Genomic DNA, 53,864 nt, shown 5'->3' on the forward strand with positions numbered 1-53,864 from the left:
TGGTTGATCAGTCCGTGCAGACCTATAACACAAGACGGCCACATCTGGCCCTCAAATACAAAACGCCCGATGCGGTGCACCGGGCGTTTCGATAGAAGTAGGTGTAAACCTATTTCAGGACTAGACACTGTAGAGTGTTTAAGCGACCTGGATTGTTTCTGCAACTGCAGCATTTTCTGCTTCCGCTGCTGTTGCGTTCAGCTTCTTCCATTCCCTGGGCGTCATGCCGGTGTTCTTTTTGAATGCCCGAGAAAAGCCCGATGCGTCCTCATATCCCACCTCGAAGCAGATAATCGACATCGGCTTGTCTCTCAGGATAAGTTTCTTGGCTGCAGATATCCGGGCATTCTGAACGTATTCCCCGGGTGCCAGTCCAAGCACGTTTTTAAAGTGTTGAATGAATGTTGATCTAGACATCATGGCAATCTCAGCCAACCTTTCTACGGAAAGATCCCCATTCAGGTTTCGGTCAATCCAGCTAAGTACCTTGCTCAGTTGTTTGTCTGCCAGGGCCGACAAGACACCTTTCGATGTATCTCCTTCCGAAACAATGTGCCGAAGTACATTCACAAAGATGACTTCCACCAGCCGATTCATAACAGCGTCTCGCCCCTCTTGCGCCTCTTCCGCTTCAGTGAACAGAACGTCCACAAAGGAGCCTAGACCCTGAACCGACGAGAGTGGAAGCACTACAGAGGATGGAAGTGCCTCTACGACGGGGTTTCGGGACCCGGTCTGAAACTTGATTGAAGCGCAGATCATTTCTGCACCTTCGCGGTTGCCACCGAAAAGCTGGTGCGGCTCAGAGCGCACCGAAAAGATCATGGTTGGTTCCTTTAACGTTATCTTCTCCCTGTTAGCTGTAGTGATGTCGAGCTCTCCAGAACGGAGGACGTGGATGTAGCCGGTTCCTTCCTCTTCAAAGGAGGCAAGCCCGCAAAGCTGGCCCCGAAAGAACACGCCGGCGTTCACATTAAGCTGGTCGAGAATGTAAGAAAGCCTGTCCATAAGCACTCCAGATAATTGGCATAGAAGTTTGAACGATCGTACGCATTCAGTACCCCTCCAGGCCTTAATGTTTCAAACGTAGTCATCATTCATTCAAAGGAGATACCCAATGACTCGTTTCAAGAAACTTCGTACCTTCGTTGCTATTGCTTCCATGAGCGCAGCTTTTGGTGCTTTCGCTGCTGATATCGATATGAACGCCGATGCCAATGATGTTGCTATCAGCGGCTACGACCCGGTGGCTTACTTCTCCGACTCAGAAGCCACCAAGGGTTCTGCGGAATACACTGCCACCTATAAGAACGCAATCTACCACTTCTCCAATGCAGAGAATCGTGATCTGTTCCGTGCTGATCCCAGTGCCTATGCACCCCAGTACGGTGGTTACTGCGCTTTCGGCGTTACTGTAGAGAAGAAGCTGCCGACAGATCCTGAAGCCTGGAAAATTGTAGACAACAAGCTCTACCTGAATCTCAACAAGGATACTCAGAAGCGTTGGCTGACCGACGTTCCTGGTTACATTCAGAGCGCTAACGAGATCTGGCCGGAAATCCGTACGGTTGAAGCAGCCGACCTGTAATTCAATACCAGTGATCTGACCAAGTCCCGGGGTCCTTGCTCTTTCAGAACAAGGACCCTTAACCAAACTTTGAAGGTGATCGATATGAACCAGAAGCTTCTTTTGAGCGCGGCATTGGCCGCCGCATTGGCCGGCGCCATGTCTGCACCCCTGGCACATGCTGGGGGCAAGGAAAAGTGTTACGGCATCTCACCGGTTGGCGGTAACGATTGTGCGAACCTTGCGGGAACGCACTCCTGTGCAGGGCAGTCGAAAGTCGCCAACGACCCGGGTGAGTACAAGATTGTCGAGAAGGGCACCTGTGAAGACCTGGGTGGCTTTGACAAGGAAACGGCCCTGAAAATCATTGCTGAGAAAAGCAAAGGTTAAGCGGCATGAGTAACCGTCAGGACATAGTCCCAGCCAGGCCGGAACTCGGGAGCAGCACTGTTGGGGTAGGGTTACGACCGGACCACTATCAGGACGTTCTCGAGCACGCCCCTTCGGTAGATTTTCTTGAGGTGCACTCGGAGAATTTCTTCGCGGAGGCAGGAATCGCTGTCGATCTGTTGAAGGAGGTTTCGGCAAGCACGCCAATCAGCCTTCATGGCACCTCGGCAGGCCTCGGGTCCGTTGAGGCTATTCCTGACGATTACCTCAAGCAACTCAAACGTCTTGTGGACCGGGTGAATCCGATATTGGTGTCAGACCACCTGTGTTTTACCTGGGCAAGGATTGGTGGACGACTCTTTCACGGTGGTGATCTTCTGCCCATTCCCTACACCGAAGACAGTCTCCGGCATGCGGTTAACAACATTGACCGAATGCAACAGGCATTGGGCCGCCAGATCGCTGTTGAGAACGTCTGTGCGTACATCGAGTTTGACCACAATGATTTCGACGAGGCCGCTTTTCTGAATGAAATCGTTGCCCTCACGGGCTGCGGCTTAATCCTTGATATCAATAACGTGATGGTGAACGCCCGCAATGCGCAAGTCGCCGAACCGGCTGATTTTGTTGACCGTTACGTTGAGTCCCTCGACCACGCCGCCATTGCGGAAATTCATCTTGCAGGTTCTACGCCCGTGGATAGGGAAGAGCTACTGATCGATGACCATGCCTGCCCGGTATCCGAGGCCGGGTGGCACGCCTATGAGCGAGTGGTTCGAGAGATTGGCCCAAGGCCCACGTTGATTGAATGGGACAACAACCTCCCGTCGTGGCGCAAACTTCTTGGGGAAGCCACCAAAGCCAGAAAAGCACAACGCCGGGTATTGAGCAGGGAGTGCAGCCATGAATCTGTCTGATTACCAGAGTCAGTTTCTGGCGTTCCTGTTTGGCGGTACCAACCAACCGGCGCTGCCCAATTCGGAGGTGTATCGATTTGGGGTGGAGGCCAAGGCGGTTCGAGCCCTTGAGCTCAGTTATCCGACGGTGAAGGCACTGGTAGGACCGGCGGCCTTTGAGGAACTGGCCCTGGATTATTTCAGAATGATCCGGAAGCAGAGCGGCGACTGGAGTGATTTCGGCTGGGGATTTCCTAGCTGGATGATCTCGCACCGGATTTCAGATCGGGTTCCCTACCTCTCCGATGTGGCGCGACTCGACAATTACGTGGGGCGGGTCGAGCGTTGCCAGTATCAAGAAGTGGACTTCGAGAGCTTTTCTGCGATTGGCGAGGATCTCTCTTCTTGTCAGCTCATTCTCAATAGCGGGCTTCAGTTTTTCAGGTCCGTTTATCCAATCGTCAGCATATGGGAAGCACACAAAAGCCATACCCCTCAAGACACGCTCAGTTTTGCTCAGGCAAAAAGAATGATCGCCAAAGGCCGAGGCCAGAACGCCCTGATTTATCGAGCGGGTTGGCGAGGGATGGCAGAAGCCATTTCTGAAAAGGAAATTGCGCTGCTCGATCGTCTCAGAAAACAGCCAAGTATTGCCGAAGCGTTCGGTGACGATGTTCTGAATGAAACGAATTTTACCGGTTGGTTGCAAGACATGATCTCAAAAAGGGTCATCGTTGGCGCCAGAACCATTCATTGAGAGGAGATTGATATGAAAGCCTTAGCTTACAGTTTTTACAGATTAAATGATTCGGTTCAGCGAATCGTCCGAGGCCTGCTACCTGTTGCACTGCTTCTTGGGCGTCTCTACGTGGCATGGGTGTTCTTCAAAGCCGGCCTCACCAAGGTTGATGACTGGGGGACGACGCTGTTTTTGTTTGAAGAAGAATACAGCGTGCCGCTGTTAAGCCCGGAGTTGGCTGCCTTCCTGGCCACGTTCGGGGAACTGGTATTTCCCATCCTGCTCGCCCTTGGCCTGCTTTCTCTGGTGTCTTCCCTGGGGCTGTTTGTCATCAACATTGTTGCGGTAATCAGCCTGGCAATGATCGCGCCGGCAGCCGAGCTTTATCATGTGGTCTGGGGTCTGATCCTGATGGCGTTGGCCATGTGTGGGCCTGGCCTGTTCTCATTGGACAAGCTGATTGGCGACCGGTTGAGAAGAGCCTGATCCAGAATTTTTCACCCCTTGGCGTATTCGGCATTCTCCCTCGCATCGATAGTGTTCGCCGGGTACGCCCTTTTTCTTAATTGAAGTTATTGTCCGGAGGATATCCGCTGTGCCGATCGTAAACCTGAATACATTTGACGAACTGGGAGATCTTGCCAACAGGCACGAGTGGCTCTTGCTGGATTTTTGGGCTCCCTGGTGTGCACCGTGCAAGGTTATGAACCCGGTTCTGGAGCAGTTCAGTCAATTGAACCCTGAAACTGCAGTGGTAAAAGTGGACGTGGACCAGAAGCATGATCTTGCTGCCAAGTTCGGCGTTAGAGCCATTCCGACCCTGGTTCTGCTGAGACGAGACCAGTTCATGGGCCAGGAGGCAGGCTCCAAGTCCCTGAAGGACCTGACTAACTGGATAGATGGTTTGAAAGAGAAGGTATCGCAGTTAGCGTGAGTTGTTGGCGGTGTTCAGAGTAAACTCAGTTTGCCGGGTTCAAGCCCGGCTTTTTTTATGCGGGAATAGCGAGTGTTTTGTACTCTGTTCGCAACTGAGATGAATCGTTTGAACGTGCCTTGGAGAAGAATTACACAATGACGGTCGAATTGCCGAGATACCAGAAACTTGAGAATACTCTGCGACAGAGTATTGAAAGTGGCCGCTGGCAAGCTGGCGAACGACTCCCTTCAATAAGGACACTTTGTCACCAGCAAGGCGTTTCCAAGATTACGGCTCAGCATGCACTGCAGCGACTTGAAGCTCAGGGATTGATCAAGGCTCGGGAGCGCAGCGGCTTTTTCGTTGCACCTGGTCATCGAGAGTTCGAGCCCCCCAGACAAGCCTCGACACTCGCCGCACCCAAACCTGTTTCGGTGAGCCAGGTGTTTCAGGACATCATGACCCGAAGCGCTGCTTTTGATTTGCTCCCTGATCAACGCAGCGAAGTAACGCCGCCAGGCATTGTTCAACTTAACCGGTCGATCGGGCGGGCACTGAGGCGTCAATCGGTGAGCTTTCAATATTATGACGAGCCGGCTGGTGACCCGGAGCTGAGATCCCAGCTTGCCCTGCGATCAGCCCGAAGAGGATGGCCCGCTGAAGCAGACCAGTTCTGCATTACATCTGGCTGCCAACAGTCCCTTTTCCTTGCCTTGATGGCCGTTTGCCAGAGCGGTGATGTGGTTGCAGTGGAAGCACCCGGGTTCTATGGCGTGCTTCAGTTACTTGAACAACTTCAGCTCAAAGTAGTTGAGATACCGGCATCGCCGAACAGTGGTATGGATATACAGGCGCTTGAGGAGACTCTCCAGACCTGGGACGTAAAAGCCTGCGTGGTTTCACCGGCCTTTGCTACACCCACCGGCGCTGTGATGCCTCATGAAGCCCGCGTGCGGCTCCTCGCGCTAGCCGACCAACATCAACTTGCCATTATCGAGGATGACATTTACGGCGATTCGGGTTGGCTAAACGTACCCGACACTCTGAAAGCGATTGATGAATCTGACCGGGTCATCCATTGCAGCTCTTTTTCCAAGGTGCTTTCGAGAGATCTCCGTTTGGGGTGGGTTTCTGGAGGAAGATGGCACCAGCAAATTATTCAACTCAAACTGACTTCCCAGTTGGCGAGTAGTCGGTTTTTACAACAAGGAGTGGCGAATTTTATTGCTGAGGGTGGCTACTCATCCTTCCTCCGGCGCTATCGTCAAAGTTTGCGCCAGCAGCGAGATCATTTGCTGACTCTTCTGGGAGACTGGCCGGTGCCTTTGCGTGCGACGGCGCCGCTTGGGGGCTTGGCTCTGTGGGTAGAGTTGCCTCCAGAGGTCGACACCTTGAGTCTTTACGCCGAAACTCTGAAAGAGGGCATTGTCATCACCCCTGGCAGCCTCTTCTCGGTGTCAGGGAAGTTTTCAAACTGCCTTAGAATCAGTTTTGCCCATCCCTGGAATGGCCCCCGGGTTGCCGCTTTGCACCGGTTATCTGAACTGGTGTCCTGAAGATTCCTTATCTGTCCCTATTGTTTATTAAAAAAGTGGTCCTGCCCCTATTTAAAGCGAGCGATTATCCTCCTGCCATCCGTTTCTGATCAAATGTGGCAAGGTGTGCAGCGAATGAGTCGCCTGATCTCTGTTAAGCAAATTGAATCGTCATCAACAACTCATGGGCCTGAACAGAAAATTCAGCCGCGAAGTTTTTCCGGACTTTACCGCCGTTCGAGGGTATCCGGCGGGTTTGTACTCTTCACCCTGTATTTTGGCGTAGCTTGGCTGAACTGGGATGGCCGGCAGGCCGTACTCTGGGATCTTTCCGAAAAGAAATTCCACATATTTTCAGCCACGTTCTGGCCAGAAGACCTTGTGTTGCTTTCTGGAATCCTCCTGATTTGTGCCTTCGGTCTGTTCTTTCTTACCGTGCTGGCCGGACGGGTATGGTGTGGCTACGCCTGCCCCCAGAGCGTTTGGACCTGGGTCTTCTTGTGGGCAGAGCGACTGACAGAGGGGGACCGCTCAAGAAGAATCAAGCTTGATGCCGCGCCTCTGAGTTTGAACAAGATCGCTCGCCGGGGTTCCAAACATGGGCTCTGGTTACTGATCAGTCTGCTAACGGCAATAACGTTTGTAGGCTACTTCACGCCCATACGGGATCTTGTCGGTGATCTTTTTGCCATGGAAGCATCCGGGTGGGCTGTTTTCTGGCTTCTGTTTTTTACGGCAGCTACCTATCTGAATGCCGGCTGGCTCCGGGAGAAGGTCTGTTTTCACATGTGCCCATACGGTCGGTTCCAATCGTCCATGGTGGATGCAGATTCCTTGGTTATCTCCTATGACGCAGCCCGAGGTGAACCGAGAGGGTCGCGGAAAAAGGACGCTGCGTCGTCATCAAGTGGACTCGGCGATTGTATTGACTGCCAGCTGTGTGTGCAGGTGTGTCCGACCGGGATCGATATTCGCGATGGTCTGCAAATGGAATGCATCGGGTGTGCGGCCTGCATCGACGCCTGCGACTCGATCATGGACAAGATGGGGTATGACCGTGGCCTGGTGCGTTACGCCAGCGAGCGTGAACTGAAAGGTGAAAAATCCAACCTGTTGAGACCACGCCTTCTGGGATATTTCGCATTCCTGGTTCTGATGATCGGTCTCTTTGCCTGGGGCGTGGCATCCCGGCCACTGGTGACACTCGACGTAGAGAGGGACCGGGGAATGTATCGTTTTACAAGCGAGGGCAACATTGAAAACAGTTATTTGCTCAAGCTCACCAACAAAGACAGCAGTCCGAGGTACCTGGTGATTAGCGTTAGAGGCTTCAAAGGATCTGTAATTACTGGGCCCGGAGGTGTTGTAGTGGAAGCAGGAGAGAAGGTTGAGGTGCCATTCTCCGTAGCTTTTCCACCGAGTCTCCTGGATGCCGGCGCCAATGACATCGTCTTTGAGGTCAGCATGCTGAATCGGAAGGGCGAACTGATTGCTGAAACCAGTACGTTTCTTGGCCCGCCAGAATACTGATGAACCCACTGCTGACCTTTACGAGGGACGACTGCCCATCATGCTAGCCGTCCCAAGTTGAATCTCACAGATTCATGATGAGATTAAGCTCACTCTCCGGCGGCAGACCAAGCCGCATCCTCACATTCCCGCTACCATCTTTGTAATAGATTCCGGGAGTGGCAGTCACACCAAGTTCGGACATCAGCTGATTATTGGCGTTTACCAGGGCTTTTCCGCGCTCAGAAGCATCATGGACAGGCACAATGCCCCCACTTCTGAAGGTCTCAAAGTTCTTGATGTACGCGCCGTGGGGCTTTTTCGAACCCAGAATTGTTGAAGCTTTCGCAACACTGTCGCTGGCAAGCACTCCGACTACGATATGCCTGATTTGAACTTTACCGGCTTTAAGCCAGGGCAATGCGGCTGTGCGAAACCTGTGACAATACGGGCAGTTCGGGTCTACAAAGGCGTAAACCACGGTTTCTGCGTTCGGGTCACCGTCCTGAATCCAATGACTGTTTTCGAGCTCTGCCCAGGCCTGTTGATTTTTTGCATCATGGAAAAGCTCTTGAACTCTGGGAGCAGAGAGATTTGAACCTTTCTTATCGATCAGCGTTCCAACAAATCCATGCTCTCCATCTCGGGTAACGTACAGAGTGACCGGAGAACCGTTCGAATCGAGTATGTAGCCGGTCATACCGTCAACGGCCTTGAAGGAAGAGACAACCTTCAGCCCGCGATCCGTTACCTGTTTGATAATTGGAGCATGACCTTCGGAGCCATGAGCTGTTGCCGAGAAAAGAAAGGCCGCACTGATCACTGCAGCCAGCCCCGAGATCGTTTTGTCCATGACGTTACCCGTTCGCAGAAGAGAATCGATTAGTTGAGGGCTCTAATCTATTACTACAAGTGAGAGAGCGGGTGGCGAATCGTGCTGAAAAGTCTGCAGAATGTCTGAAACAAACGAGGTAGCGCTTGTGCTAACTGGCGACGATAGACGTCAACAATGTCTTTCATTCTGGTGACCGTTTCATCTAATATTAGTTGCATATTACAACAAACGGGGCCGGTAATGTTTCAGACGAAAGACGCAAGTGGTCCCCTCTATGACGAAAGTTCCATTCCGTACGATGAGTGGACTGAAAAACTGAACTCCGTTTATGGGCTTTGGAAGCCGAGGCAGGCTGCACTTGCTGACTTCTCGGCAAGTGTCGCTTATCGCTCTGTCGGTAACTTCGAAGTGGTGAACTGCATTTGTGATCCCTGTGGCGGTAGTCGCCTCGCTAGAGAAATTTCCAGCGATGATCTGGAAACAGTCATCATTCAATTGGTTCTTTCAGGGCGCGAAAGGTTTACGATCGATTCGAGATGCTTTGAGTTGGTGGCTGGCGATGTGCTTTTATGGAATACAACGCGCCCAATTAAGTTTGAGGTCACGGAAAAACTCCAGAAAATCTCGGTGCTCATGCCCTTGGCACGTTTACGCAACTGGCTGCCAGGCTCTTGGCATTTGATTAACAACAAATACGCCAAAGGTTCCACGACGGCATCCATGTTGTGTTCGTTGATTCAATCCATGGCGCCAGAATTTTTATCTGGAAAACTGGAGAACAGCGAGGCTTTGACGGACGCTCTGATTGGCACAATGGTCAGCACCCTTGGACCGCCGACCAGTCGCGGCGAGTTTTGCGAACGACATCAGCTGATTCAGATCAAGCAGTTTATTGACAGGCATTTGGGTAATCCTGACTTATCGCTGCCATACATTGCAATTGCGCACCGTATTTCCTTGAGGCACCTACACTCTCTGTTCGAATCACAAGGTCAAACGGCACTGCAATATGTGATACATCAGCGTCTGCTTCGCTGCCAGCGAGATCTTTCGAATCCAGCCATGTCGGGCCGAACGATCACTGAAATTGCACTGGGTTGGGGGTTCCAGCACTCCACTCACTTCAGCAGGCGTTTCAAGTCCCAATTTGGCTTGACCCCCCACGAATTTCGACATGCCTCGAATGCCGCTTGCCCTCGCTGAGACAGAATGATCGAAGGGTTTGTCCTTTGTCTCTGACCGTCATTTCGATCGGTTTTCGCCACCAATCTTTTTGAAAAGCCTGCACGGGTAGTTCAAAGACGATTCACCCAGAAGCATGCTGCTATCTCTGATTACCTCTAAATTGGTTGCGTATTGCATCTATTGATGCGAGCTACCAATCACGAAGAGGCGGAGAATGACAGGATGGATATTCAATCTGAAAACACTCACAAAGCCCCGCTTTTTGAGCTAGAGGCCGACTTGATCGAGGGCTTGCAGGCTGGACACCCACAAGCCTTTGCGGAAGCTTACCGGAGCTATCATCCAGTGATGCTGAGAGTTGCGGCCAAGTACACCTCTGCAGCCGATGCCGAAGATATCGCCCAGGAGGCGTGGATGGCGGCCATAAGAGCCATTGCTTCTTTCGAGGGCCGTTCGTCACTCAAGACCTGGCTGTGCCGGATCGTCACCAACAAAGCCTTCAACACGTATCGGGAGAACCGTAAGGAATTTCCGGCCACGCCAAGCCTTGCAATGTTGTCCGATAACTCACTGGACAACCAATTTAATGGCACCGCCGGGTATTTTAGCGAACCGGAATTGGCGGTACAGACGTCAAAGGTTAAGGAGCGCATTCGTATCGAAATGAAGAACATTAACCGGGATCACGCCAACGCGATTCTGTTGAAAGGCATGACTTTGCTGACGGGCTCGCAGCTATCCGACATGCTGGAGATCTCCCATGGAAACCTGCGAGTCATTTTGCACCGAGCGAGAAACGAGCTGGCCGCCAAAATCTCAGTCTAGCGGCCAGGCACCATGCCTTTTATCGATATTGTACAACCGTTTAGTGGTGCCTCCAGGGGTGTAAGCTTTAAGAGCCCTTGCAGAAAAATTCGATGCGAATTCCGCTGGGCTCGTAGCACATCATATGCCTGGAAGGCCCATCGCCGACGTCTTCCGGAGGAAATTCGATTCGAAGTCCTGAATCAGAAACTCTCTGGTGGATCTGCTGAAGCGTTTCCTCATTTGCCACCTCCAGAGCCAGATGATGAAGACCGACATTAGATCTACGGTCGAACTCCACGCGATGATTGGATTTAACCTGCCATAAGGTCAGCATGATGGAGCCATCGCTGACGAAAATGGCAGGGTATGAGGGCTTACGGAACACTTCTTTCCAACCCAGAAGCTGAGTAAAAAAGACAGCACTTTCTTCGAGTTTGGATACGGTCAGGCCGATGTGGTGCGTGCCTTGGGTGAGAGCAGACATGTGTTATCTCCTGAATCAGTTAGCGATCAGAGACCCAGGTCACTGAGGCCGGGGTGATCATCCGGTCGGCGCCCGAGGGGCCAACGGAAAAGACGGTCTGTTTCTTTGATAGGGCTGTCATTAATGCACGCGAAGCGTCGCTGCATAAGGCCGTCGGCATCGAATTCCCAGTTTTCATTGCCGTAGGATCGGAACCAGTTTCCGCTGTCGTCGTGCCATTCGTAGGCATAGCGCACGGCGATGCGGTTGTCGGTGTAGGCCCAGAGTTCCTTGATTAGGCGGTAATCCAGTTCGCGATTCCATTTGCGGGTGAGGAATTCTTCGACCTGTTTGCGGCCATTGGCGAACTCCGCCCGGTTGCGCCAGCGGGTCTCCGCTGTGTAGGCGAGGGCAACCTTCGCCGGGTCCCGGCTGTTCCAGCCATCTTCGGCAAGGCGGACCTTTTCAATGGCACTTTCCCGGGTAAACGGAGGTAGTGGTGGACGTTGGGTACTCATAAGGGTTCTCCAGTTTCAGCAAAACACAGTGAACAGGCCGCCTGGATTAGAGCAGGGCGGCCAGTTCATTTCGTGCACGGTGCAGGATGACTCTCAGGTTTCCGTGGGAAATCTCGAGCACATCAGAAACCTGCGAGCCGGTTAGTGGGCTCATGCCCTTGAGCAGAATCGCGTTGGCGTGATCCCGGTTCATATTCTTCATTTCAACGCGAATGCGTTCCTGAACCTTTGCAGTCTGGGTAGCCAACTCCGGTTCGCTTAGATGCCCGGCGGCGCCATTAAATTGGTTGTCCAGTGAGTTATCGGACAACATTGCAAGGCTAGGCGTGGCCGGAAATTCCTTACGGTTTTCCCGATACGTGTTGAAGGCTTTATTGGTGACGATCCGGCACAGCCAGGTCTTGAGTGACGAACGGCCCTGGAAAGAACCAATGGCTCCAATCGCCGCCATCCAGGCCTCCTGGGCGATATCTTCGGCAACGGCTGCAGAGGTGTACTTGGCCGCAACCCTCAGCATCACTGGATGATATTCCCGGTAAGCTTCCGCAAAGGCTTGTGGGTGCCCGGTCTGCAAGCCATCTATCAAGTCAGCTTCTAGCCCAAACACGGGCGCCTTTCGGGTGGTTTTGATTTGAATGTCCATCGTGCTCTTCTCCGTGTCTCGTTCACTGGTGGTTCGCAAGTCAAACCGACAAAAACACCAGTCAAAAAACACCCTGTTTCACTGTGCTGAGTGGCATTTCTTGAAGTAGACAAGTCGGTCTATTTTTAATTCTAGACAGATCTGTCTAATTTGGTCAAGATATATTCAACGAATAAATTGGAGTTTTGACGATGGGACGAAGGCAGGATTTGGTCGACACGGCACTGCGGCTGTTCTATGAGCATGGTATTCATGCCATCGGCATCAACCAGGTGCTTCAGGAAGCAGGCGTCGCAAAGCAGACGCTCTACAACCATTTTGAGAGCAAGGACAGCCTGGTAGAGGCAGCAGTCGAGCACCGGGACAATCTGTTTTTCGACTGGCTTGAGACGCGAATGAACAGTCGGCCAGCGGGAAGAGAGGCACTCATGGAGATGTTCGATGCGGTTCACGATTGGTTTAATAACCGCGTACCAACACTGCATCGTTTCTATGGTTGCTTCTTTATCAATACCTGCGGTGAGTACAGTGATCCCGAGCACCCGGTACATAAACGATGCGCGGCCCACAAAGCACGGGTTTTCGAGCTCCTGAAGGTTCACGCCCGGGATGTCTGTAGTTCAGAAACTGAGGCAGAAGAACTGGCTAATGCACTGTTTTTATTGAAAGAAGGGGCCATTGTGAAGGCCCACGTTGAAGGCGATCTGGATGCGGCTCTTAAGGCAAAGGCAATTGCCTCAAGAATGATTTCGCCGCACTGAGGTACAGCGCGGCGAAATCCAGATGGTTAACGGTACCTTGAAACGGGCACATTGAGTCCAGAAGATTTCTGGCAATCCCGCTCGCTGGACAGCTTACCGAGCATGAAAACGCAGAACGGAACGCAGTAGGTCAAGACTGCCGGCAGCCATTGAACTTCCTGATATCCGAACAACGCATCATGCTGGTTGATCAGCAACAGAATCGAACCTACTACAAGGGCAACCTTTGCCGCCTGTGTGTGGTAACGCCTGAACAGTTCAAGCAACTGCATGGGATGCCTCCTCCTGTTCTGTCTTTCTGAGCTGTTCTGCGGCATCCCGGAAGGCGGTGCGAACACCTTCTTCAATAACCGGGTGATAGAAAGGCATCCCGAGGATCTCTTTTACTGTCAGAGACTGCTGCACGGCCCAGGCCAGGAGGTGACCGATATGCTCCGCTGCCGGTCCAAACATTTCTGCGCCCAGTAGAATGCCGCTGTGCTTGTCTGCGTAGATTTTCAGCATGCCCTGGTTTTTTGCCATCACCCGGCTTCTTCCCTGATTGTGAAAGCTGACCTTCCCGGTGATGAAGGTGTGTGGCACCAGTTCGTGTGCTCGTTTGCCCACGCTGGCAATTTGGGGGTCTGAAAAGACGACCCCCAGCCCGGCCCGTCGATGGCCGGCTTCCACGGAGGGAAAGGTGCCCGCGTTGCTTCCCGCAATACGCCCCTCATCTGATGCCTCATGCAGTAGGGGCAGCTCATTGTTAGCGTCACCTGCGATAAAGATGTGCGGTGCACTGGTTTGCATTGTGTGCCGGTCGTAGGTGGGAACGCCGCGGGCGTCCAGGGCAATGCCGGTACTCGCGAGGCCAAGCTTGTCAGTGTTCGGAGTGCGACCGGTTGCCGCCAGAATATAGTCAACCACTACCGTGTGAACGATGCCTCCGGACGTTCGATAGGTTACCTGCACACCGTTCAGGGTTTCTTTTGCTGCGAGGACTTCCGCGTGAAGGACCAGATCAAACTCGGACTGGAAAGTATCCGCCGCAATTTTCCGGATTTCGGAGTCGGCAATTCCTCCGATCGAGTCGATGCGGGAGAGCATCGTAACGTTGACGTTCAGCCGGCTCAGGGCCTGTCCGAGTTCGAGGCCAATAACTCCGGCTCCGACAACAAGTACGGATGTCGGAAGTTGCTCCAGTTCGAATACATTGTCGTTAACGAGCAGGCGGTTACCCGCGCCCTCAAGTACTTCAGGAATAAATGGTCTGGAACCTGTTGCTATAACAATCCGGTCGGCAGTGATTTCAAGACCGTTATCAATCTGCAAACGATGGGAGTCCACGAATCGGGCATATCCACGGACCTTGTGGCTATCATCAAACTCGTCGACATCTTCGACAACAAACCCGACGAAACGGTCTCGCTCTCTTTTTACCCGATCCATGACCGCCGCACCGTCAGTCTCAACCGTCGGGACATTTAGTCCGAAAACCCCGGCATGCTTTGCGCCGTGGGCGGCTTCTGCAGCGGCAATCAAAAGCTTACTGGGCATGCAGCCAACACGCGCACAAGTGGTTCCATAGTGGCCCCCCTCAATCAGCGCAATACTGTCGGTATATTTGCGAGCTTCGCGGTAGGCACCCATACCGGCTGTGCCCGTGCCAATGATGGCAACATCAACTTTTCGTTTGAGCATTTTGCTCTCCTGTATGTTGTGAGGATCGTTCACAAGGTTTGTTCGTGATCAGCCGTCTGGGCAGCATGGCGCTGCAGGTAGTGAACGATATCCTGGGATTCGTAGAGCCAGCGGACTTTTCCGTTTGATTCGATTCTCAGGCAGGGAACCTGTGCTCGACCGCCACCTTTGATCAACTCCGCTCGGTAGGCAGGGTTTCTGGCGATATCACGTTCTTCCACTGCGATGTCGATGTGTTTCATCGCAGAGCGGGTGTACGCGCAAAAAGGGCATGCACGGTAGTGGTATAAAGAGAACGATGTAGTTGGCGAACTGACGGACATGAACTGTCTCCTTCCTATTGAATGTGAGTGACATTCTCTGGTCTTTTGCCAGAGTCAAAGCGGCAGGACGGTTGGAATAGTTGGCCATCTGTTTGAGCACGGCGCTTAAGGCGACTTTGTGTACAAGAAACGAACAACTGGCGCTTGCATCGCGTAAGAAGATGTATATACACTTTATGGCAGTGACGAATCAGTGTTCAACTAATTTAGGAAGACGGAAATGAACCTTTCTCTGAATATGTTTCAGGCTGCGTTCGGTGTTTACAGCCGATTGCTGCCATCCAGCGCGGCATCAAAAGCGGTCGAGCTTATGACCATGCCCCGAATCAAGGCCGAACGGCGCGCGTCATCTCGCGAGCTCTTCGAGAGGGTCGTGCCTCTGAGTAATGACGGCTTGCTCTCGATTTATGGGAATGGCCCGAAGAAAATTCTGGTCCTGCATGGGTGGTCGGGTTGGATCGGCCAATTCAAGGATCTGATTAGTGAGTTCGATCCTGGTGAATACACCATTTTTGCGGTTCATCCGGCCGGGCATGGCGAGTCACAGGCTGCCAAATCGCATCCGGGGCGGTTTATAGAGGCAGTTCTGGAAGCCCATGAATACGTGGACGGGTCTTTTGATGTTGGTGTCGGTCACTCACTGGGTGCCGCTGCACTTGTTTATGCTCAATCCATCAGGGGTTGCTTTGATCGCCTGGTACTGGTTTCAGGCCCGGCAACGATTGAGGGCGTCCTGAGCCGTTTCGCCAGGTTTGTAAACCTGGGCCAGCGGAGTGAACGTCTTTTCGTTCGCGATATGGAGGAAACGGTTGGATTGAGCGTTGATCGACTGGATCTGATTTCGCTTGCTCCCTCAATCGAGACACCCGTGTTATTGATTCATGATGAGCTCGATTCAGAAGTTCCGGTTGCCGAATCCAGTGCATTGCACGAGGCGTTTCCGCGGAGCCGTTTAAGGCAGACAACGGGATATGGCCATAGCCGGCTTTTACAAAAACCTGACGTCGTTCGCGAAATCATCGAATTTACACATTCATCGTTCCGGCCGTAACGCGAAATTAAAAACGCACCGTCCCTGGTGCCCAGACGCAAATGAAACATCTAAAACTCAGCCGTGGCTTTCGGGCTGTACCTGGCCACGGATAACAATCTGACCGCTGTACGGGGCCGGATTTGCAGTATCGCTCTTGGCGTCGCGATCCTGAATCTCACCACGAATCACAATTTGGCCGCTGTAGGGAGCGGGCTGAGCCTGTTCGGAGCGGGGCTGATCAGATTTACGGTCTGCGAGGGTCGCATGAGCGGGCAGGGCAGCCGCAGTAATAAGGGAAGCCAGGGTAACCAGTGCAAATTTACGCATTTTCAATTCTCCACAGTTTAAGTTGGTTCAGCTGACTCCGATGCCGGAATCGGTCGGATATCAGATGAGCAAATTGTGGGACTGAACAATGTTCGGGAATAATTCTGAAACGGTATGGCAAACATCATTACCAGTGATGGGGATCGATGATGACTGCACAAAAACCGCACGTATTACTACTTATCTATAAACCGAGGTGATGTTTTAAATATCGACGCTTGATTAGTTCTGAGGGCCCGGTATTCGAAAAATAGCAGCCAACTTTTCTACCGACACAATTCCGGAGTTGGCTATGATTTTTCGATTTTTAACCGTTTCTCTTGTAGCGGCTGTTCTGGCTTCATCTGCTCAGGCCGAGTCTGCAGACTCGGTGCTTGCGCTCTCCACGGACAACGACCTGTTCGCTCCAACGCAAACGGATCGGGATTACACCGCCGGTGTAGCGATTACCTATTCCTCAAACTCGGAGGAGTTCATGGGTAACCCCGTGTCCAGGGTGAGTCAGGGGCTGGACAGGTTCGTGCTGCCCTATCTGGGCCAAGAGGTTGGAAGTCCGCAAAGCGCCGCGCTTGAACTGGGGGTTTATGGCTTCACCCCTGAGGAAATCAACGAATCCGCGATTGATCGTAGCGATCGGCCCTACAGCAGTCTGGTCTACCTGTCTTCAAGCCAGAGTTACCAGGCTCTCGGGGTCGATTCGGGCTGGACCACATCCATGACCTTGGGTGTTCTGGGTCTTGATGTATTCAAATCCGGCCAGAACGCGGTTCACAAGGTGGTAGGTAGCGACCGCGCGAACGGTTGGGACCATCAGATCTCGAATGGTGGTGAGCCGACTTTCCGGTACTCGGCGGCATATCATCAGTACCTGGATGGCAGCGAATCGGATCAAAAGTATAAAGTGACGTATTTCGGATCGGTCGGATACCTGACCGAGTTTGGAGCAGCATTGGTATTCCGGGATGGCCTGATTTCCTCTCCGGACAACCGATTTAACCCCGAGCTGATGGCCTACGGTGAGCGAGCGCCCGGAGTTTCCGCACCTGGCGGACGGGAGAATTATTTCTGGGGCGGGGTGTCGGTGAAAGCACGCGCTTATAACGCCTTTCTCCAGGGCCAGTTTCGTGAATCGGACCATGAACTGGATGCCAATGATCTGAGCATCTTGCTGGCTGAAGTATGGGCTGGTTATACCCACAGTTTCCTGGCGGGCACCGAGCTCAGTTATGTGTTGCGTGTTCAGAGTTCCGAAATCAAATCCGGAACGGGAAATCGCACGCTGGCTTGGGGCGGGCTGGTATTCAGCAAACGGCTTTAAAGTCCGGACAGACACTCATCATTACGGGAAATAGAACTTATACCGTCCAGTAATTGGTTTTGCTCAGCATATGGCTTCAGTGTGTGAACCAATCGATTTGTTAAAGGAGTTGAACTTATGAGCAACATGATCGAAGTAACCGATGTAAATTTTGAGAAGGACGTTGTACAGAGTGATCGCCCTGTGCTGGTCGATTTCTGGGCACCCTGGTGTGGTCCCTGTAAAACAGTGGCTCCCATGCTGGAGGCAATCGCTGATGAGTTTGGCGATGAGTTGACCATCGCCAAAGTGAACGTCGACGACAGTCCCGATGTAACTGCAAAAATGCGGATCAGGGGCATCCCGACCCTGGCACTGTTTCAGGATGGCGGCGTGATTGCCCAGAAAACCGGTGCCGGCAGTCTGAGTGAATTGAGAACGTTCGTGAAAGGAAACTTGTAAACCTTTCCAGCGGACTCCCAATCGGGGGGCTTCTTCATACTGCAATTGCGGTTCAGGCCCCTCCGGGCCAGACTTGTCAGGGTCCATCCTTCAGGAACGTTGAATGAAAACGCAAGAACTTCAGCTGTTGTACATTTTTGATGCGATCATGACCGAACGCTCCGTGACCCGAGCGGCTGATCGACTTTCCATGACTCAGCCTGCCGTATCCAATGCGATTTCCCGAATGCGCCAGATCTGGAACGACCCATTGTTTGTGCGAAAGGGTCGTAATATCGAACCAACATCCTACGCGCTCAGCCTGTGGGATCAGGTGGGCGATCACATGTACGCATTGACGAATGCAGTCAGTGCCACGCAATTTGATCCGGCCACGTCCAAGCGGAAATTTCGCATAGCAGTAACGGATGTGACTGTTGAAATGATCTGGCGGCAGCTGATTGAACTTCTTGAAGACCAGGCGCCGGGCGTTGATATCCATGCCGTCCCCTATACGCCAGAGGGCACGTACGAAGATTTGCGCGAGGCGCATGTTGATCTCGCGGTCGGCATGCTTACCCAACACGATCACAGTTTGCGAAGTACGTGGTTATTTGAAGGTGGGTATGTCCTGGCGATGCGCGCAGACCACCCGCTGGCTGGCCGACAGATCACCATGGATGAATTCCTCCAGGCCCGGCACCTGCTTGTGACGATGTCGGGGGATGCACACGGATTCGTGGACAGCTACCTTGATCAGAAGGGCCAGAGCAGACGAATTGCCGCGACGGTCAACCATTTTTCGATTGTTCCCCAGGTCCTCAGGGATTCGAACCTGATCGCCGCGGTTCCCGAGTTGATCAGCCAGGACTGTGGCTTCGTGGATGGGCTATGGATGGGGCAGTTGCCTTTCGAAGTAGATCCAACCAGTCTGTATCTCATCTGGCACACACGCCACGACCGTGATCCCGGAATCGTCTGGTTGCGAAACCACGTGGAACGGCTCCTTCGCGAGCGCTGGCACGACATTATGACCAACTCGCCCTGTGGCCATTCGGCGGTAAAAGCCATCGCCTGAAACGAGTAATAGTTCAGTCATCATTTTTCGTGATGACAAAGATACCGCAACGGAATTATTCAGCCTCCCGAAAACTTCCAATAATCCTCTGCAGATGTCGCGAGTTGCGGCATCGGCAGGGGCCCGGTTAAACCAGGATTGATCCGGCCAGCTTGCCCAAAAATCTGCATATCTTGGAGTTGGGAGGGGGAATGAACGGCCAAACGAACTGCCCGTCGATGAGGTCCAGCTGGCAGCCTGCTGCAATCACCGATGCCACTGACCAGAAATGGTACAAACCAATCATCTCTGTAAACGCCGACAACAGCGGCAACAGGCACGTTTACAAGGCTTTCAGATTCTCCCGGGGCCTGCTCGGGAATTACTTCCAGTTTCTCGCGTCCCACGAATTCAGGATGCTGAGAAAAGTCGAGCACCTGGATTTCACGCCTGATCAAGTCAGCCGGCCATCAGACGCTTCGCCTACCATCCATTATCGTCTGATAGAGGGAAGGCCGGTAAAGGAAATTGCGGCGGGCAAGGGTGTACCGGACAACTTTTTTTCACGACTTTTCAGTGATGTGAAGACCCTGCACAAGCATGGGGTTGCCCACATGGACCTCGGCAATTCCGGAAACATTCTGGTGTCGGGGCGCGGCGAGCCTGCAATCATCGATTTTGGCTCAGCTATCCCCTTGAGTTGGCTGCCATCATCTGTCCAGAGCTGGGCCTGCCGCAAGGATATTCTTGGTGTTCTGAAGCTCTGGCATCGCTTCGATAGTGAATCAATGCCACTGTTTCTTGAACATTATTACCAGAGCAATTACCGCAAAAACATCTACACGCCCAAGCGCTTTCTAAAGGCGTTAAGGCGTTGGGTAACGGGCGGCGCTGGCGCTGAAGACCTGTCCGGAGTGGCTACCGTGATCAGTGTGTTTTGCGGGCTACTGGTTTTGGTGTCTTTCACCTGAAGAGCGGCATTCTACCGCTCAACTTAATGCTTTCCGATGGGCGAAAATTGTTGGCCTGGTCAGGCACAAAAAAGGGGCGGTCATGGTGACCGCCCCTTTTCGTTGTGGTCAGCTTAGTTGCTGATACCAAGATCGACGGTTTCGATCGCTGGATTGTTTCCACGCTCGATATCTTCCTGGCTCACGCCTTCGGCCTGTGCGAAAGCAGAGAAAACGATTACAGAGAAAACGAGAAAGAACTTGTTGATTGCGTTCATGTGATATTCCACCTTTCAAGAGAATTAAGTTAGACAGCATCGCCGTATTGGCTTGATGGTTATTCTCTTGGTTTCCCGTCTTCAGAAAAAATTGCTTTGCGGTATACAACACATAAGATCAGGTGATGGGTTAACGTCAACTTCAATAACTTCTCTGATCGCACCCCGACCACCTGCAAACAGGTTCTTGATCCTGTTGTCGGTGCCAATAGTCAGCCGCACGTTTATGACACTAGGTGAGGGCGCGGCCATCCAGCGACCCTGTTCGATAGTGAACTCCTGCTTCTGGATAGCCAATTGCTCACGCAGATAGCAGGCCAGCGGGCCAGCAGCCATTCCTGTCGCAGACTCCTCCAGGATGCCGTACCGGGGGGCGAACATGCGGGCTCCTGCGTCTCTCCCATTGCCAACGCTGTCGAAGGAGAATACGTAAAATCCTACAAGATCCAGAGCTTCGCTAAGCTTCTCAATGAGGCCGAAATCTGGCTCAAGACCCTTGACTGTCTGTCCGTCTCGAATGCCAATCACCACAAAGCTGTTGCCGGTATTGACCAACATCGGCTCGGCACCCTCGATCAGATCGTCGGTGGTTATTCCAAGGGACATCAGGGCGGTCTGTAGATCATTCTCGTCCAGCGCCTCAAAGCGAGGAGCCCTCTGTTCCATATAGGCGGCTTCGTCCTCCATGTTGACCGATCTCAGGCCATCAATGGTTTCCTTCGATGACTGATTATGGGCTAACAGGCCTTTTTGCTGCATAAAACTGAAGGTTGCGATCGTAGCGTGACCGCAATGCGCGATTTGCTGGGTCGGCGTAAAAAATTCCAGTTTTATGTCCGCCAACTCCGACGCAGACACAAAAGCCGTTTCCGACAAGCCGACAGCCGCCGCGATCTTCTGTTTTTGCTCGGCGCTGAACTGGTCTGCATTCAACACAACACCTGCCGGGTTACCGCCGGAATCGCCGTCAACAAAGGCACTGATGATTGGGACTTCAACTTTCATGATGAGTATTCCTCTCGTTGATTTAGTCACCTAATGTTTTCAGTGAACGGTTCCCGGAACAAACGGGTAAACCTGGTCTATGCTTAATTAAAAATTAACCATAAGAAGAATGGAACCGATGCAGAAACTACCTCCACTGAGGGCATTGCAGGCGTTTCGGTACGCTGCGAGAGAGCTAAGTTTTAAATCGGCGGCAGAGGCCCTGAACGTTTCCCAGGCGGCCGTCAGCACCCACATTCGTGGCCTGGAGGATTATCTAGGGTTAAAGCTTTTTGTTCGTCTGACCCGTGAAGTGAAATTGACGCATGAAGGCAGGGTACTTTCCGGCTATGTTGAGGCGGGCTTTCAGGAGCTGGAAAGGGGGATAGCGCTGTTTGCACCAAACTGCGATCCCGGACGTTTGACCGTGGCAACAGTGCCATCCTTCGCCAGTCGTTGGCTTGTACCCAGAATCGATTCGTTTCAGCGAGCTCATCCTGAAATCCAGCTAAGTCTTCAACCCAATCTGCAGTTGGTTGGTTTTCAGGGTGATGGCGTTGATCTCGCGATCCGTTATGGCAGTGGAAATTATCCCGGGCTCGAGTCAAGACTACTGCTCGAAGAAAAACTGCTGCCGGTGTGTCACAGCATGCTCACTGACAGTCAGCCTGTGACGCCTGAGAGTCTGGCAAAACTTCCATGGCTTATCGATGAATCAAGCGACATGGAAAGCTCGTGGAGGGCGTTTCAGAAAGAACTCGGCATTGAAATACCTGAAAGCTCCATAACGCTTCGGGTAACAGAGGGATCAACGCTCGTAGAGGCCGTGCTCGCCGGCAGGGGTATAGCATTGATGCGATACAGCCTCGTTGCCGATCTCCTTAAAGCCGGCTTGCTTCAGAGCCCGATCGAAATTTCGGTCCCGGCGGAATACCAATACTACCTGGTTGCGCCGGAAGCGAAATTTCGCACGGACAAGGTTCGTGCTTTTGTAAGGTGGATTACTGGCGAAGTAGGCTCTTAGTCGCTCAAGTTCATTTTGGCTAACTGAAATGGAAGCAACTTCCTCCCATGATCAAGCGTGAGAACCTCGAGATCATGAAAAAAGCTTTCGTTGAGATACTCGTATGTCCGCAGATAATTGAACCCGTGTTTTTCCGCTTCATATCGACTCGACAACACAATGACTTTCTGAATCCCCGCCATACGAATTGCCAGATAGCAGAGGGCGCAAGGCTCTCCTGACGCAATCAGCGTTGTTCCGGCAAGTGAGGCGTTGTTTTCAGTCCGAGAAGCTTCCCTGATCGCCTGTATTTCAGCGTGTGCCGTGCAGTCCAGGTGCTTGGCGACCTGATTCACCCCTTTGCCAATCAGGTCCCCATTTTGATTAAGAATAACTGCCGAAAACGGCAAGCCATCTGCTTTGACACTGCTGACAGCCAAATCGATGGCTAAGTCAGCAAACTCCATGAGTCGGTCTTCGGCAATTGACTTACACATCTGCAATCTCATGATTCGATGATCGGGACAGGGCAGAAACGCTTAGTTCGAGGGCAAGGCTTTCGGCCCGGTGTTTGGCATTAGCGACTGACATCCGATGCCTCTCGTCCCCAAATTCCTGATACTCGGCAGCAATCTCGTAGACTGTGTCTACGCCAAGATACTTGCTCAGCGTGCGCAGGTGCGGTGTCAAATGACCAGAGTCTTCTCTTATTCCACCCTTTTCAAAGCCGAACTCTCCGCTGGAAGTGACTATAATTAATGTCTTACCGGAGAGTAGAGGCTGCAAGGGGAAGTCCCCACGTGAGAGATCAAAATCAAACGTTTTGTCGATGCGCACGATTTGATCGAACCAGGCCTTTAGGTGAGCAGGCATGCCATAGTTATACATTGGCGAGGAAATCAGGATAACGTCGGCTTTGGCCACCTCCGCTATCAACGTATCGGAAAGCGCCAGTATTTCCCTCTGCGCCGGGGTCCTCTTTTCCTCAGGGGTGAAAACTGCACCAATCCATTCCTGTGAAATGAAATCAGGTGGATTCATCCCAACGTCACGATAGATATAGTCATCTTCGGGACGATTCTGTTGCCAGGTATCAATATATCGACGAGCGATGCTTTTCGATATGGAGTCATGATCTGGGTTCTCGTTATTTGCGGCCCTGACGCTTGAATCGATGTGTAATAAAGTGCTCATTTTCTTTACCTCGGTTGGTGAATAGCAGCCGCCATTTTGTGATCCCGTGGAGATTGGAACAAACGAAAAGAATGCACTTACAGATGAGTTTAATTCATCTACAATATCGCCCTGGTGGTAAGTTTGGAGATTGCGTGTGCAGGTATCGTTACAGGCACTGAAAGCCTTTGAGTCGGCTGCCCGTCTGGGAAGCTTTAAGTTGGCTGCAGAAGAACTCTCGCTGACGCCAACCGCTATTTCACACCACATCGGCAATCTGGAAGGTCGGTTAAATGTAAGTTTGTTTCATCGCCAGGGGAGACGGATATCACTCACTGGAACAGGTTCAAGATTGGCAAAAGCCACCTCGGAAGGATTCCGGAAAATTGACAGTGTGCTGGAGGAGGTGATTAAGGCTGGCAGTGCGGTCAGGGTGACGACAACATCATCGTTGGCGGCCATGGTGCTGATCCCTTCCCAGCAAGAATTTGAGCAAGCCAATCCGGATATTTCTATCGAAATTTCGACAGGCGAGTCTGTAGACAGCCAACCTTATGTTATTCCAATTCGTTTCGGCGATGTTTCGGTCGTCAAGTCGTCTGACGTCATCAGGTCCGAGTCCTTTAATGTGTTTGGCGCATATGGAATGGAGTCCCCGGCATGGCCAAATGAACCCATTACGCTTTTTACCACGGAGTGGAAAAATAAATCGCTGCCGGATCCTCCACTAGCCGCCTGGTTGGAAACAAATGGACTGAGCGGGTCTGGTATTAAACTCAAAAAGTTTGATCAAGAGCTTTTCGGTATTCAGCAAGCTATGGCAGAAAACGGACTTGTGTTCTGTTCTACGACACTCACTAGAAAACTGTTAAAAGCTAAACTTCTGAAGCAATTTGAAACTCGGCCGGTAACGTCAGACCTTTGCTACTACGTACCAAATAAGGACAGCTTCGAAACGAGAGGTGCGGTCAGACTGTTAAATTGGATTGAGCATATTTTAAACCAGTAGTCCGCACCCACACTTCTTCGTCCCGCCACCAAGGTCACTTAAGAGGCTTTTCTGTAACAATATGGCTGCTCTTATAGTCAAAAGAATGACTATCGTTGATTGGGTTCGGGAGGGCACCATGATCGGTTTAACTCAGGTATCGCAGGGCGCTGATCTACCGACAGAGGGGATGAAGGGACTTTTGCGGCGCTGGTTTTATCTGAAATTCGTTCAGAAAAAGAGCACCGTTGAATTGATGGACACAGCCTGTGATCTTCGAAATAAAAGCGCGTTGACCATTGTGGCGCTGCTGGACGTTGACGAGCATATGATATCTCAAGTGGTGAGTGAGAAAAGGCTCATTTTTGTTCAGAACTGCCACGCGTACCTAAAGGGCTCAGTAAATCCTGCGGGGTTGGATTCCGGCTTTTTAAACGACTGATATCTGAAACTGCCTCGAGTTTTTTGCAGTCCGGCAACTATGAAATAAAGATCACGGTGGCGCCTTTTCACCACCGTGATCTCTATTTTGTTACTCCGATAGCGGCTTAACCGACGGAAAATCAATATCAGTCGCTAAAACCCGGTTGATATAGTTTGTTAGAACGTTGAGGGCGACATTGCCAACGATTTCGACCAACTCGGCGTCGCTGTATCCGGCTGAGCGAACCTTCTGGACGTCGTCACTTGAAACATTTCCTCGCTCCTTTGTGATCTTTACCGCGAACTCGACGGCAACGGCCGCTTTCTCCTCGTCTGAGCTTCCGTGTCTGGCAGCTTCAATTTCCTCAGAGCTGAGTTTTGCAACGTTTCTGCCCAGATAATCGTGAGCCGCCAGGCAGTAGTCGCAGTCGTTTATCTCCGCGACCGCCAACGCAATGCGTTCGCGTGTTTGGGCTGTCAACGAACCAGCGCTCAGGGCGCCGTTCAGCCCGAGATAACCTTCAAGGGTTTTGGGGCTATTCGAAGTAATGCGGAATAGGTTTGGAACACTACCCAAGAGGCTGTTTACAGCTTCGAGCAATGATCGGGCGGCTTCGGGAGCTTCCGAAATTGAGGCTGGTGTTGGAATACGTGACATATCTTTTCTCCTGTTGATTTCGTTAAGGAGCATCGATAATAAAATTTCGCCAATCATAAATAATTGGTGCACAAGGCAATTTACTATTGCGTTATATGAAAGGATAAATTCGGTAGGATTCCTGCTTTATGGATAAGATTGCATTGATGCGCATTTTCGTGGAGGCGGCCGAACGCGAGAGCTTCGTAGGGGCTAGCCAAAGGCTGGACATGTCGGCACCAGCTGTTACCCGCGCAATTGCCCGGTTAGAGGACTCGTTAAGCGTTCGTTTATTTAATCGGACAACCAGGCGTGTCCGTTTGACCGAGTCCGGAGCTCGATACTACGGAGATGCCAAAAGGATTCTGGAGGAAATCGAGGAGGTCGAGTCGGCGCTGGTGGGTGTTTACAGGGAGCCTAAGGGCGTTTTGTCTGTGACTGCGCCCGTGCTGTTCGGAAGAAAATACATTGTTCCAATCCTTACTGAGTTCCTTGAAAGACACCCTGAAGTAAAAGTGAAAGCCATTTTTTTCGATAGAATTAGCAACATTCTCGACGAAGGTCACGATGTAGCAATCCGTATAGGTAATCTGAAAGACTCCGGACAGTTTGCTGTCAGAGTTGGAAATGTCCAAAAGGTGGTGTGTGGCTCTCCAGATTATTTAAACAAACATGGCGTCCCAAACCACCCAGCTGACCTTGCGGATCACCAGATCATTCAGTCTTCTGCAGTAGAGCCGTCGACGACCTGGTGGTTTCACTCAGATGGTGGCCGGGTTTCTGTAAGGGTCTTTCCACGCCTCCAATTCAATCAGAATGACTCTGCGATCTCTGCAGTTAGATGTGGTTATGGAATTACTCGCCTGATGTCTTATCAGGTGGGCGAGGAATTTCAAAGCGGATCATTAGTGCGAATTCTCCAAGCGTACGAGGCAGAACCGATACCGATAAATATTGTTCACCTTGAGGGATTGAGGGCTAGCGCCAAAGTACGTTCATTCGTAGATCTGGTAAAAGAACGGCTTAAGAATAATCCGCTGATCAACCACCAAATGTGACTGTGCAAACTGCAGTGAGTTTTTCATCGGTAAGAACGGGTGTTTTCCCTGTTCGGCTAGATTTTCTAGGATATTTTTACCAGGTAGTTTGGCAAAGAAGGCTCTGAGATAACGGATAGGGACTTCATCCTTTCCAAAGTCCTGGTTTCTGCGTTGAGCAAGTGATCATGAAGATGCTCAGATGCTTCAGAGTGCTTCCCGGCGATCAGCGACTCAATAATAGCAAGGTGCTCGCGAAGGCCAGGCTTTTCAACTGACGCCCTTACTGCGTCGCTAAAAACCAGCCCGACAACCAGAGGCGTTAAGCTTTGGTTGATAAATTTGGCGATTTTTTTATTCGGGTTGAATGAGTGGCATCGCTGATGAAGGTCAGCTTCAATCGTCTCCAAAAGCCTCGGATTCTTGTCCTCTGGGGTTTGCGTAAGTGCTTCTTGGAGGCGAAGTTTCATCTGCTCAAGGAGTTCCACCGGAATCAATGGTCCGCAGGTTTCAAGGGAGTAAGGCTCTAACAGCCTTCTTGTTTCAAAATCCTGCTTTACATCCCGAGCCGTGAGCGGCCCTGTAATCCAGTGCCCGGTACTGTCTTTTCCAACAAGCCCTTCGTCCATCAGTTTGCCGAGAATTTCTCTGGAGATCGTCCTGCTCACTCCAAAATGCTGAGAATGCTTTTCAGAGCGGATCCTGAATTGACCAAACGTCATAGCGATTGAGGTGGATCTTTTAGTTGCTCTGTAGACATCGTCAATAATATTGGACTCTGCGGGAGCGTTAGTCTGGGCTTTGTCGTCCAAATCAAGCGTCTCTGGACGAATATCCTCCCTCAGGATGATGTCGGAGTTGTCGGTTTTGTAGCCTCTGCCTTCGAACTTAAACAGCTTGCCTTCTTCATGCAGCTCGGCCAGGGCACGCCTTACCGGGGCTCGACTTGTTTTGAAGATCTCAGCGATTGGTCTCTCGAGAATAACCTGTCCTTCCGGGAAAGCGCCCCTTTCAAGCGCCGACTCCAGTGCGTCCTTGATGACCTCAAAATTCGGTTTTTTCCCACTAGCTCTTTGTTTTGCCAATGCCTTTTTCCTCCCCAAACGCTTGTCGGAGCATAGCGACTTTGCACTGTAATGCAAATTGGACCTAACAGAGTCTCACTAATCTCAAATAGGTATTGTATCCAATAGTCATTTGCAGCTATCTTTCAAAAATACAACAATACGCGGAAGGCACTGTGATGAGAATTAGCGAAATTCTTCGTGAGGGGTCCCTGAGAAGTCGAGTCGAGACTCTTAGTCTTGAGATGAGGTCTGGGCGTTTAAGTCCAGTCAATGTTCTTAGGGAAACCCGGTTTAAACAGGGGTATTCCAAAAACCAGGGAATCCTGGTGAAACCTTTGGGAAAGGCCCCTTTCGCACACGCCCGCTCCAGTGAAAAAAGGTATCTGAATGATGAACAATTTGGATTACTCGACGGCATTCCTTTTGGAGTAAAAGATCTCATCGACGTTGAAGGGTGCACTACCTCTCGCGGTTCTCTTGTATACAGGAACGCGCCGCCTGCGAAGAGAAGTGCTGAGGCCGTCGAGAGACTTGGTTTTCAGGGAATGGTTTTCGGCGGGAAGACAAATCTGTCTGAGCTGGCGTTTTCAGGAGTCGGGACAAACGACTTATTTGGCACTCCCATTAATCCGAGAGCAACTACCGGGAAATACATCACGGGTGGTTCGTCTTCGGGAAGTGCAGCTGGTGTGGCCTCAGGACTGTGGCCTGTGTCACTGGGTACGGATACCTCGGGATCGTCCCGGATCCCCGCTGCATTTTGTGGCGTCGTTGGATTCAAGCCGTCTTTCGATAGATACCCGCTGAGGGGCGTGGCCCCTTTGGCTCCCTCGCTGGATCACTTAGGTATAAATTCCCTAACAGTACAGGACTGCATCATTCTGGATCAGGCCCTGAGAGGTCTGGCCCCCATACCGAAAGTTCGAATGCTCTCCGAGCAAACCGAGTTTCTGGTGCCACGGAATGAATCGATCCAGCCACGTGATCCTCACATCAAAGACAATTTCGATAAAACCCTGGATCTGTTGTCCAACCTTGGGTTCGAGATTCACGAAGTTGATTTTTCACCCTACGCCGAAGTTGACCGGCTCTTCGAAATACATGGGAGCCTGGTCGCCCATGAGGCCGCCCAGCAGTACGAAGCATTATTTGAGAATGGACTGACCTCATATATCGACCCGAAGATTTTGCAGAGACTGAAAGAGGGAACGTTACTGAACCCGAAGAGCTATGCACTCCTGCAGAAGATTAGAAGGAACCTGCGGGCCGAGCTGTCTTCCAGTCTTGGTAACAAGATCCTTCTCCAGCCGACAGTAAGAATTCTACCGCCTGCTATTGAATCAGTGCTGCAGGGCGTCGATGAGTTCAAGGCGTTCAACAAACTCATCCTCGGCAACACGATGTACGCGAATTACCTCGGGATGCCAGCAATAGCCATTCCGAATGGCCACGCCCCCAATGGGTTTTCGACGTCTATCCAGTTGTCAGCAGCGTCCGGCAAGGATGATTTCCTTCTCAAGACTGCGCTGTTCCTGGAGGCAGCGCTATCAAAACAAAACATTTACACACCAGACACAGTGTCTCATTGAGGTGATACCGATGAAAAAAATAATGGTTGCTTATGGAGTAGATCTTGATGCCGTCGCCGGTTGGCTTGGCTCCTATGGAGGCGAAGATTCACCCAGCGATATCTCCAGAGGCGTTTTCGCTGGTGAAGTTGGCACTCCGCGACTGATTGATCTATTCGACCGATTCGGGATTAAAGCCTCCTGGTTTGTTCCTGGTCACTCGATTGAAAGCTTTCCGAATCAATTCATGGAAATAGTCGAAGCCGGGCACGAGGTAGGGCTGCATGGCTACAGCCATGAAAACCCTATTTCAATGACATATGAGCAAGAGCGCGACGTTCTGGACAAATCCATTGATTTGGTGGAGCGCTTCAGCGGACAGCGACCTGTTGGGTACGTCGCACCATGGTGGGAATTCAGCAAAAACACCGCCGATCTTTTGCTTTCTCGCGGCATCAAGTACGACCACAGCCTGATGCACCACGACTTCCAACCCTATTACTTAAGAAAGAATGATCGTTGGACGAAGATCGACTACTCAAAGGATGCCGCAGAGTGGATGAAACCGATCGAAAGAGGGCAGGTGACTGACCTCCTTGAGATCCCTGCAAATTGGTATCTGGACGATGAAGTCCCAATGATGTTTGTGAAAAACCAGGCAAACAGCCATGGGTTTGTCACGCCAAGGCAAATTGAAGAGTTGTGGAAGGACCAGTTTGATTGGGTTTATCGAGAATACGATTTTGCGGTTTTTCCAATGACGATCCATCCAGATGTTTCGGGAAGGCCTCAAGTCCTTCTTATGCACGAAAGGTTAATTGATTACATGTTAAGCCACGAGGGTGTGGAGTTCTGTACTTTTAAAGAAATTATGGAAAAAGCGCCGTCCTATATGTGAAATGGAGTATGTGATGAAGACTATAAAAAATAGCAACACAGAAGAATTAACAGTCTTGGGAACATCAGTTACGCACCTGGAAGTAATAAAGAAAAAGGCTGAGTCAGATCTTGGGTTTCCGATTAAGTACATCACATTGGACGGTACTGAGGCGCAGCGGGTCGCTGCGCTAAGTCCCCACAAGTTTGATGTATACGATCAGTGGTTTCACGACCTGGATTTGATTTGGCCGACTAAAAGCTTGCAAGCGATAGACATCAACAGGATTGCCCATTGGGATGACATATCTGAGTCCCTCAATAGTTTAAAAGTTTCTAGCGACTTCAAGGGAACTCCCGGAGGAAGTCCATTTTCAAGACTTTTTATCGATTCAGCGGACCGTTTAACCGGAGATTGCACGGAAAATCTGAGCATGTTGCCAACGGTCTACAACGCCGACACTTTTGCCATGGTCGGCAAGGAAACGGACTACGCCAATAGTTGGGCAGCTTTATTTGATCCCGAATTCTCCGGCCAAGTGAGCATCCAGAATGATGCGGCAATCGGTGTCATCGACTGTTATCTCGCCTACCAATCGTACTCCGGGAAAAGTTTTAAGGATGCGGGAAACTTTGAAATTCCTGAAATAGACGAATTGATCGATTTTCTTTTGGGATTAAAAAAGAAAAAGCATTTCGCACAGTTTTGGAAAGAAGAATCCGAAGTGGCTAATGCAATCAATGCTAAACGAGTTCAAATATCAAGTATGTGGTGGCAAGGATTTGTTTATCTTCGCCGCCTCGGAATAAACGTCAATATGTGCACACCAAAAGAGGGATACCGAGGCTGGTTTGGTGGGCTCTCAATATCCAGTGAAGCGCAGGGTAAAAAACTTGATATGGCATATCGGTACCTGAATTGGTGGCTTGACGGATTTGCCGGCGCTTCGATGACAAGAAACGGTGCATATGTTGCGAACCCGAAAAGCACCAAGAAGTTTCTGGAAAAGGATGAATGGAATTATTGGTACGAAGGTCGCGAGACCAAAAAATCTCTTAAAGATCCGTTTGGCAACAAAATCATTGACCCAGGGGAGGTGCACGAAGGCGGAAACTATCTCGAGCGTAGATCAAATATAGCAATTTGGAATTCGGTGATGGACGAACACAACTATCTCTCAAGACGCTGGTTGGACGTCCAAGAATGAAGTTTGATCAAACTACAAGGATAAGGCTATGAACAGTCAAACTAACAAAGACGAGCTGGAGAGTCATGGTGACTACGCATTAACAGCGGTCCCTCTTAATGCAAGAAGGGGCTTTATTTCTATGACAGCGGTAATGCTGGGATTCACATTCTTTGCTTCGAGCATGTGGACCGGCGGCACGTTAGGCCAGAACTTCAGTCTTTGGCCCGATCTTCTCCTGGTTATTCTTGGTGGCAACCTGCTACTCGGGATATACGGCTCACTCCTGGCGTTCGCTGCGTCTAAAACCAACCTCTCAACGCACGTTTTATTGTGGCATTCCTTCGGCGTTAAAGGGTCGAAGCTTCCCTCTTTCATGCTGGCCATAACGCAAATCGGATGGTTCGGTGTAGGGATAGCGATGTTGTCCGCCCCCATTACCAAGTATGTGGGCATCCCTTATGTTCCTCTTCTCTTGGTCGGCGGTCTGGCAATGACCTATACCGTAGCGGTAGGTTTCAAGGCCATTGAATTGCTCAGCATGATTGCGGTTCCTGCCATACTTATTCTCGGCTTTACTTCTGTCTTCAAGGCCATATTTGACGCGCCCGAAGGCATCGATACGATCCTTTTCTCAGAGCCCAGCGGGTCTATGACTATTGCTGTCGGGATGTCACTGGCGGTTGGTTCATTCATCAGTGGGGCGACGCTTACTCCGGACTTTGTGCGCTTCTCAAAGAATAAGCGAATCGGAGTTTTTTCTACTGCAATCGGGTTCGTTTTCGGTAACAGCCTGATGTTCATTTTTGGCGCTGTCGGCGCAATCGCCACAGGGGTTTCGGACATTGCAGAGGTTCTGGCTCTTCAAGGCCTGTTAGGCGCTGGGATTATTTTGCTCGTCCTCAATATCTGGACAACCAATGACAACGCACTTTATGCCTCAGGTCTCGGACTGGTGAACATTACTGGCCTGAAGCGATCCCACTTGGTATGGGCTGCTGGCATTTTCGGCACTGTCGCATCGGATTTTCTCTACAACAACTTCATAGGATGGCTCAGTTTCCTGAGCGTGTCGCTGCCACCGATCGGTGGGATCATCATTGCCGATTTCTTCTTCCGCGCCAGAACAAATTACCCATCCGTTGAGAGCTTTAAGCCACAAAGATTCAACGGAGTTGCGATTGTCGCCTGGTTAATTGCAATTGCCGTCTCAGTGGCATCGCCAGACACGGGTGTTTTCAGTGTCGCACCTTTGAATGCCATCGTTGCGACCATCGTTAGCTATGCAGTTCTGACCGCCGCCCTTGAGAAGGTAGCAAAAAGGGCCATTCCAGAATCAGCAGAGGCGTAGAAATCATCATGAACGAGAACTCTCTCAGTTTTGCTCCAGGGATATCCGAAGGCAGTAACGATTCTCTGACTAGCGCAATTGCCTCGGATGGCACCCCCAGTCCGGGACAATGGTACAGGGTTCCGGCTCGTTGTGGTGTGGCCGTGCGCCTGAAGAAAGGCAACACGCTCGAGTTAAGGAATGACAGCGGGAGCCAGGTCTGTGATTTCTGGGCGTTTAAGGAAAATAATCTGCATGAATCGCTGTCTATGGAGCATTGCAGGACTCATCTGGGAAGGAACTCGATCAGGGAACAGGACGAATTGGTCACGAACTGGCGGCGTCCCGTGTTGAAGGTGCTTTGTGACACGTCTCCGGGTGTGCATGACATGCTCATCGCTTCCTGTGATCTCAATCGGTACAAGGGGCTCGGGGTTGATGGCTATCACGATAACTGTACTGACAACCTGAGGATGGCACTCGCAGCAATCGGTGAGACTGCCACGCATCTTCCATCGCCTCTGAACTTATGGATGAACGTAGGGCTTGGTGAGGATGGTGCCATTGAGTTTCTTGCACCGATTTCAAAGCCGGGAGATGTAATCGAATTTGAGGCATTAGAGGATCTGATCGTTGCGATGTCTGCTTGCCCTCAGGACATCACACCGGTTAACGGTGACGATAGGGAGATCTATGACCTTAATTTCAGGGTTCGCTGAGGTCCGTATGGAAATCGAAGAGGGCATTTTTTGGAAGAGCGAATTTCTCGATCTGTTTCGAGGATGGAAAGGTTAGACGCTGACCGTTTGAGGTAAAATTAGGCACCTTTGACCCTACTCGATAGCGTCAAAGGTGCCGGTCCAAGCATCTACTTGATCTCCGCAACGTAAGCCTTGGGAGTAGTGCCAAACCACCGTTTAAAGGCCTTGTAGAAACTGCTGGTGTCTTTGTAGCCCAGGCTCAGACTGATCGCACTTGAATCGCTGCCTGCTTTAATAAGCACCAATGCCTCACGTTTCCTCACAGCCTCCACAAGAGATTGAAAGTCGGTACCCTGCTGCTTTAGCTGCCGATACAGAGTTTGACGGCTCATGGCCAGGTCGGAACAGACCGTACTTATCGTTACCGCTTTACCTGAAGCAAATCTTTCCCGAATATGTGCTTGAACTTTCTGCTCAATGGGTGTGCTTTTCTGCAAGGCTTGCAGGCTTTGCCTGGCTTGCTTTTCTATCAGCATCTTCAGTAATTCGCTGCTGCTGACGATAGGCAAGTTCAGAAGTGCCGAGTCAAAACGCACGTAATTTTCGTCAGCATTGAAAACAAGCTTCTCGCAAAATATCGATTTGAACGGCTCGGAATACTCTGGCTCGGAGAATATGAAGCCGGCTTCTCGAATCGGGAAATTGTGGTTGCTCAGCGCACGAGCCCAGGCCGCCATGGCGCTCATACTGCGCTCGATCGCAATATCGGGATAGCCTTTATTTTGATCCAGGCTAAACGTCAATGTGCAGCCGCCTCCGCGCTCGGTGAGTGTCCAGCTCTCTGAGGGGTTCATCAGTTCGATGTTTTTGATGAAGATCCCGAGAGCTTCACGCAGGTTGCTCGCCTGACTGACCCAACTGGCCAACAACCCCTTTGCGGCCGGGTTGATCGTTTGCCCTAATTCCAGGCCAATACCGGGTCTTTTGCCCGCCTCTTCCAGAGCCTGCCAGAGTGCGACCAGTGAAGACTCTGGGATACGAACATGTGGATCTACGCTCTCGAAATCATTGAGGCCTAAAGCAGTCAGTTGCCGCTGAGATATCAATCCCAGGCTTCGGCAGGTGGTCACTAAATCCCGGGAAGCGGCGCGAGAAACTGTGTCCCAGTGTGTGTTTTGGTGCATGCCTGTTACCAACGGACAATCGAATGATACCAACGGACCTAGGTCCGAATGAGGTCACTGCATAACATTACCACTTTATGGCTGCGGCAAGGATTGAATGGTGATGATGAAAGGGACCTGGGTATCTGCACTGGCTCTAACAACAAGCCTGTTTTTAACAGCGTGTGCTGAACCGATCGAACAATCTTGGCTAGAGCAAAAGTACAGTAATTCGACGTCACGTTTCATGTCCATCGATGGCAACCGAGTGCATTACAGGGATGAAGGAGTAGGGGAGCCATTGGTGCTAATCCACGGCACAGCCTCTTCGCTGCATACATGGGACAAGTGGGTTCAAGGGCTAAAACCCAACTATCGCGTTATCCGAATGGATCTGCCCGGGTTCGGTTTGACCGGGCCAGACCGGGCTGATCGATACGAAATCGAGGATGATGTCAGGTTACTTACGGCGTTTTTGGCCCGTCTTGGGATTGAGAAAGTGCATCTGGCGGGCAGTTCGCTGGGTGGCCGTATCGCCTGGCAGCTAGCACTGGAATATCCAGAAAATGTTGAATCTCTGACTTTGCTGAATGCGCTGGGCTATCCTCAGGAGCGTTGGCCATTGCCCATCGAAATGGCGCAATGGCCAATCATGGATAAAGTCATGGCAAGCTTTTCACCACGCTTCATGTATGCGTCAGGCTTAAAGGATGTTTACTTCGATGAGTCGCTGGTAAACGATAGATTGGTAGACCGATACTTCGAGCTGTCCCGCTATCCCGGTAACCTTGCTGCGTTTCCAGAGCGCGTCCAGGCCCGGCTCGATAAGGATGCCTCGTTGATATCCGGCATCCGCGTACCCACGCTGATCCTATGGGGAGAAGAAGACAAGTATTTCCCAGTGGAAAATGCCCATCAGTTCGGCGCGGACATTGCCAACTCAAGGGTGCATGTTTACCCCGATGTCGGTCATTTGCCGATGGAAGAAGTGCCGGAGCTTTCCCTGGCACACTTTAGCGCGTTTATTCGCGAAAACGCCGTTCAGTGAGCGGAGCGGTGATAAAAAGGAAAAATCATGAAAGTATTGGTTGCGGGTGGCAGCGGTGCTACCGGGCAGTTGCTGGTAAGGCAATTGTTGGATCGTGGGCTATCCGTCCAGGCGATCGTGCGCTCGCCCGATCAATTTCTCAAAGCTGTCGGGGAACACAAAAACCTGTCGGTTATTAACGCTTCTATCCTGGAGCTGAGTGATACCGAGCTTGCTCAGTACGTGCATGGATGCGGAGCCGTTGTTTCGTGCCTTGGGCACACAATGAGTTTCAGAGGCGTCTATGGAAAGCCCCGACGGTTAGTGTCGGAAGCCACTCGGCGTTTGTGCGAAGCAATAAGAACGATCCAGCCGACGCAACCATTGAAGTTCGTTCTCATGAATTCCACAGGTTGCCGGAATGACGACTTGGCGGAAAGGGTATCGGTGGCAGAAAAGTGTGTTGTCGGTCTGATTCGGTTGCTGGTGCCGCCGCATTTGGACAACGAGCAGGCATCGAAATACTTACGCCGCCAAATTGGCCAACAAGATGGAAGTATCGAATGGTCGATCGTTCGCCCTGATACTCTGGTAGACTATGACGATGCTTCTAAATATGAAATTCTTCCCTCGCCAACACGAAGCGCCATTTTCAATGCAGGCCAAACCAGTCGAATCAACGTTGCTCACTTTATGGCTGATTTGGTGACGGAGGACGCTGTGTGGAATTCGTGGAAAGGGCAATCTCCGGTTATCTACAATTCGGACTCGGTTGAATGACGCACCATGCAAAAAGCTGACCCGGAAAAAATTAGCGCTTTCGAAACGCCAGAATCCCTTGCTTGTTGGCTCAAGGAGTATCACGCCATTGAACGGGAGCTTTGGGTAAAAATATATAAGAAACAAACGGGTATTTTATCTGTTAACTGGGATGAGGTAGTTGTTGAGTCGCTTTGCTGGGGGTGGATTGATGGCATGAAGCAGTCAATTGACAACCGGGCCTACCTGCAGCGGATTACACCAAGAACAGCCCGAAGCACTTGGTCGAAAAGAAATACAGAGCATGCCGAACGTCTGATCATCGAAGGCCGGATGCGAGAACCAGGGCTCTCGCAGGTTCGTGCCGCCAAGTCGGATGGTAGGTGGAGCGCGGCATACAAGGTCAGTGAAATGAGGGTGCCCCCGGACTTTGTTAAAGCTCTGGAAGCAAGACCGGATGCAAAAGCTTTCTTTGATTCGCTTCCAAAATCGAGCCGTTCTTTGATTGCAGTCGGTTTAGCGAGTGCGAAGAGGGCTGAGACCAGAGAAAGGCGATTTGATAAGTTCATTGAAATGCTTGTGCGCCAGGAAAGACCCAAATGAGAATGTTGTGGCGCGCACTTAGGAATGCCGTACTGCTCCTCCAGATCGATGTTATAAATCGGCAAGTCAAAATCATTAATCTCAACATAATCGATATCCGCATTCGCCAGCTTGGTCGCGGCAAACGTTACAACTTTCATACAAGGCTCCCCAATTCACCCGCGTTATAACGGGCAACCACCTGGTCGATTTCTTGTTGGGTGCTCATTGCAAACGGTCCGTGTTGAACAAAATTTTCATTGATTGTCTCGCCCGAGAGCACCGCAAAATGGCTGCTTGATGGAGACTTTCCGCGTATTCTGACGGCCTCGCCCTCTGCACCGTTAATCGCGCTGGACTCTCCTTGGTGGAGAGTGAACCATTCGCCGCGCACCTGATATTCGATGTCGCCTTGAACGGAATAGATCCAGGCATTAAAGCCCGTTTGAATGCGATGTTCGAATACAGAGGTTTTGTCTACAAAACCATCAAGAATAGTGGCTGGCCATACCGACGCTGCGTCCGTCTCGACCCCATTGCTTTGACCAAGAACCAGCCGCACACGGTAGCCTTGTCCCTTCAAGGTCGGCATGTCTTCTCGCTTCACATGCAGGGAGCTCGGCGCCTGGTGCTTCATGCGGGCGGGTAAGTTAACGAAAATCTGCAGTCCATGAATCGTGGCGCCTTTTCGCGGTGCCTCGTCGTGAACGACACCGCTGCCCGCATTCAGCCAGTAGAGGTCGCCAGGGTGGATGTCGAAATCATTCCCCAGCGAATCGCGGTTGTTGAATTTGCCTTCCGTATCTTCAAACAAAACGGTGACCGCTGAGAGGCCAGCGTGAGGGTGGGCACCAAAGGTTGGAACCGTCATGGTGTAGTGATCCACCATGATGAAGGGATCCATCGCCCCATAGAACTGCCCGTGACGAAAACCCACACCCGTGAACCCTGAGCCCACACTCAGTGGGCTTCCCTTTACCGGGGCGAAAGTTGTCTTCGAGTCATGTTGTTGAGCAACTTGATAGGTCATTGTCTTTCTCCGTTCCATATCTGGTCTGAATAAAGGTTAGTAGCTTGGTATTTGAATAAAAATGGCTAAAATCTGAACTATTCGTTCCATATTTAGGACGCAGATATGAACATTGACCTGAACGACTACTTCTATTTCGTGCATGTCGTTGAAAAGAAGGGATACACCGCTGCGGCAAAGGCATTGGACATGCCTAAGTCGCGATTGAGCCGTCATGTTGCTCAGTTGGAAGAACGCCTTGGTGTGAGACTGCTTCAGAGAAGTTCCCGCAATGTCGCCATTACCGAAGAAGGGAAGAGCTTCTACCTGCACGCTCGAAAGCTCGTTGACCACTTCGAAATGGCCGAAGCAGCCATGGACAATAAAAGTGGAAATCTTTCAGGAAAGGTCGTGATCAGCTGTTCGCTGGGTGTGGCGCAATTTGTTCTGTTCGATATCGTGACTGATTTCGCCAGGCAGCACCCCAAAGTGCTTATCGAACAACGCGTCACCAACTCCATGGTCGACTTGATTACTGAAGGGATAGACATCGCTATTCGCGGGCACAGTGGCGAATTGCCTGATTCCAGCTTGATCCAGCGGTTTATCGCCAATGTGGAATGGCAGTTTTATTGCTCGCTTGGCTATCTGGAGCAACTGGAACAACTGGAAACACCCTATGATTTAGCCAGTTGTCGTTTTTTAAAGGTGGGAAGAGCTGGCGCGAAAGAGGCGATTCCCTTACAGCACAAAGACGGCCTTCGAACCCATCAGAATACCCATATCGCGCTTTGCTCAGAGGATATGTCGACAATCAGGCAAGCCGCGATCGATGGCCTGGGCGTTACTGCATTGCCTGATTATGTCTGCAGAGCACCCGTTGAAGCCGGCCAGCTCGTCCGGGTATTGCCAGGGTGGGTATCCCAATCCGCGAGCCTCAGCCTTTTGATGCCTTCTCGAGTGGGGGTACCACCGCATACAAAAGCCGTTGCGGAGTTCATTCGTGAGAGACTGCCAGTAGCTTTAGCGCCAGCAATCCAAGAATAACCCGAGCTACATTGTTAGCGGATGGATGAACACGCATAGTACTTAATTAAGCGTCCGGATTGCGGGAATCGAAGCCGTCGCTATCTGTACAACGCGTTATCGGAATATGGCAGTTCCGCCATCGCGCTTGAGATCAAAGATTAATTCGCCACGCGAGGTGAAATGATAGAGCTGAACATTGTTAAGAAGCGCGAGAAATTCGGCCTCCTGTGACCCTTCACAAAACATCCTTGTCGCGGCAATTTTCCCGAACGAAATGGATTTGCCAACAGCTACATAACCACCACTGATTTGATTACAGTCGGTCGTCGCCGAAAAGCGGCCGTCTTCAGTAAAAGAGAGGGTGAATAGGTCAGGTCGGCTGGGTTCGATCTGACGCCCGGCGCTGTATAGCGCAGAAATCCAGGTCCAATCCTTCATAGTGAGGGACATGCGAGCCGGATCGGCCTCGCCCTCAAAGTCTTGCTCCACCACTCCAAAGCTTAAAGAATCGGGATCAAGCTTAAGCAAAACATTCTTAGCTATTGACGGCTGCGCTGACATTGGCTCGCCCGGAGCGCGGTCAGCGAAGCTCACGACGATGACATTCTTGTGGCGTGGATCCTGGCTGAGTTCTGTCGCCTGTGGCGCGATGCGATCGCCAAGCAGATAGCCCTGTGAGCCAAGATATCCTTCCCCGGTATTCAGCGCGGCGACGACGTAGAAGAACGTGCCTGAGCCGCCTGATTCCTGAGTGAGTAGAAAAACAACATCAGCACGGCCATCACTATCCAGATCAGTCGTGACTTCATTGCCGAAGTGGCGAGTAGTGATCTTTGATGCGGATTCAGAAGCTGATGCGGTCTCAGCAACGCCATCATGCAACCTTACACGCTGCCCGTCGATGACATACTCGGCATCCTTGTAGTGGTCCGAAGTTGTGGCCTGCCTCTCGTTGTGTACGCTGGCAGCGCAACCAACGAGGCCTGTAATCATCACTGCTGGTATTCCGAGTGCAATGATAAAAAATTTCATAATGATTGGCATATATAGGTCAGTGGCGAAAGTGAGTGATTGTGCTCTCTAGCACTGTATCTGAACGACGGCGGGGTCGATCATGACCCCGCCGAGCTGCTCTTTAATAATCCTGTCACTTCTGCAATCTACATTTTTTCTACAAGCTCAATATCGCCGGGTCTCCAGGTTTGGTTGATCCATGGCTCCATGGGTCCGTACATCCGCAAAATGGCAAACCAGCTTTTTCCCGGGACCGTTTGCAGCCAATTGCCTTCATTTCCCTCAGGTGCCTGCGGCGCGAAATAGAGGTCGTAGGATCCATCTGAATTCTGCTTGATACCCTCGCTCTGACTGCCAACCGTCGGGAACAGCTGGCCTGTCTGCAGCTGGGTACGGGTCTGGGTATCATAGAGCGTGACTGCCCAGAAGTTGTTCACCGGCACATTGGGCGGCAAATGCAGCCGGTAGGTCTTGTCTCCATAGAACGGGTTATCATCACTGTCCAGCATCGCAAGCGCGTAGTCGGAGCCCACGCCAGCCCGGGTCGCCGCCATCGCTGGCGTTACGCCGCCCGCGTTGTAGTAGAACAGGATCCGCGCATCAAGATTCATCACGCCGTCTGCCTGAAAAGACGTATTCTTGTTGGCATATGCCATGACCCAGTTACTGTCCGTTCCTGGGTAGATGTACACGCCATCAATCCGCGGATCGTAGGTAATGGATCGCCCTGCGGCGTTGCCAAGTGTGGCTGCCTCGCTCAGAAGCCTTTTCATTCGGTCGTCGGGATTGAACGGCTTGCCTTTGACGATACCGATGGCGGCCATGTTACCGCGTATCTCGGGCCCGACTGCGTCGATCGGCTCTTCCTGGACGATGGTGTGCAATATTTCAAAGTACTCCAGGGTACTTGGATAGATGGTGCTGAACGACTTTCCGGACATGTTGATGAACTGGGTGGGCTCCGGATTGCTCTTATCCTTTAAGGGATAGATGCGCAGCCCCGCCTTGAAGTTGTCAGCGGCGACCTTGAGGCCATCCTTGATCGAACCACGAAGGAACAGGAAATTCTTGTTGGTTGACGGTTTGAGCAGGTAGTAGCCGTCCGGTATCTCGCCTTCATAGCCCGGAGGCAACACAAGGTACTTGCCACCCTTGCCTTTGTCGGGCCCGGTAGCGCCAATATCGCCGACATAGCGCTGCCAGGCATCATTGAGAAAGCCAAGCATGCCGGGTGGCACTTCAATGACGGTCGGCCCATCGTTCGCCAGGTCTGTGGGCGCATAGGCATACATGGTCGATGTATTTGACGTGATGACCGGCGTGCGCGAGTCCATCAACTGTTCCCAGAGGGCGATTTTGTTGGGAGCGTCCGCCCCTTGCTGTGCCATCCCGAGCAGAACTGCGTAGATCGAGACAGCACCGATGTTATCCAGATAGACACCAAGAGCCCGCGCGCGGTCCAGATAATCGTATACCTGGTCATTGGTGTCTCCGATCGGCACACCATCGAAAAACTCCAGTTCACCGGCAACCGTTTGCACCTTGTCCGGTATCGACGCTGCCTTGGTTTTCGCGGCCTCCCTCGCACTGTCTGCCTGTGCAGGGCCAGTGGCGAGTGCCATTGAAGTGGCTAATGCCATCGCAGTTAATTTAAATTTCATTGTTCTTCCTCATTTCCCTATAAGTATCAGCCGCCCAACGGGCGGCGGTCGAAACTGCCGGTCTAGTTCACCAACTCAATCTCGCCGGGCCTCCAGGTCTTGTTGATCCAGGGCTCGAGCGGGCCATACATGCGCAGGATTGTGAACCAGCTTTTTCCCGGCACGGTCTGAAGCCAGTTCTGTTCCTTGCCTTCCGGCGGTTTGGGTCCGAAATAAAGGTCATAGGATCCATCGGCGTTTTTCTGGAAGCCGTCGCTCTGGCTACCCACGGTCGGGAACTTCTGACCGGTCTGCAGCAACGAACGGGTCTGGGTATCGTAGAGCGTTACCGCCCAGAAGTTGTTAACCGGAACATTCGGAGGAAGGCGCAGCTTGTAGGTTTTGGAGCCATCCAGTGGCTTTTTGTCAGCATCCAGATAGGCAAGGGCATAATCCGACCCCTGGCCCACGGTGGTGGCTGCCATGGCCTGTGTCACCCCGGTCGCGTTGAAGTAGAACAGTACTCTCGCATCAAGACCCATTGCCCCGTTTTTCTCAAAGGTGGTGTTCTTCTCCGCATATGCCATCGTCCATGCACTTTCAGAATCCGGATAGATGAACACACCATCGATACGCGGCTGATAGGTAATCGCCCGTGCAGTGGCGTTGCCGAGGGTCGCAGCTTCACCTAACAGCTTCCTCATGCGCGCATCCGGCGTGAAGGGCTGACCCTTGACGATACCAATGGATGCCAGAAGACCTCTGGCCTCGGGTCCGATGGCATCGATAGGTTCTTCCTGAACCACCTGATTCAGCCCCTCGAAATAGCTGAAGTCATTTGGAGCAACGGTGTTGTAGCTTTTCGCCGAAATGTTGATGAATTCGGTCGCGGGCGGGTTGTCTGCCTGAGCCAGCGGATAGACCTTGAGGTTGGATTTGATGTTCTGTACCGCGGGCTCAAGGCCCTTCGCTATAGAGCCTCGCAGGAATAACAGGTTGTGGAAGGTGCCTGTTCGGATGATGAAATATCCCTCAGGAACGGTCCCTGTGTAATCAGGAGGCAGCATCAGGTATTTGCCGCCTTTGCCCTTGTCCGGGCCAATCGCGCCAAGATTCTCGACAAATCGAAACCAGGCGTCATCGACAAAGCCCAGCATGCCTGGCGGCAGTTCAATGACCAGTGCGCCATCCTTTTTCAGATTCATGTAGCCAAGCGCATAGAGCGTCGATGTGTTCCCGGTCAGATAGAGGGATTCGGGCTGTAGCAACTGTTCGGTTATCGTGATCTTGTTGGACGCATCGGCACCGATGCTTGCATTGCCCATCCGCATGGCGTGCAGAGAGGCTGCGCCCTGATTGTCCAGGAACACCGCAAGCCCACGCATCCGATCGAGATTGTCATAGACCTTATCGACGGTATCGCCGACCGGCACGCCATCGAAGAACTCCAGAACGCCAATGGGCGTCTCGACCCTGTCGGGAATAGAGATGGATTCCAGCTCGGCCTTGCTGACTTCGGCTAATGCCGGAGATCCGGCGACACACATCACCACCGTTGTTGAAAGAAGTAGCCGTTTGATCATGTCAATGCCTCCAGGGCATAGTCGGGTGTAGTCGTGAATAGTCGGGCAGGTCGGGGGCGCCGGGCGGCAACCCCCGTGGTTTGTTCTGCGCTCATTTCACCCGAACGACCTTGGGCATGTTGTACGTGCCATTCGTCAGCGGGGCATAGGGCCCGTAAAACCGCGATGTGAACCTGAAGCCTTCCTTCGGTGCCGGCAGCCAGTTCTTGGCCTGGTCTGGATCCGTCGGTTTCGCGTTCTGCACATAGATCACAAGCTTGCCGTCCTTCACCACCAAATCGCCTGCGTCCAGCATGAAGCTGTTCACCGTATAGCGGTTGATCTCGTTGGCGACGAAATAACCGTTGGCGTCATAGATCGGAATTGACCAGAACTGGGTCACTGGCGGCAGATCGTTCATGTCGAAGGTCAGCGTATATTTGTTGGCGCCAGACAGCGGCTTGCCATCGGCGTCGGTGAAGAGGAACGCGCCGCCGTGCGAAATGTTCTTGTCCGGTGCCGCCCAGGCCGCATCGGCAATCACGGCGCGGTCCATCCACTTGGTCTCGAACCCGCCGTCATTGCGCACGATACCCCAGCCGTTCATGTTAATGAGGTTTGACTTCAGCGTTTTGCGGACGCTTTCGAAACCCGCCTTGAACCCGGTCTCCATCGCGGCTTTCTGGTCGGATGTCAGCTTCTCCCAGTCGAATGTCAGGCCTTTACCGATACCGATCGACCGGAGTTGCGCAAGCATCTGCGACTCCATCAGCGAATCCTCCAGCACCGGCATGGTCGCATCGTTAAGGATAACGTTGAGCAAGGTAAAGAATTGCTCGGCGGTCTGTTTGTCGACCTGACCGACCGCATAATCCGGCAATCCGGCGGGAACAACAAAATCGCCGGGAACGATATCCCGATCTGCCTGGGCGATCCCCTTATTCCCATTGGACAGCCAATCGGCCAGGGGCGTAACCGTGACCTGGTCCTGATAGGCATTGATCGTTGCTATCTCCGAATCTGATCCGGTCTTGACCGCCATGCGGACCACACCGTAAGCGGTTTTCGACGGCCATTGCATAATGTCCGTGGTCGGGAAATCCGCCGGAACATTGCCCTCAAATCCCGGCGGAAGCAGTATGTACTTTCGCGCCTTGGTGCCGTTGAAGGGCGAGCCGACGATGATCCGGAAAATGCCGTATGGGTCCATGATCTGGACGCTGAAATAACGGTCGGTGATTTCGGGCACTTCGATCACAACGGGACCGTCGCGCAGGTCCAGAAAGCCCGAGCCATAGAGCGTTGTCGCATTCGGCGTCACGACGGGAAAATCCGGGGTGATCTGCTTGCGGACCCAGAAGAACCGGTTCAGCCCCGAATAGATGTCATTCGTCTCGGCGTCGTTCTGGGTATAAATCCAGCGCTGGCCATAAAAGATAGCCTGCTGGAGTCCGTAAAGGTATGCCCGCTCGGCGACTGCTTCGGGTTTCTGCTCGGTCTCCGGCGCGGCCTGTGCACAAGCGACAAAACCGGTTAAGGCAACGAACACCAGCAGCCTTGAGGCAAGTTTGCCCATCCAGTTAACTGTCGCTCGCGAGCGATACATCAAATAAAAAAGACTCTCCCTGCGTTTCATAGCCTTCTATCCTTTTTCATGGGCAAAATGTCAGTCGTCAGATTTCTCGGGTAAGTTGCTGATTCGGCTCTTTCAAGGTTTTGAGCCTCTTCGTTAGCATCCCCCGGTGCATATCTGCAGCGCTATCAATAATGCGCAAGGCGTAAGGGCGTTAAAGCAATATCCCGTGCTGTGCAACGCACCGGGCTTCTGAGGCAGTATTTCTGGCAGAGCGGTACCGATTGGCTTATGCTTAAGATCGTCTATCAAAAAATCGCAGGGAGCGAACCATGGACGGACAGACGGCCAATGCTGGAAATGAATACCAGCCTGGAGCCCGGTTTCATGACCTGGATGAGTTGAACCATGCAGTCAGCGGCTCCAACCTCGAATTTGTCCAACTGAAATCCGGCAATATCGACATCGCGCTTGATCAGGTTTCATTGGGCGATCTCTCGATCGACCTCGGCAAGGTCAACGTGCCTCTTCGTGTGAAGGGGGATCTGGACCCCAGACGTTTTGGCATTGGCATTTTCCCAGATAGTGCTCACGCCACCTGGAACGGCAATCCAGTCGATGCGTCGGAATTGTTGGTGTTCCCTCCCGGCAATGAGCTCAACGGCTATCTATCGGCAGGCTATGGATGGACTTCTCTGGTCATCCCCCCCGAGTGGATCAATGCCACCGAAGAAACTACGTCGCGTACAAACCTGGTTCAGGCCCGCTCCTGTACAACGATAAATATCAATCCCGAAAAACTGGCGAACCTGCGACAAGCCATCGCAAGTATTGTTCAACCCGCTGACATTCCGCTGGATACTCTGGCGGCCGACTGGCTGGTGACCGATGTTCGCAATGCGCTCGGCGCCGCCCTGAGCTCGATTGACGCACCTCGAACCAAAGTGATGTCTCAGGTCAGCGGGCATTTTATTGTGGCGAAGCGAGCCGAATCCTATATGCGAGAGAGGATCGTTGAACCAATCAGCGTCGACGATCTGTGCGTGGCCATGAACGTCAGCCGTCGATACCTGGAATACGCTTTCGCCACTGCCTACGGGACCAGCCCTTCCCGCTATTTACGTTTGTTGCGCCTGCACCAGGTGCGTAGGCATCTAAAGGCGTCAGGCGGACAAACGACCGTCACCAACGAGGCGTTCAGAATGGGGTTCAACCACATGAGTCTGTTTACGACCCAGTACAAAAATGCCTTCGGCGAGTGCCCAAGCGCTACGCTTGCGCGGGCGATCACCTAGCCCCTGCCTCTTTTTCCCGCCCCAATCGCTTTGCCGCCGATCCTGATTCGTGCGGATTCACGATAGCGAAGCAATTTCCTTCCGCCCTAAAGTCAACGCTCACGCAATTGCGGGCATCGCCCGAGAATGCGGCTTCCAACACATGAGCCAGTTCTCGCTCGACTACAAGCGGCAATTCAGAGAATCACCTTCCGACACCTTGCGGCAGAGCCGGGCAGGTGAGGGGAGCCCGGTGCGTTAATAATCGACTGACGACGCGCCCGTTCTGATAACGCTATGCGTTTTCTTGATAGCGTCCGGACAGCTTTAGGGGAATAGTGAGGCTATGAATGTGGAGGAGGGATCACATGCGCGTCATTTCGTTTTTTATCTTTCTGATTATCACTAGCACAGCGATCGCTGAAGAAGACCCGAGATTTAGCATCAGCATCGGGGCTTTTTTTACAGATCGCGAAAGCCAAACGAGAGTGGACGGAGAGTCTGGCCGAGGAACGGACGTCGACCTGGAGGACGACCTTGGACTCGATAAGTCGGATACGGTGTTCCGTGTCGATGCATACTGGAGATTCGCCGAAAAGCATCGATTCGATTTCAGTGCGTTCGATCTGTCCCGCTCTTCATCGAAACAGATTGAGAGGGAAATCGTCTGGGAGGACACGACCTACCCTATCAGCAGCACTGTAAATACAAAGCTCGACCTGGCCATCTATAAGCTGGGATACACCTGGATGTTTCTTAAACGCGAACGCAGCTTTCTTGGCGCCACTGTTGGCCTGTACATAGCAGATATGAGCGCGACTCTGTCTGCCTCTGGCGGCGGCAGTGTCGAATCGAATGACCTGACAGCACCCTTGCCAGTGATCGGTCTTCGGGGCGAACACCGCTTTGCTGACCGATGGGCTATCCGCGGCAGTGGGGAAATTTTTGCCGTTGACTACGGAGACTATGAAGGATCTCTGTACGACGTCTTCGTCGGTCTTGATTTCAGCGTGACCAAAGCCATTGCGGTTGGCGTCGGCATCAATTCCGTAAAGCTTGACGTTGGGGTCTCAAAAAATAGCTTCCAGGGCGACGTGGACTGGCAATACGAGGGGGCATTGGCCTATCTCAAATTCGATTTTTAGGTGCTAATACCTCCTTTTACGATTTTCAACAGGAGTAATTCCTCATGCACGTACGCAAACAGTACTCGATTCTCGTCATATGCACGATCGCCTGGTCGCTGGACTGCCTACGATGAGTTTTGGGCAGAAGCTAATGCACGAGATCCGGGAAGTGGCAGTGACAACGCTGTACTTTGCTGTCTGGATTGGCGTGCTGATGGTCCTCAAAGTGCTGATTCTTGCGGAATATCAGATCGAGTTTAAAGGCCTGTCGTTGGTTTTGCTTGGCGCAATGGTTCTCGCCAAGGTCGTGCTTGTGTTTGAGCATGTTCCGTTGGGCAGTTTGACGCGCAAACAACCAGCTTGGGTGGATGTCCTGCTGCGGACGGCCCTCTACAGCCTGGGCGTGTTCGTTGTGCTGGTGCTTGAGAAGGCCTTTGAAGGCAGGCACGAGCATGACGGCTTTGGTCCGTCGTTGATGTCGTTGTTCCAGCGAGCCGATGTGGCCCATGTCTGGGCAAATGCGATTGCTCTCTGTGGTGCGCTGCTGGTGTACAACTGCTTTTATGTCGTGAAAAGACGCCTTGGGGCAGGGGAGATCGCCAGGCTTTTCTTATTGCCCGTTCCGGAAGAACCCCGTGCAGCTGGGCTCAGCGCCAAACCGCGAGCGGATTACGATTAGCAAAGGATAAGCGGGCTCCTGGACCTGGCAATAGATTCATGACAACAACTTATTCCAGCAACTCATACAAGACGGCCTTTTGTTGCACACTGGAACTGGAGCGATTGGGCAAGACCTTACTGGCGAGAATAAGACCTGAGAAAACTATATGTTGCGCAGAACTGATAGCGGAACAATCACAACTGGTCAAAGATCAAGCATACAAAGGCCGAAAACCCGGATAAACAAATGAAACTCAATCCGATTTTTATTGTGTTCGTTGCCAGTATCGCAACATCAACCTTTATCGGCTGCGCCAGCAAATCGAAAGACTCGAATCCGGATGAGCTGGAAAAGCAGAGCGCGGAAACTCGTGCCGATTTCCAGAATTTGATTACGGACGAAATCGATGACCCGGCGAGGGCTAAAAAGTTTGCGGCTTTATCAGCTGAAAGGGAACAGTTAATCAGCCAACACGCAACTGCAGTGCAGCACTACTCGAAAAGACTGAAGACTTTGAGCCGGGATTATTCAACCGAACGCGAAAACCTGGAAAACCTGATTCAAGAGTACAACGCGGAACGCCGCGCCGCTCAAGCCGAGTTCCTGGCTTTGATGGGCAGGATGAAGGCAACTGTTACGGCAAAAGAGTGGGAAAAGCTGGCGAAGTTTGAGTTGAAGGAACTTAACCCAAGAACCATGAGTTATCAGGCGGGAGGCCAGTAAGATGCTGGTGGCAATAATCATTGCTTTTTTTCTGGGTGGTCCCAACGCATCAGGCGCGATCCTGACCCAAGACATGCTCAAGAGCTTCGAAAGGCTTGCACAGCAGGAAATCACCGATCCGGTCAGGGCCGAAGCGGTCATGCAGGAGGTGGCGGCACTCCGGGATGAACTGAAGCAATTCGACAAAACGTTTGCTAAATCCGGCAAGGTTTTGACCGAATTATATAAAGACCACGACGCTGGTCCTGCTAGGCTGCTGGTGCAACTTGACCTGCTGAACGACGAGTGGGAAACAGCTCAATCTCTTGCACTCGACCACCGATTCGCCATCCGCGATCAAATGACCAAAGATGAGTGGGCCGCTGCGATTGCGCAAATGGCCGAATAAAAGGGGAGAGCAGAATCGACGCACTCATGGGTTAAGTAGTCGCCGATGGCTCGCATCTTCTGACAGGTGCGGGCTGCCACTCTCCGGCTTACCGAATCAGCACTTCAACCAGGTTCAGAAGTTATAACCCAGACCCACTGTATAGGCCCAGATGCCATCATCCTGGAAGGCATCGGTGGCATCATTGGAGTCGCTGAACAGGAACTGATACTCGGCGCGGGCCAGGAAATAGGTCTTGGTCTGCACGTAGTACTTTAATCCTCCTTCCAGGCCGGCAAACGCGCTGTCCTTGACCCCGTCGCCATAAATACCGCCAAGGCTAGCACCGACAAATGGCCGTGCGCGATCGTTGAGGAATTGATAATCGAGGTATCCACGGGTTGAGCCGTTCCAGAAATCGTCCGTGACACCTTCGCCCTCGATATCGGCGAAATTCACACTCTGGCGGACACCGGCCACGACATTGTTCTTCAGATACCAGCCCAGATCACCGCTCACGCCGAAGCTACCGCTGTTGAAATTCTGGTCGTTACTGCCGGTTCCGGAGAGGGAGAATTCACGGTCGCCTTCGCTCGGTCCAAACTCAGCGGATTGGGCGGATACTGCCAGAGGCAAAGCACCTAGAAGACAGAAAGTGACCGCCGCAGTCTTAATTCTGATCATGATAAGCTCCTTGCTTACATTGTTCAGATTGCATTTCCATAATGCGCCAATGAGGATCTGACGCGGGTCGTGGCGCAGCGAGTCGCAGTAAATAATGCTACGTCCATTCGCTGTGAGCCCACCTTCCCAGAATCAGGGCTGGACCACTGTTCTGTCTGTTCGTAAGCACACACAAGCATCGAAAGAAATTCACGGGCCCCACCATCGGGTCATCATTGGTTTCACGGTCAGCCCGTGAATGATGATGGAAAGCACGACAACCACCAAGGTGATGTGAATAAGCTCCACGGCCAGCTCTTCCGGCAGGCCAAAGACAACGGCGAACATCAGATAGTAAAGAGAACCAATTCCCCGTACCCCGAACCAGCCCACCAGCATCTGCAGCCGCCAAGATGCACCCGAGCCCAGCAAACCAAGAAATACGCTGACCGGGCGAACAACCACAAACAGCAACAACCCGAGGCCAACAGCCCGGAGGCTCCAGGAATCGGTGAACAACATGCCACCCAGCAACACTACCAATACCAGTTCGGACAAACGCTCAAGGGGCTCTTTGAAGATCAAAGAGCCTTTCGATACCTGACTAGGGGGCTGCGGAGCGGCTTCGCGGGGCTTATCGTAAGATTCTGCAGCGGCATCAGGGTGCTGGTCCAAGTTTTCGGTTTTGACCAGCGTCATTTCGGATTGCCGCAGCGAAATAGCAGTAACAAACACACCCAGAAATCCCCAGGCATCAATCAGCAGGCACACGCCATAGGTCAGACCGATCAGGCCCAGGCCCAGGAAATCATCCAGCAACGGCCCCTGTTCTTCGGATGAGCGCTGTCCCCGCACAAGCTGGGCCAACAGCCGCCCGGTCACAAGGCCGACGACAATGGCCGAGGCCGTTGACCATACAACGTCCTTGAGAACCCAGCCTCCAAGCAATTCGTCACTGGCCGGGGCACCGAGCAACAACAGCCCCAGCATGACGAACGGAAAGGCGCTGCCATCGTTCATGCCCGCTTCACTGGTCAGGGTAAACCGCAGGGGATCGGTATCGCCCATGTGCCGGACCTGAACATCCGTTGCCAGCACCGGGTCGGTGGGCGCCAGTATGCCCCCCAACAGAATCGCTGCTCCCAACGGCAGGCCAAGCAGGTAATATCCGAAGGCTGCCGTCAGCGCGACGCTGATCGTCATGGAGATAAATGCCAGGCGCAACGGCACGCGCCATGCTTTCCATCTGAAAGGCACGGGCATTTTGGTGCCAGCAATAAACAACGACACCAACACCGCAAGTTCGGCAAGTACTTCCAGCAAATGCGCCTGTTGCAGCGGGTTAAAATGAAACACACCGAAAATCGACGGGCCCAGAAGCACGCCGACGCTCAAATAAACCATGGACGGTGTCAGATTCAGACGCTGAAGCACCGGTGAGCGAACCCCCATCAGGATCAGCAGGGTTCCGATTACGACAAACCAGATGGCGTTGGTCAAAGTTGTTTCCTCAAATTCATAAACATTTCTAAGTCCTTTTCCTGGCGTTCAATTTATCAAAAAAACAGAACGGCCTCGGTGCGCTAACCCACCTGCATAATCCTGTGTTTGTTAACGCACAGACAGCGGCCCCGCTTCAACTGACGATGATGCGACGGCCGCGAACGGTTTGTTTTGACCCGTGCCGCCGTTTGATGAACCCATTATCTGGCCGAAAGGCCGAAGGATCTGAAATGAACAAGGACACTATTGAAGGCAACTGGAAAGAGCTCAAAGGTAAAGTGAAAGAGCAGTGGGGCAAGCTGACCGATGACCGCCTTGACGAGATTGCCGGCAAGCGCGAACAGCTGGCCGGCGAGATTCAGCAGGCTTATGGCGTCACCAGAGATGAAGCGGACAAGCAAATCAAAGACTTCGAACAAATGTCCAAGCGTTGATATACCCCGCCTTACTTTGAATTGGCTGCCTGCAGGCTTGTTTCGCAGGCAGCGTTCGAACTATCAGACCATACGTACCGTCATTTATTCCTGCACTCTGTGGGCCAGCGTACAGACCCGGCAATGCTGATACCTCAATCTGAAACCCGATGTGGCAATGGATCAGCCAATACACGGAGTTGCATCATCCGCCGCAGGGACCGCGGCGCAACCAAAATTACGTTTCCAGGAAAGGTAATTACTCATGAACAACATTGTTTACATCGTCGGTGCAGTCGTTATCGTTCTAGCAATTCTCTCCTTCCTTGGTTTTCGCTGAGGTGCTAATTGGAGCAACTACCCAAGCTCCCTCGATACCTGCCCAGTGCCTCTGCATGATAGCTAATGTTCCTGAAGAGTATTGGGAGAGTAGGGGCCTCCTTTTTGAGTCAGGAATAGAGAATCCGTCCTTTTCGCCGAAGGTCGTGTGGCCAGGCGGATCGAGAGGTAACTCTCTATATTAACGAGCTCCGGGTAGCAGCGATGCTCCTGAATAACATTCAAGAGGTGGGCGAACTGATCTGGTGTGAGCACGCGTGCCTGTTGAGCATTTCGCGTTGAGGAATTGAGTACTATGAGTGGGCGTCCAGAACAGTCCCAAAACCGAACCAAAATGAACGACCACAGAAAGTACTAAACCTCTGCAACCAAAGATCAGTATCTTACCCACCAAAATCCACAAAAAGTGCTAAACAAACTTAAAGTAGATTCGAGAATAGGGTGGTCGTTCCGGTTTCCACACAAAGTGCTAAATTCGTCGTCCGACTCGGGGTTCGGATTAGTCTTGCTGGAACCGAAAGATTAGGGCGAGCGACAGGCATTTGTAGCAAGGGACGCTATTAAACAAAAGCGAACATTGGCGAGCCACCTGTAAATAGCTGAAAAAATGCCGCAAGAGAACAATCGAACTCTCTCTAGGACGAGTGGCTAAAGGCTGTCTTTGACAGTGTCCAGAATCTCCGTCGCCAGTGCGTCATCATCCACGGCACGCGCCAGAACCATCGCTCCCACCATGGCGGAAAGCGCCGAAATGGATTGCTCCCTCGGCGTTTTGCCGCGTTTGCGGGGCACAATGGGTTCCAGATCCTTAAGAAAGCGCTCCAGCCCGCTAGTCAGCGCCGATTGCAGCGGCTCGCCGCGCCGGGGTCCTTCCACTGCCAGGGTGGTAAAGGCACAGCCAGCTTCCGGATGCCGACGATGCAGCGGCGAGAGATAGCTTTGCTTCATGGCCTCCCAGGGATTATCCGTACCTTTGAGGGCCCGCTGCCGGTTGTCCTCATTCTGCCGCAATGCCTGGGTTGTAGCCTGTGTGACCAGATCTTCCTTGGATTTGAATTGGCCATAGAACCCGCCGTGGGTTAAGCCGGCCGCTTTCATCAGGTCGGCAACACCGACGCCATCGACACCGCGCTGACGAAACAGTTGCGCGGCGGTTTCCAGAACCGCCTGTCGATTTTTTTCCGCCTGCTCTCGACTCACTCTCATGATTTGAACCCAATCGCGATTAAACTCGTTGACATGCATTTTAAATGATGAGCATAATTTAAACAATTAGATGATGAGTATCATCTAATAGGTCGAACGTTCACAACGGGCGACTTCATTGATCCCCGTTATGCGAAGGAGAGGACCATGAGCAACACCCTGCAAGCCCTGATTTTAATGATTGGCGCCGCTGTCATGAGTGCGGCCTGTAGTTCGGTAGTCAATACGAACCCTGTAAGCCCATCAATCGCAGCCACCAAGACGCAATATGCCGTTATCGACGATCGAAACATTGCCTATCGAACGATGGGTAACGGATCGCCCATTGTCCTGATCAACCGTTTCAGGGGCACCCTCGACACCTGGGACCCTCTGTTCCTGGAACAGCTGGCGCAGTCGCACACGGTGATTACGCTGGATTACCCGGGCATTGGCTATTCCGAAGGTACGTTGCCCACGGACGCTAAAGAGGTAGCCGCAGAAGTTGCGAAACTGGCAGAGCACCTGCAACTGGAACAATACGATGTATTGGGTTGGTCCTATGGTGGGATGATTGCCCAGTACGTTGCCTTTCTGTACCCGGAGCGGGTCGGTAAAGCGGTTCTGATTGGCACCAATCCGCCCGGTAAGAATGCGGTGCCTTTCGAGCCGATTTTTGTGCAGACCGCCTTCAAACCTGAATACAACCTGAACGATTACACGGTGCTGTTCTTTGAACCTGACTCGGCAGCAAGCAAGCGGGCCGCTAAATCGTCCATGGAACGAACATGGCCTGGTGTGGACCAGACAAAGGTGCCCAAGGCACAGGAACTGTTACAACGTTATGTCGCCGGATTCAGGGGTATTGCCGTTGACGAGATGGATTTCCGAAGCAAGTTCGCTTCAACGGACGTCCCTATGCTTGCCCTCTCGGGCGACCATGACATCTCGTTTTCTGTGGACAACTGGTACCCGCTTATTGGTAATGCGCCAACGCTGCAATTGATCTCAATGCCGGACGCTGGCCATGCCCCCCATTTTCAGTATCCGGAACTTTCGGTCCGCTATATCAGCGCTTTCCTTAAATAAATCGGGCGTCGGACGAGTCTGTCCGACGTCTTCTGACA

61 protein-coding genes are annotated in these 53,864 nt (G+C 52.1%); 37 read left to right on the forward strand and 24 right to left on the reverse strand.

Annotated features, from left to right (window positions below):
* Positions 1–95, forward strand: a 95-nt coding sequence (locus tag FMN52_RS01455; RefSeq protein WP_148606714.1) for an integrase core domain-containing protein, incomplete at its 5' end; no start/stop codon positions are given.
* A 43-nt stretch (positions 96–138) separates the two neighbouring features.
* Here FMN52_RS01455 and FMN52_RS01460 read toward each other — a convergent pair.
* Positions 139–1,008 (reverse strand): AraC family transcriptional regulator, encoded by an 870-nt coding sequence (locus tag FMN52_RS01460; protein WP_148606956.1) that lies wholly within the window; start codon positions 1,006–1,008, stop codon positions 139–141.
* 109 nt (positions 1,009–1,117) lie between these two features.
* Between FMN52_RS01460 and FMN52_RS01465 the strand changes: the two genes are divergently transcribed.
* The 8 genes from FMN52_RS01465 (at position 1,118) to ccoG (ending at position 7,573) form a co-directional block, all read left to right on the forward strand.
* Entirely contained in the window at positions 1,118–1,588 is a 471-nt protein-coding gene (locus tag FMN52_RS01465) for a YHS domain-containing (seleno)protein (RefSeq protein ID WP_148606957.1), read from the forward strand.
* Positions 1,589–1,672: 84 nt separating this feature from the next.
* Positions 1,673–1,957 carry a DUF2282 domain-containing protein gene (locus FMN52_RS01470; protein WP_148606958.1) on the forward strand — a complete coding sequence of 95 codons (285 nt, stop codon included), beginning with the start codon at positions 1,673–1,675 and terminating at the stop codon, positions 1,955–1,957.
* A 5-nt stretch (positions 1,958–1,962) separates the two neighbouring features.
* Positions 1,963–2,874 (forward strand): DUF692 domain-containing protein, encoded by a 912-nt coding sequence (locus tag FMN52_RS01475; RefSeq protein WP_148606959.1) that lies wholly within the window; start codon positions 1,963–1,965, stop codon positions 2,872–2,874.
* Positions 2,861–3,610 carry a DNA-binding domain-containing protein gene (locus FMN52_RS01480; protein WP_148606960.1) on the forward strand — a complete coding sequence of 250 codons (750 nt, stop codon included), beginning with the start codon at positions 2,861–2,863 and terminating at the stop codon, positions 3,608–3,610. Before FMN52_RS01475 ends, FMN52_RS01480 begins: the two co-directional genes overlap by 14 nt.
* Positions 3,611–3,622: 12 nt before the next feature.
* Positions 3,623–4,078: a DoxX family protein gene (locus tag FMN52_RS01485; protein WP_148606961.1), complete on the forward strand. Its 456-nt coding sequence runs from the start codon at positions 3,623–3,625 to the stop codon at positions 4,076–4,078.
* A gap of 109 nt (positions 4,079–4,187) precedes the next feature.
* On the forward strand, positions 4,188–4,526 hold the full coding sequence (locus tag FMN52_RS01490) for a thioredoxin family protein (protein ID WP_148606962.1): 339 nt from the start codon (positions 4,188–4,190) through the stop codon (positions 4,524–4,526).
* A gap of 137 nt (positions 4,527–4,663) precedes the next feature.
* Positions 4,664–6,064 carry a PLP-dependent aminotransferase family protein gene (locus FMN52_RS01495; RefSeq protein WP_148606963.1) on the forward strand — a complete coding sequence of 467 codons (1,401 nt, stop codon included), beginning with the start codon at positions 4,664–4,666 and terminating at the stop codon, positions 6,062–6,064.
* A 114-nt stretch (positions 6,065–6,178) separates the two neighbouring features.
* Positions 6,179–7,573 (forward strand): cytochrome c oxidase accessory protein CcoG, encoded by a 1,395-nt coding sequence (gene ccoG / locus FMN52_RS01500; RefSeq protein ID WP_148606964.1) that lies wholly within the window; start codon positions 6,179–6,181, stop codon positions 7,571–7,573.
* 64 nt (positions 7,574–7,637) lie between these two features.
* Here ccoG and dsbG read toward each other — a convergent pair whose 3' ends face one another.
* On the reverse strand, positions 7,638–8,405 hold the full coding sequence (gene dsbG, locus FMN52_RS01505; protein WP_148606965.1) for a thiol:disulfide interchange protein DsbG: 768 nt from the start codon (positions 8,403–8,405) through the stop codon (positions 7,638–7,640).
* A gap of 222 nt (positions 8,406–8,627) precedes the next feature.
* Between dsbG and FMN52_RS01510 the strand changes: the two genes are divergently transcribed.
* Both FMN52_RS01510 and FMN52_RS01515 read left to right on the forward strand, forming a co-directional pair.
* On the forward strand, positions 8,628–9,590 hold the full coding sequence (locus tag FMN52_RS01510) for a helix-turn-helix domain-containing protein (RefSeq protein ID WP_148606966.1): 963 nt from the start codon (positions 8,628–8,630) through the stop codon (positions 9,588–9,590).
* A gap of 204 nt (positions 9,591–9,794) precedes the next feature.
* On the forward strand, positions 9,795–10,397 hold the full coding sequence (locus tag FMN52_RS01515; protein ID WP_148606967.1) for an RNA polymerase sigma factor: 603 nt from the start codon (positions 9,795–9,797) through the stop codon (positions 10,395–10,397).
* Positions 10,398–10,464: 67 nt separating this feature from the next.
* Here the strand turns inward: FMN52_RS01515 and FMN52_RS01520 are convergent, their stop codons facing one another.
* Genes FMN52_RS01520 through FMN52_RS01530 form a run of 3 tightly spaced genes read right to left on the reverse strand, consistent with a single transcriptional unit; the run spans position 10,465 to position 12,003 of the window.
* Positions 10,465–10,863, reverse strand: a complete 399-nt coding sequence (locus FMN52_RS01520) for a VOC family protein (protein WP_148606968.1) — start codon at positions 10,861–10,863, stop codon at positions 10,465–10,467.
* A gap of 26 nt (positions 10,864–10,889) precedes the next feature.
* Complete coding sequence (locus tag FMN52_RS01525) at positions 10,890–11,360, reverse strand: nuclear transport factor 2 family protein (RefSeq protein ID WP_148606969.1); 471 nt, start codon at positions 11,358–11,360, stop codon at positions 10,890–10,892.
* A 46-nt stretch (positions 11,361–11,406) separates the two neighbouring features.
* Positions 11,407–12,003, reverse strand: a complete 597-nt coding sequence (locus FMN52_RS01530; RefSeq protein WP_148606970.1) for an RNA polymerase sigma factor — start codon at positions 12,001–12,003, stop codon at positions 11,407–11,409.
* 191 nt (positions 12,004–12,194) lie between these two features.
* On the opposite strand from FMN52_RS01530, the gene FMN52_RS01535 reads away from it, so the two are divergent.
* A complete protein-coding gene (locus FMN52_RS01535) occupies positions 12,195–12,764 on the forward strand; it encodes a TetR/AcrR family transcriptional regulator (protein ID WP_148606971.1) in 570 nt (189 codons plus the stop codon).
* Positions 12,765–12,790: 26 nt separating this feature from the next.
* On the opposite strand, the gene nrtS is transcribed toward FMN52_RS01535, so the two are convergent.
* The 3 genes from nrtS to FMN52_RS01550 are packed head-to-tail and all read right to left on the reverse strand — an operon-like array spanning position 12,791 to position 14,767.
* Positions 12,791–13,036 carry a nitrate/nitrite transporter NrtS gene (nrtS, locus tag FMN52_RS01540; RefSeq protein ID WP_148606972.1) on the reverse strand — a complete coding sequence of 82 codons (246 nt, stop codon included), beginning with the start codon at positions 13,034–13,036 and terminating at the stop codon, positions 12,791–12,793.
* Positions 13,023–14,444: a dihydrolipoyl dehydrogenase gene (locus FMN52_RS01545; RefSeq protein ID WP_148606973.1), complete on the reverse strand. Its 1,422-nt coding sequence runs from the start codon at positions 14,442–14,444 to the stop codon at positions 13,023–13,025. Before FMN52_RS01545 ends, nrtS begins: the two co-directional genes overlap by 14 nt.
* Positions 14,445–14,473: 29 nt before the next feature.
* Positions 14,474–14,767, reverse strand: coding sequence for a glutaredoxin domain-containing protein (locus FMN52_RS01550; RefSeq protein WP_148606974.1), 294 nt, complete (start codon positions 14,765–14,767; stop codon positions 14,474–14,476).
* 220 nt (positions 14,768–14,987) lie between these two features.
* Here FMN52_RS01550 and FMN52_RS01555 point away from each other — a divergent pair, with 220 nt between their 5' ends.
* Positions 14,988–15,818, forward strand: coding sequence for an alpha/beta hydrolase (locus tag FMN52_RS01555; protein WP_148606975.1), 831 nt, complete (start codon positions 14,988–14,990; stop codon positions 15,816–15,818).
* A gap of 57 nt (positions 15,819–15,875) precedes the next feature.
* Here the strand turns inward: FMN52_RS01555 and FMN52_RS01560 are convergent, their stop codons facing one another.
* Positions 15,876–16,127, reverse strand: coding sequence for a hypothetical protein (locus FMN52_RS01560; RefSeq protein WP_148606976.1), 252 nt, complete (start codon positions 16,125–16,127; stop codon positions 15,876–15,878).
* A gap of 292 nt (positions 16,128–16,419) precedes the next feature.
* On the opposite strand from FMN52_RS01560, the gene FMN52_RS01565 reads away from it, so the two are divergent.
* From FMN52_RS01565 to FMN52_RS01580, 4 genes are all read left to right on the forward strand, one after another.
* Complete coding sequence (locus tag FMN52_RS01565) at positions 16,420–17,445, forward strand: lipid A deacylase LpxR family protein (RefSeq protein ID WP_148606977.1); 1,026 nt, start codon at positions 16,420–16,422, stop codon at positions 17,443–17,445.
* A 117-nt stretch (positions 17,446–17,562) separates the two neighbouring features.
* Complete coding sequence (gene trxA, locus FMN52_RS01570) at positions 17,563–17,886, forward strand: thioredoxin (protein WP_148606978.1); 324 nt, start codon at positions 17,563–17,565, stop codon at positions 17,884–17,886.
* Between the two features lie 103 nt (positions 17,887–17,989).
* A complete protein-coding gene (locus FMN52_RS01575) occupies positions 17,990–18,943 on the forward strand; it encodes a LysR family transcriptional regulator (RefSeq protein ID WP_148606979.1) in 954 nt (317 codons plus the stop codon).
* A gap of 191 nt (positions 18,944–19,134) precedes the next feature.
* Positions 19,135–19,893 (forward strand): hypothetical protein, encoded by a 759-nt coding sequence (locus tag FMN52_RS01580; protein WP_148606980.1) that lies wholly within the window; start codon positions 19,135–19,137, stop codon positions 19,891–19,893.
* A gap of 113 nt (positions 19,894–20,006) precedes the next feature.
* Here FMN52_RS01580 and FMN52_RS19835 read toward each other — a convergent pair whose 3' ends face one another.
* Positions 20,007–20,150 (reverse strand): hypothetical protein, encoded by a 144-nt coding sequence (locus tag FMN52_RS19835; RefSeq protein ID WP_162851846.1) that lies wholly within the window; start codon positions 20,148–20,150, stop codon positions 20,007–20,009.
* A gap of 81 nt (positions 20,151–20,231) precedes the next feature.
* Positions 20,232–21,155 (reverse strand): PhzF family phenazine biosynthesis protein, encoded by a 924-nt coding sequence (locus FMN52_RS01585; RefSeq protein ID WP_148606981.1) that lies wholly within the window; start codon positions 21,153–21,155, stop codon positions 20,232–20,234.
* A 118-nt stretch (positions 21,156–21,273) separates the two neighbouring features.
* Between FMN52_RS01585 and FMN52_RS01590 the strand changes: the two genes are divergently transcribed.
* Positions 21,274–22,158 (forward strand): LysR substrate-binding domain-containing protein, encoded by an 885-nt coding sequence (locus FMN52_RS01590; RefSeq protein ID WP_148606982.1) that lies wholly within the window; start codon positions 21,274–21,276, stop codon positions 22,156–22,158.
* Here FMN52_RS01590 and FMN52_RS01595 read toward each other — a convergent pair.
* Positions 22,155–22,604 (reverse strand): nucleoside deaminase, encoded by a 450-nt coding sequence (locus FMN52_RS01595; RefSeq protein ID WP_240339368.1) that lies wholly within the window; start codon positions 22,602–22,604, stop codon positions 22,155–22,157. The genes FMN52_RS01590 and FMN52_RS01595 overlap by 4 nt on opposite strands.
* 22 nt (positions 22,605–22,626) lie before the next feature.
* On the reverse strand, positions 22,627–23,331 hold the full coding sequence (locus tag FMN52_RS01600; RefSeq protein WP_148606984.1) for an NAD(P)H-dependent oxidoreductase: 705 nt from the start codon (positions 23,329–23,331) through the stop codon (positions 22,627–22,629).
* Between the two features lie 136 nt (positions 23,332–23,467).
* Here FMN52_RS01600 and FMN52_RS01605 point away from each other — a divergent pair, with 136 nt between their 5' ends.
* On the forward strand, positions 23,468–24,319 hold the full coding sequence (locus FMN52_RS01605) for a LysR family transcriptional regulator (RefSeq protein WP_148606985.1): 852 nt from the start codon (positions 23,468–23,470) through the stop codon (positions 24,317–24,319).
* A 118-nt stretch (positions 24,320–24,437) separates the two neighbouring features.
* Entirely contained in the window at positions 24,438–24,740 is a 303-nt protein-coding gene (locus tag FMN52_RS01610; protein WP_240339369.1) for a hypothetical protein, read from the forward strand.
* Positions 24,741–24,830: 90 nt separating this feature from the next.
* Here FMN52_RS01610 and FMN52_RS01615 read toward each other — a convergent pair whose 3' ends face one another.
* On the reverse strand, positions 24,831–25,379 hold the full coding sequence (locus tag FMN52_RS01615) for a peroxidase-related enzyme (protein WP_148606986.1): 549 nt from the start codon (positions 25,377–25,379) through the stop codon (positions 24,831–24,833).
* Positions 25,380–25,507: 128 nt separating this feature from the next.
* Here FMN52_RS01615 and FMN52_RS01620 point away from each other — a divergent pair, with 128 nt between their 5' ends.
* Complete coding sequence (locus FMN52_RS01620; protein WP_148606987.1) at positions 25,508–26,416, forward strand: LysR family transcriptional regulator; 909 nt, start codon at positions 25,508–25,510, stop codon at positions 26,414–26,416.
* Between the two features lie 65 nt (positions 26,417–26,481).
* Here the strand turns inward: FMN52_RS01620 and FMN52_RS01625 are convergent, their stop codons facing one another.
* On the reverse strand, positions 26,482–27,480 hold the full coding sequence (locus FMN52_RS01625) for a GntR family transcriptional regulator (RefSeq protein ID WP_162525012.1): 999 nt from the start codon (positions 27,478–27,480) through the stop codon (positions 26,482–26,484).
* A 158-nt stretch (positions 27,481–27,638) separates the two neighbouring features.
* Between FMN52_RS01625 and FMN52_RS01630 the strand changes: the two genes are divergently transcribed.
* The 5 genes from FMN52_RS01630 to FMN52_RS01650 are packed head-to-tail and all read left to right on the forward strand — an operon-like array spanning position 27,639 to position 33,142.
* On the forward strand, positions 27,639–29,051 hold the full coding sequence (locus FMN52_RS01630) for an amidase family protein (RefSeq protein ID WP_148606989.1): 1,413 nt from the start codon (positions 27,639–27,641) through the stop codon (positions 29,049–29,051).
* Between the two features lie 10 nt (positions 29,052–29,061).
* The gene (locus tag FMN52_RS01635; RefSeq protein ID WP_148606990.1) at positions 29,062–29,928 is read left to right on the forward strand and encodes a polysaccharide deacetylase; all 867 of its coding nucleotides are present in this window, start codon (positions 29,062–29,064) and stop codon (positions 29,926–29,928) included.
* Positions 29,929–29,941: 13 nt separating this feature from the next.
* A complete protein-coding gene (locus FMN52_RS01640) occupies positions 29,942–31,114 on the forward strand; it encodes an extracellular solute-binding protein (RefSeq protein ID WP_162525013.1) in 1,173 nt (390 codons plus the stop codon).
* A 28-nt stretch (positions 31,115–31,142) separates the two neighbouring features.
* The gene (codB, locus tag FMN52_RS01645; protein WP_148606992.1) at positions 31,143–32,444 is read left to right on the forward strand and encodes a cytosine permease; all 1,302 of its coding nucleotides are present in this window, start codon (positions 31,143–31,145) and stop codon (positions 32,442–32,444) included.
* Between the two features lie 8 nt (positions 32,445–32,452).
* Positions 32,453–33,142, forward strand: a complete 690-nt coding sequence (locus FMN52_RS01650) for an urea carboxylase-associated family protein (protein WP_162851847.1) — start codon at positions 32,453–32,455, stop codon at positions 33,140–33,142.
* A 149-nt stretch (positions 33,143–33,291) separates the two neighbouring features.
* Here FMN52_RS01650 and FMN52_RS01655 read toward each other — a convergent pair whose 3' ends face one another.
* Positions 33,292–34,308: an AraC family transcriptional regulator gene (locus tag FMN52_RS01655; RefSeq protein ID WP_148606993.1), complete on the reverse strand. Its 1,017-nt coding sequence runs from the start codon at positions 34,306–34,308 to the stop codon at positions 33,292–33,294.
* Positions 34,309–34,405: 97 nt separating this feature from the next.
* On the opposite strand from FMN52_RS01655, the gene FMN52_RS01660 reads away from it, so the two are divergent.
* From FMN52_RS01660 to FMN52_RS01670, 3 genes are read left to right on the forward strand one after another with little or no spacing between them, the layout of a single operon-like run.
* Complete coding sequence (locus FMN52_RS01660) at positions 34,406–35,335, forward strand: alpha/beta hydrolase (protein WP_148606994.1); 930 nt, start codon at positions 34,406–34,408, stop codon at positions 35,333–35,335.
* Between the two features lie 27 nt (positions 35,336–35,362).
* Entirely contained in the window at positions 35,363–36,094 is a 732-nt protein-coding gene (locus FMN52_RS01665; RefSeq protein ID WP_148606995.1) for an NAD(P)-binding oxidoreductase, read from the forward strand.
* 6 nt (positions 36,095–36,100) lie between these two features.
* Positions 36,101–36,676 carry a YdeI/OmpD-associated family protein gene (locus FMN52_RS01670; protein WP_148606996.1) on the forward strand — a complete coding sequence of 192 codons (576 nt, stop codon included), beginning with the start codon at positions 36,101–36,103 and terminating at the stop codon, positions 36,674–36,676.
* 136 nt (positions 36,677–36,812) lie between these two features.
* Here the strand turns inward: FMN52_RS01670 and FMN52_RS01680 are convergent, their stop codons facing one another.
* Complete coding sequence (locus tag FMN52_RS01680) at positions 36,813–37,685, reverse strand: pirin family protein (RefSeq protein ID WP_148606997.1); 873 nt, start codon at positions 37,683–37,685, stop codon at positions 36,813–36,815.
* A gap of 105 nt (positions 37,686–37,790) precedes the next feature.
* On the opposite strand from FMN52_RS01680, the gene FMN52_RS01685 reads away from it, so the two are divergent.
* Positions 37,791–38,711: a LysR substrate-binding domain-containing protein gene (locus FMN52_RS01685; RefSeq protein ID WP_148606998.1), complete on the forward strand. Its 921-nt coding sequence runs from the start codon at positions 37,791–37,793 to the stop codon at positions 38,709–38,711.
* A gap of 96 nt (positions 38,712–38,807) precedes the next feature.
* On the opposite strand, the gene FMN52_RS01690 is transcribed toward FMN52_RS01685, so the two are convergent.
* From FMN52_RS01690 to FMN52_RS01705, 4 genes are all read right to left on the reverse strand, one after another.
* Positions 38,808–39,737, reverse strand: coding sequence for an META domain-containing protein (locus tag FMN52_RS01690; RefSeq protein ID WP_148606999.1), 930 nt, complete (start codon positions 39,735–39,737; stop codon positions 38,808–38,810).
* Positions 39,738–39,853: 116 nt separating this feature from the next.
* Complete coding sequence (locus FMN52_RS01695) at positions 39,854–41,368, reverse strand: DUF1254 domain-containing protein (protein WP_148607000.1); 1,515 nt, start codon at positions 41,366–41,368, stop codon at positions 39,854–39,856.
* 62 nt (positions 41,369–41,430) lie between these two features.
* Positions 41,431–42,930, reverse strand: coding sequence for a DUF1254 domain-containing protein (locus FMN52_RS01700; protein ID WP_205424877.1), 1,500 nt, complete (start codon positions 42,928–42,930; stop codon positions 41,431–41,433).
* 91 nt (positions 42,931–43,021) lie between these two features.
* A complete protein-coding gene (locus FMN52_RS01705; RefSeq protein WP_205424878.1) occupies positions 43,022–44,545 on the reverse strand; it encodes a DUF1254 domain-containing protein in 1,524 nt (507 codons plus the stop codon).
* Positions 44,546–44,814: 269 nt separating this feature from the next.
* Here FMN52_RS01705 and FMN52_RS01710 point away from each other — a divergent pair, with 269 nt between their 5' ends.
* From FMN52_RS01710 to FMN52_RS01735, 5 genes are all read left to right on the forward strand, one after another.
* Positions 44,815–45,777 carry a helix-turn-helix domain-containing protein gene (locus tag FMN52_RS01710; protein ID WP_148607001.1) on the forward strand — a complete coding sequence of 321 codons (963 nt, stop codon included), beginning with the start codon at positions 44,815–44,817 and terminating at the stop codon, positions 45,775–45,777.
* Between the two features lie 347 nt (positions 45,778–46,124).
* Positions 46,125–46,901, forward strand: a complete 777-nt coding sequence (locus FMN52_RS01720) for a hypothetical protein (protein ID WP_148607003.1) — start codon at positions 46,125–46,127, stop codon at positions 46,899–46,901.
* Between the two features lie 157 nt (positions 46,902–47,058).
* The gene (locus FMN52_RS01725; RefSeq protein ID WP_148607004.1) at positions 47,059–47,562 is read left to right on the forward strand and encodes a hypothetical protein; all 504 of its coding nucleotides are present in this window, start codon (positions 47,059–47,061) and stop codon (positions 47,560–47,562) included.
* A 228-nt stretch (positions 47,563–47,790) separates the two neighbouring features.
* On the forward strand, positions 47,791–48,267 hold the full coding sequence (locus FMN52_RS01730; RefSeq protein ID WP_148607005.1) for a hypothetical protein: 477 nt from the start codon (positions 47,791–47,793) through the stop codon (positions 48,265–48,267).
* Position 48,268: 1 nt separating this feature from the next.
* Complete coding sequence (locus FMN52_RS01735) at positions 48,269–48,655, forward strand: hypothetical protein (protein WP_148607006.1); 387 nt, start codon at positions 48,269–48,271, stop codon at positions 48,653–48,655.
* A gap of 114 nt (positions 48,656–48,769) precedes the next feature.
* Here FMN52_RS01735 and FMN52_RS01740 read toward each other — a convergent pair whose 3' ends face one another.
* Entirely contained in the window at positions 48,770–49,318 is a 549-nt protein-coding gene (locus tag FMN52_RS01740) for a porin family protein (protein ID WP_148607007.1), read from the reverse strand.
* Between the two features lie 189 nt (positions 49,319–49,507).
* Complete coding sequence (locus FMN52_RS01745) at positions 49,508–50,797, reverse strand: cation:proton antiporter (protein ID WP_148607008.1); 1,290 nt, start codon at positions 50,795–50,797, stop codon at positions 49,508–49,510.
* Between the two features lie 233 nt (positions 50,798–51,030).
* Here FMN52_RS01745 and FMN52_RS01750 point away from each other — a divergent pair, with 233 nt between their 5' ends.
* Positions 51,031–51,234, forward strand: a complete 204-nt coding sequence (locus tag FMN52_RS01750) for a CsbD family protein (protein WP_148607009.1) — start codon at positions 51,031–51,033, stop codon at positions 51,232–51,234.
* A 966-nt stretch (positions 51,235–52,200) separates the two neighbouring features.
* Here FMN52_RS01750 and FMN52_RS01760 read toward each other — a convergent pair.
* A complete protein-coding gene (locus tag FMN52_RS01760) occupies positions 52,201–52,758 on the reverse strand; it encodes a TetR/AcrR family transcriptional regulator (RefSeq protein ID WP_148607010.1) in 558 nt (185 codons plus the stop codon).
* Positions 52,759–52,905: 147 nt separating this feature from the next.
* On the opposite strand from FMN52_RS01760, the gene FMN52_RS01765 reads away from it, so the two are divergent.
* Entirely contained in the window at positions 52,906–53,826 is a 921-nt protein-coding gene (locus FMN52_RS01765) for an alpha/beta hydrolase (RefSeq protein WP_205424879.1), read from the forward strand.
* Positions 53,827–53,864 lie beyond the last annotated feature (38 nt).

The organism is Marinobacter sp. BW6, from assembly GCF_008107725.1.
Lineage (GTDB): Bacteria > Pseudomonadota > Gammaproteobacteria > Pseudomonadales > Oleiphilaceae > Marinobacter.

What these genes read in the sequence shown, in the direction of transcription:
- FMN52_RS01460 (WP_148606956.1), bottom strand. Translation starts at nt 1,008, where the DNA reads ATGGACAGGCTTTCTTACATTCTCGACCAGCTTAATGTGAACGCCGGC.
- FMN52_RS01465 (WP_148606957.1), top strand. Translation starts at nt 1,118, where the DNA reads ATGACTCGTTTCAAGAAACTTCGTACCTTCGTTGCTATTGCTTCCATG.
- FMN52_RS01470 (WP_148606958.1), top strand. Translation starts at nt 1,673, where the DNA reads ATGAACCAGAAGCTTCTTTTGAGCGCGGCATTGGCCGCCGCATTGGCC.
- FMN52_RS01475 (WP_148606959.1), top strand. Translation starts at nt 1,963, where the DNA reads ATGAGTAACCGTCAGGACATAGTCCCAGCCAGGCCGGAACTCGGGAGC.
- FMN52_RS01480 (WP_148606960.1), top strand. Translation starts at nt 2,861, where the DNA reads ATGAATCTGTCTGATTACCAGAGTCAGTTTCTGGCGTTCCTGTTTGGC.
- FMN52_RS01485 (WP_148606961.1), top strand. Translation starts at nt 3,623, where the DNA reads ATGAAAGCCTTAGCTTACAGTTTTTACAGATTAAATGATTCGGTTCAG.
- FMN52_RS01495 (WP_148606963.1), top strand. Translation starts at nt 4,664, where the DNA reads ATGACGGTCGAATTGCCGAGATACCAGAAACTTGAGAATACTCTGCGA.
- ccoG (WP_148606964.1), top strand. Translation starts at nt 6,179, where the DNA reads ATGAGTCGCCTGATCTCTGTTAAGCAAATTGAATCGTCATCAACAACT.
- dsbG (WP_148606965.1), bottom strand. Translation starts at nt 8,405, where the DNA reads ATGGACAAAACGATCTCGGGGCTGGCTGCAGTGATCAGTGCGGCCTTT.
- FMN52_RS01510 (WP_148606966.1), top strand. Translation starts at nt 8,628, where the DNA reads ATGTTTCAGACGAAAGACGCAAGTGGTCCCCTCTATGACGAAAGTTCC.
- FMN52_RS01515 (WP_148606967.1), top strand. Translation starts at nt 9,795, where the DNA reads ATGGATATTCAATCTGAAAACACTCACAAAGCCCCGCTTTTTGAGCTA.
- FMN52_RS01520 (WP_148606968.1), bottom strand. Translation starts at nt 10,863, where the DNA reads ATGTCTGCTCTCACCCAAGGCACGCACCACATCGGCCTGACCGTATCC.
- FMN52_RS01525 (WP_148606969.1), bottom strand. Translation starts at nt 11,360, where the DNA reads ATGAGTACCCAACGTCCACCACTACCTCCGTTTACCCGGGAAAGTGCC.
- FMN52_RS01530 (WP_148606970.1), bottom strand. Translation starts at nt 12,003, where the DNA reads ATGGACATTCAAATCAAAACCACCCGAAAGGCGCCCGTGTTTGGGCTA.
- FMN52_RS01535 (WP_148606971.1), top strand. Translation starts at nt 12,195, where the DNA reads ATGGGACGAAGGCAGGATTTGGTCGACACGGCACTGCGGCTGTTCTAT.
- nrtS (WP_148606972.1), bottom strand. Translation starts at nt 13,036, where the DNA reads ATGCAGTTGCTTGAACTGTTCAGGCGTTACCACACACAGGCGGCAAAG.
- FMN52_RS01545 (WP_148606973.1), bottom strand. Translation starts at nt 14,444, where the DNA reads ATGCTCAAACGAAAAGTTGATGTTGCCATCATTGGCACGGGCACAGCC.
- FMN52_RS01550 (WP_148606974.1), bottom strand. Translation starts at nt 14,767, where the DNA reads ATGTCCGTCAGTTCGCCAACTACATCGTTCTCTTTATACCACTACCGT.
- FMN52_RS01555 (WP_148606975.1), top strand. Translation starts at nt 14,988, where the DNA reads ATGAACCTTTCTCTGAATATGTTTCAGGCTGCGTTCGGTGTTTACAGC.
- FMN52_RS01560 (WP_148606976.1), bottom strand. Translation starts at nt 16,127, where the DNA reads ATGCGTAAATTTGCACTGGTTACCCTGGCTTCCCTTATTACTGCGGCT.
- FMN52_RS01565 (WP_148606977.1), top strand. Translation starts at nt 16,420, where the DNA reads ATGATTTTTCGATTTTTAACCGTTTCTCTTGTAGCGGCTGTTCTGGCT.
- trxA (WP_148606978.1), top strand. Translation starts at nt 17,563, where the DNA reads ATGAGCAACATGATCGAAGTAACCGATGTAAATTTTGAGAAGGACGTT.
- FMN52_RS01575 (WP_148606979.1), top strand. Translation starts at nt 17,990, where the DNA reads ATGAAAACGCAAGAACTTCAGCTGTTGTACATTTTTGATGCGATCATG.
- FMN52_RS01580 (WP_148606980.1), top strand. Translation starts at nt 19,135, where the DNA reads ATGAACGGCCAAACGAACTGCCCGTCGATGAGGTCCAGCTGGCAGCCT.
- FMN52_RS19835 (WP_162851846.1), bottom strand. Translation starts at nt 20,150, where the DNA reads ATGAACGCAATCAACAAGTTCTTTCTCGTTTTCTCTGTAATCGTTTTC.
- FMN52_RS01585 (WP_148606981.1), bottom strand. Translation starts at nt 21,155, where the DNA reads ATGAAAGTTGAAGTCCCAATCATCAGTGCCTTTGTTGACGGCGATTCC.
- FMN52_RS01590 (WP_148606982.1), top strand. Translation starts at nt 21,274, where the DNA reads ATGCAGAAACTACCTCCACTGAGGGCATTGCAGGCGTTTCGGTACGCT.
- FMN52_RS01595 (WP_240339368.1), bottom strand. Translation starts at nt 22,604, where the DNA reads ATGGAGTTTGCTGACTTAGCCATCGATTTGGCTGTCAGCAGTGTCAAA.
- FMN52_RS01600 (WP_148606984.1), bottom strand. Translation starts at nt 23,331, where the DNA reads ATGAGCACTTTATTACACATCGATTCAAGCGTCAGGGCCGCAAATAAC.
- FMN52_RS01610 (WP_240339369.1), top strand. Translation starts at nt 24,438, where the DNA reads ATGATCGGTTTAACTCAGGTATCGCAGGGCGCTGATCTACCGACAGAG.
- FMN52_RS01615 (WP_148606986.1), bottom strand. Translation starts at nt 25,379, where the DNA reads ATGTCACGTATTCCAACACCAGCCTCAATTTCGGAAGCTCCCGAAGCC.
- FMN52_RS01620 (WP_148606987.1), top strand. Translation starts at nt 25,508, where the DNA reads ATGGATAAGATTGCATTGATGCGCATTTTCGTGGAGGCGGCCGAACGC.
- FMN52_RS01630 (WP_148606989.1), top strand. Translation starts at nt 27,639, where the DNA reads ATGAGAATTAGCGAAATTCTTCGTGAGGGGTCCCTGAGAAGTCGAGTC.
- FMN52_RS01635 (WP_148606990.1), top strand. Translation starts at nt 29,062, where the DNA reads ATGAAAAAAATAATGGTTGCTTATGGAGTAGATCTTGATGCCGTCGCC.
- FMN52_RS01640 (WP_162525013.1), top strand. Translation starts at nt 29,942, where the DNA reads ATGAAGACTATAAAAAATAGCAACACAGAAGAATTAACAGTCTTGGGA.
- codB (WP_148606992.1), top strand. Translation starts at nt 31,143, where the DNA reads ATGAACAGTCAAACTAACAAAGACGAGCTGGAGAGTCATGGTGACTAC.
- FMN52_RS01650 (WP_162851847.1), top strand. Translation starts at nt 32,453, where the DNA reads ATGAACGAGAACTCTCTCAGTTTTGCTCCAGGGATATCCGAAGGCAGT.
- FMN52_RS01655 (WP_148606993.1), bottom strand. Translation starts at nt 34,308, where the DNA reads ATGCACCAAAACACACACTGGGACACAGTTTCTCGCGCCGCTTCCCGG.
- FMN52_RS01660 (WP_148606994.1), top strand. Translation starts at nt 34,406, where the DNA reads ATGGTGATGATGAAAGGGACCTGGGTATCTGCACTGGCTCTAACAACA.
- FMN52_RS01665 (WP_148606995.1), top strand. Translation starts at nt 35,363, where the DNA reads ATGAAAGTATTGGTTGCGGGTGGCAGCGGTGCTACCGGGCAGTTGCTG.
- FMN52_RS01670 (WP_148606996.1), top strand. Translation starts at nt 36,101, where the DNA reads ATGCAAAAAGCTGACCCGGAAAAAATTAGCGCTTTCGAAACGCCAGAA.
- FMN52_RS01680 (WP_148606997.1), bottom strand. Translation starts at nt 37,685, where the DNA reads ATGACCTATCAAGTTGCTCAACAACATGACTCGAAGACAACTTTCGCC.
- FMN52_RS01685 (WP_148606998.1), top strand. Translation starts at nt 37,791, where the DNA reads ATGAACATTGACCTGAACGACTACTTCTATTTCGTGCATGTCGTTGAA.
- FMN52_RS01690 (WP_148606999.1), bottom strand. Translation starts at nt 39,737, where the DNA reads ATGCCAATCATTATGAAATTTTTTATCATTGCACTCGGAATACCAGCA.
- FMN52_RS01695 (WP_148607000.1), bottom strand. Translation starts at nt 41,368, where the DNA reads ATGAAATTTAAATTAACTGCGATGGCATTAGCCACTTCAATGGCACTC.
- FMN52_RS01700 (WP_205424877.1), bottom strand. Translation starts at nt 42,930, where the DNA reads ATGATCAAACGGCTACTTCTTTCAACAACGGTGGTGATGTGTGTCGCC.
- FMN52_RS01705 (WP_205424878.1), bottom strand. Translation starts at nt 44,545, where the DNA reads ATGAAACGCAGGGAGAGTCTTTTTTATTTGATGTATCGCTCGCGAGCG.
- FMN52_RS01710 (WP_148607001.1), top strand. Translation starts at nt 44,815, where the DNA reads ATGGACGGACAGACGGCCAATGCTGGAAATGAATACCAGCCTGGAGCC.
- FMN52_RS01720 (WP_148607003.1), top strand. Translation starts at nt 46,125, where the DNA reads ATGCGCGTCATTTCGTTTTTTATCTTTCTGATTATCACTAGCACAGCG.
- FMN52_RS01730 (WP_148607005.1), top strand. Translation starts at nt 47,791, where the DNA reads ATGAAACTCAATCCGATTTTTATTGTGTTCGTTGCCAGTATCGCAACA.
- FMN52_RS01735 (WP_148607006.1), top strand. Translation starts at nt 48,269, where the DNA reads ATGCTGGTGGCAATAATCATTGCTTTTTTTCTGGGTGGTCCCAACGCA.
- FMN52_RS01740 (WP_148607007.1), bottom strand. Translation starts at nt 49,318, where the DNA reads ATGATCAGAATTAAGACTGCGGCGGTCACTTTCTGTCTTCTAGGTGCT.
- FMN52_RS01750 (WP_148607009.1), top strand. Translation starts at nt 51,031, where the DNA reads ATGAACAAGGACACTATTGAAGGCAACTGGAAAGAGCTCAAAGGTAAA.
- FMN52_RS01760 (WP_148607010.1), bottom strand. Translation starts at nt 52,758, where the DNA reads ATGAGAGTGAGTCGAGAGCAGGCGGAAAAAAATCGACAGGCGGTTCTG.
- FMN52_RS01765 (WP_205424879.1), top strand. Translation starts at nt 52,906, where the DNA reads ATGAGCAACACCCTGCAAGCCCTGATTTTAATGATTGGCGCCGCTGTC.